The 54,335-nt window shown below is 59.8% G+C and carries 60 protein-coding genes and 1 pseudogene (2 of these 61 running past the window's edge); 30 read left to right on the top strand and 31 right to left on the bottom strand.

The annotated features are described in order from the left end of the window. Positions 1-624 carry the 5' portion of a glutaminase B gene (gene glsB / locus ABLU95_RS22120; protein WP_050534214.1) on the bottom strand. The gene continues 303 nt to the left of window position 1, outside the view, so only the first 624 of its 927 coding nucleotides appear in the window; the start codon lies at positions 622-624; the stop codon falls past the left edge of the window. Between the two features lie 80 nt (positions 625-704). Continuing rightward, complete coding sequence (gene sad / locus ABLU95_RS22115; protein WP_065882378.1) at positions 705-2,090, bottom strand: succinate-semialdehyde dehydrogenase; 1,386 nt, start codon at positions 2,088-2,090, stop codon at positions 705-707. Between the two features lie 106 nt (positions 2,091-2,196). On the opposite strand from sad, the gene ABLU95_RS22110 reads away from it, so the two are divergent. Beyond that, the gene (locus ABLU95_RS22110) at positions 2,197-3,075 is read left to right on the top strand and encodes a LysR family transcriptional regulator (protein WP_023289635.1); all 879 of its coding nucleotides are present in this window, start codon (positions 2,197-2,199) and stop codon (positions 3,073-3,075) included. Here ABLU95_RS22110 and ABLU95_RS22105 read toward each other — a convergent pair. Next, complete coding sequence (locus ABLU95_RS22105; RefSeq protein WP_023289634.1) at positions 3,029-3,511, bottom strand: GNAT family N-acetyltransferase; 483 nt, start codon at positions 3,509-3,511, stop codon at positions 3,029-3,031. The two genes, ABLU95_RS22110 and ABLU95_RS22105, sit on opposite strands and share 47 nt — an antisense overlap. A gap of 145 nt (positions 3,512-3,656) precedes the next feature. Between ABLU95_RS22105 and ABLU95_RS22100 the strand changes: the two genes are divergently transcribed. After that, positions 3,657-4,601, top strand: a complete 945-nt coding sequence (locus tag ABLU95_RS22100; RefSeq protein ID WP_044522927.1) for an L-lactate dehydrogenase — start codon at positions 3,657-3,659, stop codon at positions 4,599-4,601. 21 nt (positions 4,602-4,622) lie between these two features. Here the strand turns inward: ABLU95_RS22100 and ABLU95_RS22095 are convergent, their stop codons facing one another. The 3 genes from ABLU95_RS22095 to ABLU95_RS22085 are packed head-to-tail and all read right to left on the bottom strand — an operon-like array spanning position 4,623 to position 7,600. Next, a complete protein-coding gene (locus ABLU95_RS22095; protein ID WP_023289632.1) occupies positions 4,623-5,384 on the bottom strand; it encodes a DeoR/GlpR family DNA-binding transcription regulator in 762 nt (253 codons plus the stop codon). A gap of 1 nt (position 5,385) precedes the next feature. After that, positions 5,386-6,372, bottom strand: a complete 987-nt coding sequence (locus tag ABLU95_RS22090) for a D-threonate 4-phosphate dehydrogenase (RefSeq protein ID WP_110237659.1) — start codon at positions 6,370-6,372, stop codon at positions 5,386-5,388. After that, positions 6,365-7,600 (bottom strand): four-carbon acid sugar kinase family protein, encoded by a 1,236-nt coding sequence (locus ABLU95_RS22085; protein ID WP_348880403.1) that lies wholly within the window; start codon positions 7,598-7,600, stop codon positions 6,365-6,367. The genes ABLU95_RS22090 and ABLU95_RS22085 overlap by 8 nt, the downstream gene beginning before the upstream one ends. A gap of 184 nt (positions 7,601-7,784) precedes the next feature. Between ABLU95_RS22085 and ABLU95_RS22080 the strand changes: the two genes are divergently transcribed. The 6 genes from ABLU95_RS22080 (at position 7,785) to ABLU95_RS22055 (ending at position 13,632) form a co-directional block, all read left to right on the top strand. Continuing rightward, entirely contained in the window at positions 7,785-8,933 is a 1,149-nt protein-coding gene (locus tag ABLU95_RS22080; protein ID WP_261901453.1) for an iron-containing alcohol dehydrogenase, read from the top strand. A gap of 14 nt (positions 8,934-8,947) precedes the next feature. Continuing rightward, entirely contained in the window at positions 8,948-9,832 is an 885-nt protein-coding gene (locus ABLU95_RS22075; RefSeq protein WP_261901454.1) for a dihydrodipicolinate synthase family protein, read from the top strand. Positions 9,833-9,908: 76 nt separating this feature from the next. After that, complete coding sequence (locus ABLU95_RS22070; RefSeq protein WP_023289627.1) at positions 9,909-11,318, top strand: sodium:solute symporter family protein; 1,410 nt, start codon at positions 9,909-9,911, stop codon at positions 11,316-11,318. Between the two features lie 3 nt (positions 11,319-11,321). Continuing rightward, positions 11,322-12,488 carry an exo-alpha-sialidase gene (locus ABLU95_RS22065; protein ID WP_240247172.1) on the top strand — a complete coding sequence of 389 codons (1,167 nt, stop codon included), beginning with the start codon at positions 11,322-11,324 and terminating at the stop codon, positions 12,486-12,488. Beyond that, a complete protein-coding gene (locus tag ABLU95_RS22060; protein ID WP_048297479.1) occupies positions 12,485-12,958 on the top strand; it encodes a YhcH/YjgK/YiaL family protein in 474 nt (157 codons plus the stop codon). The genes ABLU95_RS22065 and ABLU95_RS22060 overlap by 4 nt, the downstream gene beginning before the upstream one ends. Beyond that, positions 12,955-13,632 (top strand): SDR family oxidoreductase, encoded by a 678-nt coding sequence (locus ABLU95_RS22055; RefSeq protein ID WP_048297478.1) that lies wholly within the window; start codon positions 12,955-12,957, stop codon positions 13,630-13,632. The genes ABLU95_RS22060 and ABLU95_RS22055 overlap by 4 nt, the downstream gene beginning before the upstream one ends. Positions 13,633-13,682: 50 nt before the next feature. Here the strand turns inward: ABLU95_RS22055 and ABLU95_RS22050 are convergent, their stop codons facing one another. Then, on the bottom strand, positions 13,683-14,474 hold the full coding sequence (locus ABLU95_RS22050) for a PhzF family phenazine biosynthesis protein (protein ID WP_023289623.1): 792 nt from the start codon (positions 14,472-14,474) through the stop codon (positions 13,683-13,685). A gap of 201 nt (positions 14,475-14,675) precedes the next feature. Here ABLU95_RS22050 and ABLU95_RS22045 point away from each other — a divergent pair, with 201 nt between their 5' ends. Further along, on the top strand, positions 14,676-15,875 hold the full coding sequence (locus ABLU95_RS22045; RefSeq protein ID WP_032452773.1) for a sugar transporter: 1,200 nt from the start codon (positions 14,676-14,678) through the stop codon (positions 15,873-15,875). Positions 15,876-15,943: 68 nt separating this feature from the next. Here the strand turns inward: ABLU95_RS22045 and ABLU95_RS22040 are convergent, their stop codons facing one another. Continuing rightward, complete coding sequence (locus ABLU95_RS22040) at positions 15,944-16,612, bottom strand: MarC family NAAT transporter (protein WP_004205969.1); 669 nt, start codon at positions 16,610-16,612, stop codon at positions 15,944-15,946. Positions 16,613-16,873: 261 nt separating this feature from the next. On the opposite strand from ABLU95_RS22040, the gene marR reads away from it, so the two are divergent. The 3 genes from marR to marB are packed head-to-tail and all read left to right on the top strand — an operon-like array spanning position 16,874 to position 17,962. After that, positions 16,874-17,308, top strand: a complete 435-nt coding sequence (marR, locus tag ABLU95_RS22035) for a multiple antibiotic resistance transcriptional regulator MarR (protein ID WP_004143563.1) — start codon at positions 16,874-16,876, stop codon at positions 17,306-17,308. 20 nt (positions 17,309-17,328) lie between these two features. After that, positions 17,329-17,709, top strand: a complete 381-nt coding sequence (marA, locus tag ABLU95_RS22030; protein ID WP_004205971.1) for an MDR efflux pump AcrAB transcriptional activator MarA — start codon at positions 17,329-17,331, stop codon at positions 17,707-17,709. A gap of 34 nt (positions 17,710-17,743) precedes the next feature. Further along, entirely contained in the window at positions 17,744-17,962 is a 219-nt protein-coding gene (gene marB / locus ABLU95_RS22025) for a multiple antibiotic resistance protein MarB (RefSeq protein ID WP_044522908.1), read from the top strand. A 48-nt stretch (positions 17,963-18,010) separates the two neighbouring features. Here marB and eamA read toward each other — a convergent pair whose 3' ends face one another. After that, entirely contained in the window at positions 18,011-18,910 is a 900-nt protein-coding gene (gene eamA, locus ABLU95_RS22020) for an O-acetylserine/cysteine exporter (protein WP_023289620.1), read from the bottom strand. Positions 18,911-19,105: 195 nt separating this feature from the next. Between eamA and ydeE the strand changes: the two genes are divergently transcribed. Both ydeE and ABLU95_RS22010 read left to right on the top strand, forming a co-directional pair. Then, the gene (gene ydeE / locus ABLU95_RS22015; protein WP_065812503.1) at positions 19,106-20,302 is read left to right on the top strand and encodes an efflux MFS transporter YdeE; all 1,197 of its coding nucleotides are present in this window, start codon (positions 19,106-19,108) and stop codon (positions 20,300-20,302) included. A 129-nt stretch (positions 20,303-20,431) separates the two neighbouring features. After that, positions 20,432-20,914 (top strand): helix-turn-helix domain-containing protein, encoded by a 483-nt coding sequence (locus tag ABLU95_RS22010; RefSeq protein WP_023289618.1) that lies wholly within the window; start codon positions 20,432-20,434, stop codon positions 20,912-20,914. A 33-nt stretch (positions 20,915-20,947) separates the two neighbouring features. Here the strand turns inward: ABLU95_RS22010 and urtE are convergent, their stop codons facing one another. The 7 genes from urtE to ABLU95_RS21975 all read right to left on the bottom strand — a co-directional run bounded on the left by urtE (position 20,948) and on the right by ABLU95_RS21975 (position 28,254). Then, positions 20,948-21,646: an urea ABC transporter ATP-binding subunit UrtE gene (urtE, locus tag ABLU95_RS22005; protein WP_023289617.1), complete on the bottom strand. Its 699-nt coding sequence runs from the start codon at positions 21,644-21,646 to the stop codon at positions 20,948-20,950. A 9-nt stretch (positions 21,647-21,655) separates the two neighbouring features. Continuing rightward, positions 21,656-22,453: an urea ABC transporter ATP-binding protein UrtD gene (gene urtD, locus ABLU95_RS22000; protein WP_101977513.1), complete on the bottom strand. Its 798-nt coding sequence runs from the start codon at positions 22,451-22,453 to the stop codon at positions 21,656-21,658. Beyond that, the gene (gene urtC / locus ABLU95_RS21995; RefSeq protein ID WP_044522890.1) at positions 22,453-23,526 is read right to left on the bottom strand and encodes an urea ABC transporter permease subunit UrtC; all 1,074 of its coding nucleotides are present in this window, start codon (positions 23,524-23,526) and stop codon (positions 22,453-22,455) included. The genes urtD and urtC overlap by 1 nt, the downstream gene beginning before the upstream one ends. Further along, positions 23,526-25,100, bottom strand: a complete 1,575-nt coding sequence (gene urtB / locus ABLU95_RS21990; protein WP_348880402.1) for an urea ABC transporter permease subunit UrtB — start codon at positions 25,098-25,100, stop codon at positions 23,526-23,528. Before urtB ends, urtC begins: the two co-directional genes overlap by 1 nt. Positions 25,101-25,161: 61 nt before the next feature. After that, positions 25,162-26,433, bottom strand: a complete 1,272-nt coding sequence (urtA, locus tag ABLU95_RS21985; RefSeq protein WP_004205981.1) for an urea ABC transporter substrate-binding protein — start codon at positions 26,431-26,433, stop codon at positions 25,162-25,164. Between the two features lie 170 nt (positions 26,434-26,603). Continuing rightward, complete coding sequence (locus ABLU95_RS21980; protein ID WP_004205982.1) at positions 26,604-27,707, bottom strand: cobalamin-independent methionine synthase II family protein; 1,104 nt, start codon at positions 27,705-27,707, stop codon at positions 26,604-26,606. Positions 27,708-27,855: 148 nt separating this feature from the next. Continuing rightward, on the bottom strand, positions 27,856-28,254 hold the full coding sequence (locus ABLU95_RS21975) for a rhodanese-like domain-containing protein (RefSeq protein ID WP_023289613.1): 399 nt from the start codon (positions 28,252-28,254) through the stop codon (positions 27,856-27,858). 67 nt (positions 28,255-28,321) lie between these two features. Between ABLU95_RS21975 and ftrA the strand changes: the two genes are divergently transcribed. Together ftrA and ABLU95_RS21965 are read left to right on the top strand one after the other, a co-directional pair. Beyond that, positions 28,322-29,419, top strand: a complete 1,098-nt coding sequence (gene ftrA / locus ABLU95_RS21970) for a transcriptional regulator FtrA (protein ID WP_348880401.1) — start codon at positions 28,322-28,324, stop codon at positions 29,417-29,419. Next, entirely contained in the window at positions 29,388-29,603 is a 216-nt protein-coding gene (locus ABLU95_RS21965) for a DUF4177 domain-containing protein (protein ID WP_004205985.1), read from the top strand. Before ftrA ends, ABLU95_RS21965 begins: the two co-directional genes overlap by 32 nt. A gap of 54 nt (positions 29,604-29,657) precedes the next feature. Here the strand turns inward: ABLU95_RS21965 and ABLU95_RS21960 are convergent, their stop codons facing one another. Both ABLU95_RS21960 and ABLU95_RS21955 read right to left on the bottom strand, forming a co-directional pair. After that, positions 29,658-30,098 carry a GNAT family N-acetyltransferase gene (locus tag ABLU95_RS21960; protein ID WP_023289611.1) on the bottom strand — a complete coding sequence of 147 codons (441 nt, stop codon included), beginning with the start codon at positions 30,096-30,098 and terminating at the stop codon, positions 29,658-29,660. Between the two features lie 264 nt (positions 30,099-30,362). Beyond that, complete coding sequence (locus tag ABLU95_RS21955; protein ID WP_147733422.1) at positions 30,363-31,427, bottom strand: LacI family DNA-binding transcriptional regulator; 1,065 nt, start codon at positions 31,425-31,427, stop codon at positions 30,363-30,365. 195 nt (positions 31,428-31,622) lie between these two features. Here ABLU95_RS21955 and ABLU95_RS21950 point away from each other — a divergent pair, with 195 nt between their 5' ends. Then, the gene (locus ABLU95_RS21950; protein ID WP_348880400.1) at positions 31,623-34,730 is read left to right on the top strand and encodes a beta-galactosidase; all 3,108 of its coding nucleotides are present in this window, start codon (positions 31,623-31,625) and stop codon (positions 34,728-34,730) included. A gap of 54 nt (positions 34,731-34,784) precedes the next feature. Then, the gene (locus ABLU95_RS21945; protein WP_048334863.1) at positions 34,785-36,050 is read left to right on the top strand and encodes an MFS transporter; all 1,266 of its coding nucleotides are present in this window, start codon (positions 34,785-34,787) and stop codon (positions 36,048-36,050) included. A gap of 29 nt (positions 36,051-36,079) precedes the next feature. Here ABLU95_RS21945 and ABLU95_RS21940 read toward each other — a convergent pair whose 3' ends face one another. The 3 genes from ABLU95_RS21940 to ABLU95_RS21930 all read right to left on the bottom strand — a co-directional run bounded on the left by ABLU95_RS21940 (position 36,080) and on the right by ABLU95_RS21930 (position 37,628). Continuing rightward, entirely contained in the window at positions 36,080-37,168 is a 1,089-nt protein-coding gene (locus ABLU95_RS21940) for an AAA family ATPase (protein WP_023289607.1), read from the bottom strand. Positions 37,169-37,252: 84 nt separating this feature from the next. Further along, complete coding sequence (locus tag ABLU95_RS21935) at positions 37,253-37,513, bottom strand: hypothetical protein (protein ID WP_004205993.1); 261 nt, start codon at positions 37,511-37,513, stop codon at positions 37,253-37,255. Next, positions 37,497-37,628, bottom strand: a complete 132-nt coding sequence (locus ABLU95_RS21930) for a hypothetical protein (protein WP_023289606.1) — start codon at positions 37,626-37,628, stop codon at positions 37,497-37,499. The genes ABLU95_RS21935 and ABLU95_RS21930 overlap by 17 nt, the downstream gene beginning before the upstream one ends. A gap of 181 nt (positions 37,629-37,809) precedes the next feature. On the opposite strand from ABLU95_RS21930, the gene blaOKP reads away from it, so the two are divergent. Further along, positions 37,810-38,670 carry an OKP family broad-spectrum class A beta-lactamase gene (gene blaOKP / locus ABLU95_RS21925; protein WP_348880399.1) on the top strand — a complete coding sequence of 287 codons (861 nt, stop codon included), beginning with the start codon at positions 37,810-37,812 and terminating at the stop codon, positions 38,668-38,670. Between the two features lie 20 nt (positions 38,671-38,690). Here blaOKP and ABLU95_RS21920 read toward each other — a convergent pair whose 3' ends face one another. After that, a complete protein-coding gene (locus ABLU95_RS21920; protein WP_023289604.1) occupies positions 38,691-39,452 on the bottom strand; it encodes a DeoR/GlpR family DNA-binding transcription regulator in 762 nt (253 codons plus the stop codon). 261 nt (positions 39,453-39,713) lie between these two features. Here ABLU95_RS21920 and ltnD point away from each other — a divergent pair, with 261 nt between their 5' ends. The 5 genes from ltnD to ABLU95_RS21895 are packed head-to-tail and all read left to right on the top strand — an operon-like array spanning position 39,714 to position 44,714. Further along, positions 39,714-40,616: an L-threonate dehydrogenase gene (gene ltnD, locus ABLU95_RS21915; RefSeq protein ID WP_064154652.1), complete on the top strand. Its 903-nt coding sequence runs from the start codon at positions 39,714-39,716 to the stop codon at positions 40,614-40,616. Between the two features lie 11 nt (positions 40,617-40,627). Beyond that, on the top strand, positions 40,628-41,893 hold the full coding sequence (gene otnK / locus ABLU95_RS21910) for a 3-oxo-tetronate kinase (protein WP_348880398.1): 1,266 nt from the start codon (positions 40,628-40,630) through the stop codon (positions 41,891-41,893). Then, entirely contained in the window at positions 41,886-42,506 is a 621-nt protein-coding gene (locus tag ABLU95_RS21905) for an aldolase (RefSeq protein ID WP_065806325.1), read from the top strand. The genes otnK and ABLU95_RS21905 overlap by 8 nt, the downstream gene beginning before the upstream one ends. Positions 42,507-42,510: 4 nt before the next feature. Continuing rightward, positions 42,511-43,293, top strand: coding sequence for an HPr family phosphocarrier protein (locus ABLU95_RS21900; protein ID WP_348880397.1), 783 nt, complete (start codon positions 42,511-42,513; stop codon positions 43,291-43,293). A gap of 56 nt (positions 43,294-43,349) precedes the next feature. Further along, a complete protein-coding gene (locus ABLU95_RS21895) occupies positions 43,350-44,714 on the top strand; it encodes a GntP family transporter (RefSeq protein WP_023289599.1) in 1,365 nt (454 codons plus the stop codon). Between the two features lie 26 nt (positions 44,715-44,740). On the opposite strand, the gene ABLU95_RS21890 is transcribed toward ABLU95_RS21895, so the two are convergent. Further along, positions 44,741-45,649: a helix-turn-helix domain-containing protein gene (locus ABLU95_RS21890; RefSeq protein WP_087849197.1), complete on the bottom strand. Its 909-nt coding sequence runs from the start codon at positions 45,647-45,649 to the stop codon at positions 44,741-44,743. A 310-nt stretch (positions 45,650-45,959) separates the two neighbouring features. On the opposite strand from ABLU95_RS21890, the gene kbvR reads away from it, so the two are divergent. Then, positions 45,960-46,571 carry a LuxR family transcriptional regulator KbvR gene (kbvR, locus tag ABLU95_RS21885; RefSeq protein ID WP_348880396.1) on the top strand — a complete coding sequence of 204 codons (612 nt, stop codon included), beginning with the start codon at positions 45,960-45,962 and terminating at the stop codon, positions 46,569-46,571. A 29-nt stretch (positions 46,572-46,600) separates the two neighbouring features. Here the strand turns inward: kbvR and ABLU95_RS21880 are convergent, their stop codons facing one another. After that, positions 46,601-46,720 carry a small membrane protein gene (locus ABLU95_RS21880; RefSeq protein ID WP_137910593.1) on the bottom strand — a complete coding sequence of 40 codons (120 nt, stop codon included), beginning with the start codon at positions 46,718-46,720 and terminating at the stop codon, positions 46,601-46,603. Positions 46,721-47,116: 396 nt separating this feature from the next. On the opposite strand from ABLU95_RS21880, the gene ABLU95_RS21875 reads away from it, so the two are divergent. After that, on the top strand, positions 47,117-48,334 hold the full coding sequence (locus tag ABLU95_RS21875) for a diguanylate phosphodiesterase (protein ID WP_241516065.1): 1,218 nt from the start codon (positions 47,117-47,119) through the stop codon (positions 48,332-48,334). 20 nt (positions 48,335-48,354) lie between these two features. Here ABLU95_RS21875 and ABLU95_RS21870 read toward each other — a convergent pair whose 3' ends face one another. The 3 genes from ABLU95_RS21870 to ABLU95_RS21860 form a co-directional block, all read right to left on the bottom strand. Beyond that, on the bottom strand, positions 48,355-48,867 hold the full coding sequence (locus ABLU95_RS21870; RefSeq protein WP_023289595.1) for a 2-oxo-tetronate isomerase: 513 nt from the start codon (positions 48,865-48,867) through the stop codon (positions 48,355-48,357). Positions 48,868-49,035: 168 nt separating this feature from the next. After that, positions 49,036-49,509, bottom strand: a complete 474-nt coding sequence (locus tag ABLU95_RS21865; protein WP_023289594.1) for an Hsp20 family protein — start codon at positions 49,507-49,509, stop codon at positions 49,036-49,038. Positions 49,510-49,945: 436 nt separating this feature from the next. Continuing rightward, on the bottom strand, positions 49,946-50,047 hold the full coding sequence (locus ABLU95_RS21860; protein ID WP_238143195.1) for a hypothetical protein: 102 nt from the start codon (positions 50,045-50,047) through the stop codon (positions 49,946-49,948). On the opposite strand from ABLU95_RS21860, the gene ABLU95_RS21855 reads away from it, so the two are divergent. Both ABLU95_RS21855 and ABLU95_RS21850 read left to right on the top strand, forming a co-directional pair. Continuing rightward, positions 49,998-50,102 carry a YnaM/YnfT family protein gene (locus ABLU95_RS21855; protein WP_022065603.1) on the top strand — a complete coding sequence of 35 codons (105 nt, stop codon included), beginning with the start codon at positions 49,998-50,000 and terminating at the stop codon, positions 50,100-50,102. The genes ABLU95_RS21860 and ABLU95_RS21855 overlap by 50 nt on opposite strands. Before the next feature lie 340 nt (positions 50,103-50,442). After that, a complete protein-coding gene (locus tag ABLU95_RS21850; protein ID WP_348880395.1) occupies positions 50,443-51,114 on the top strand; it encodes an SOS response-associated peptidase in 672 nt (223 codons plus the stop codon). Positions 51,115-51,193: 79 nt separating this feature from the next. Here the strand turns inward: ABLU95_RS21850 and ABLU95_RS21845 are convergent, their stop codons facing one another. Continuing rightward, positions 51,194-51,730 (bottom strand): GNAT family N-acetyltransferase, encoded by a 537-nt coding sequence (locus ABLU95_RS21845; protein ID WP_023289592.1) that lies wholly within the window; start codon positions 51,728-51,730, stop codon positions 51,194-51,196. A gap of 206 nt (positions 51,731-51,936) precedes the next feature. Here ABLU95_RS21845 and ABLU95_RS21840 point away from each other — a divergent pair, with 206 nt between their 5' ends. Continuing rightward, positions 51,937-52,830: a LysR family transcriptional regulator gene (locus ABLU95_RS21840; protein ID WP_241516066.1), complete on the top strand. Its 894-nt coding sequence runs from the start codon at positions 51,937-51,939 to the stop codon at positions 52,828-52,830. Here the strand turns inward: ABLU95_RS21840 and ABLU95_RS21835 are convergent. Continuing rightward, the gene (locus tag ABLU95_RS21835; protein ID WP_137916280.1) at positions 52,825-53,427 is read right to left on the bottom strand and encodes a LysE family translocator; all 603 of its coding nucleotides are present in this window, start codon (positions 53,425-53,427) and stop codon (positions 52,825-52,827) included. The genes ABLU95_RS21840 and ABLU95_RS21835 overlap by 6 nt on opposite strands. 30 nt (positions 53,428-53,457) lie before the next feature. Here ABLU95_RS21835 and ABLU95_RS21830 point away from each other — a divergent pair, with 30 nt between their 5' ends. Continuing rightward, the gene (locus ABLU95_RS21830) at positions 53,458-53,622 is read left to right on the top strand and encodes a hypothetical protein (RefSeq protein ID WP_157855516.1); all 165 of its coding nucleotides are present in this window, start codon (positions 53,458-53,460) and stop codon (positions 53,620-53,622) included. A 53-nt stretch (positions 53,623-53,675) separates the two neighbouring features. Here ABLU95_RS21830 and ABLU95_RS21825 read toward each other — a convergent pair. Then, positions 53,676-53,924: pseudogene (locus ABLU95_RS21825) on the bottom strand (M3 family metallopeptidase); the annotation flags it as partial. Between the two features lie 406 nt (positions 53,925-54,330). Continuing rightward, positions 54,331-54,335: the final stretch of an Imm70 family immunity protein gene (locus tag ABLU95_RS21820; RefSeq protein WP_023289588.1), read on the bottom strand. The gene runs 496 nt beyond the window's last position; only the last 5 of its 501 coding nucleotides appear in the window; the start codon falls outside the window, past its right edge — the gene reads right to left on this strand; the stop codon is at positions 54,331-54,333.

Genomic DNA, 54,335 nt, shown 5'->3' with positions numbered 1-54,335 from the left:
GGTTCGCGCCAGCTCGACGCAGCTCATCTCCAGCGAACAGTAGTGGAAATAGTTCTGCAGCACGGTGGCGACATCATTATGGAAGTTGCCGAAGGATTTCATCAGCCAGGCGATAGCGGCGTTGCGCGCCGAATGCTCAAACTCAGAGCGGGCCACCAGCGGATCGTAGGCGATATCGGCCACGCCGCTCAGGCGGCGGACAATCTCCAGCATTCGCTGGCGCGGCGCGCTGAGCCGGCTCTGCAGCATGTCGCAGACAACCAGCGCCCCGGCGTTGATAAACGGGTTGCGCGGTTTGCCCTGCTCGATCTCGAGCTGCAGAAGCGAGTTAAAGGGCTGACCGGAGGGATCTTTCCCCACCCGCTGCCAGATCTCCTCTTCCTGATAGTGGTTCATGGCCACCACCAGACTCAATACCTTGGAGATCGACTGGATGGAGAATCGTTCATGGGCATCGCCGGCGGCAAAATGTTGCCCGTCCACCGTACAGATAGCGATGCCAAGCTTATCGCCGCTGACGCTGGCCAGCGCCGGAATATAATCCGCCACTTTACCGCGGCCAATCAGCGGCCTGATTTCTGCCAGAATGGCTTCCAGCATTGCGTTATTGATCACCGTCGCCACACGCGGCTCCTTGCCCACCGTCGAATTTTGGTGGGCGAGTATAGCAGACGAGAACGACGGTCGTCAGGGGCAAACGCAGATTAGCGACGGTCTTTCCAGACGGTCTGCGCATTGCAGAACTCATGCAGGCCAAAATGCGACAGTTCACGACCAAAACCACTCTTCTTCACGCCGCCGAAAGCCACCCGGGCGTCGCTGGCGCAGTAGCCGTTAAGGAAGACACCGCCGCACTCCAGCTCGCGGGCAAAGCGCTGGGCCTGCGCCTCGTCGGTGGTGTAGACCGTTGCCGACAGGCCAAATTCGCTGTCGTTGGCGAGGGCCAGCGCATGGTCTGCGTCACGGGCGGTGGTCAGGGTCGCGACCGGACCAAACAGCTCCTGGCGGAAGCCGGTCATGCCGGCGGTGACGTTGCCCAGGACCGTTGGCGCATAGTAATTGCCCGCCCCTTCGATTTTTTCCGCCCCCAGCAGCAGGGTTGCGCCTTCATCGAGGGTCGCCGTTACCTGCTGGTGCAGTTCATCGCGCAGATCGAATCGCGCCATCGGCCCGACGTAATTCTGCTCGTCGCGCGGATCGCCCATCTTCAGCGCCGCGACGGCGTCGACAAATTTGCGGGTGAAGGCCTCGGCAATGCCGGCTTCGAGGATAAAGCGCTTCGACGCGGCGCACACCTGGCCGCTGTTCTGATAGCGGCCGGTGACGGCGGCCTTCACCGCTTCATCCAGATCGGCATCATTCAAAACGATAAAGGGATCGGATCCCCCCAGCTCGAGCACGCATTTCTTCAACGCTGCGCCCGCCTGAGCGCCAATCGCTTTCCCGGCGCGGACGCTGCCGGTGACGGTCACCGCCGCGATGCGGTCGTCATTGATAATCTGCGTAACGCCGTCATTGGTGGCGTTGACCCAGCCAAACACGCCCTCCGGCAGGCCGGCGGCGGCAAAAATCTCGCCCAGCAGGCGGGCGCTGCCCATCACGTTCGGGGCGTGCTTCAGCAGGTAGCTGTTGCCGGCCAGCAGGATCGGCACCGCGCCGCGCAGCACCTGCCAGACCGGGAAGTTCCACGGCATCACCGCCAGAATGGCCCCCAGCGGACGATATTCGATCACCGCCTGGTTATTTTCCACCAGCGTGGCTTCGGTCGCCAGCATCGCCGGGCCATGTTCGGCATACCAGTCACAGAGATTGGCGGATTTCGCCACCTCGCCGCGAGCCTGAGCAATCGGTTTGCCCATCTCGAGAGTGATCGTCTGGGCCACCTCTTCACCGCGGGCGCGCAGCTCGGCCCCGATGCGGCGCAGCGCGTCGGCGCGTGCGGCGAGCGGCGTCTGACGCCACTGGCGATAGCCCGCCGCGGCGAGAGCGATAGCCGCGTCGACCTCGCGTTCGCTGGCCCACGGCAGCGAGGAGACCACCTCGCCGGTAGTCGGGTTGACGGAGACGGCGTGCGTTGCAGATAAATTCATCGTTATTCTCTCTCTCGTTGCTTGCGAAGTGAACGTATTCTGGCTTACCTTTCCATTCATTGAAAATGAATAATATTAAGCAACGCATTCACAAAAGAAGAATAGTATGGACCTGACTCAGCTAGAGATGTTTAACGCCGTCGCCAGCACCGGCAGCATTACCCAGGCGGCGCAGAAAGTGCATCGCGTGCCGTCCAACCTCACCACCCGCATCCGCCAGCTGGAGGCGGATCTTGGCGTTGAGCTGTTTATCCGCGAGAACCAGCGGCTGCGCCTCTCGCCCGCGGGCCACAGCTTCTTACGCTACAGCCAGCAGATCCTCGCCCTGGTGGACGAGGCGCGAATGGTAGTGGCGGGCGACGAACCCCAGGGACTCTTCTCTCTCGGTTCGCTGGAGAGCACCGCGGCGGTGCGGATCCCCACCACCCTGGCCCACTTTAATCAGCGCTACCCGAAAATTCATCTCGCCCTCTCCACCGGCCCCTCCGGGACGATGATCGACGGCGTGCTGGAGGGAGCCCTGAGCGCCGCGTTCGTTGACGGACCGCTGGTGCACCCGGGCCTGGAGGGGCTGCCGGTGTTCCCTGAAGAGATGATGATCGTCGCCCCCTACGGCCACGCGCCCATCGCCCGCGCCAGCGAAGTGAACGGGGCTAATGTCTACGCTTTTCGCGCCAACTGTTCCTACCGCCGGCATTTTGAGAGCTGGTTCCATGCCGACAGAGCTACTCCGGGCCGGATCCATGAGATGGAGTCTTATCACGGGATGCTGGCCTGCGTGATCGCCGGCGCCGGGCTGGCGCTGATCCCGCGCAGTATGCTGGAGAGTATGCCGGGCCATCAGCAGGTTTCCGCCTGGCCGCTGGCGGAAGAGTGGCGCTGGCTCACCACCTGGCTGGTGTGGCGCCGGGGCGCCAAAACCCGCCAGCTGGAAGCGTTTATAGCGCTGCTGAACGAAGATCGGCAAACAGCGGTTTCTCCATAAAGACGCTGAGCGGATCGGGCTGGTAGGGAGCAAACGCGCAGCGGGTCTGATAGCCGTTGCGCGTATAGAGGGTGATGGCCGCATGCTGATGGATGCCGGTCTCCAGGCGCAGAGTATGGCAGTCGCGCTGGCGCGCTTTCGCCTCCAGGGCCGCCAGCAGCTTTTCTCCCAGCTGTTGCCCACGATGCTGTGGATCAATATAGACCCGCTTCATCTCGCCAAAACCTTCCTCGCTGAGGACGATAGCCCCACAGCCAACGGCTTCGCCCTGCGGACTGCGGATCGCCAGGGCGATCACTGTCTCCGGCGGCAGCTGACCGAGGTCCAGCAGATGGTTGCTCTCCGCCGGGTAGAGTGTCTCCTGCCAAGCGTCGAGGGCGGCAATCAGGGCGGTAAATTCGGCGTCGGTGGGGGCGATGTCGGTGATGGTATACATAGGTGAGCTCCTTTTTTTACGCCACTGTAGCGCGCCCCGGAACGGTTACCGCCATAGCATTAACTTATATTGCCGCCCGCCACTTGCGCTAACTAACTGAAACGCAGTAACTTTATCCCCTGCTGTCCGTTTTTGAGACCTGAATATGCGCACCAAAGCCCGTAAAGTGATGATTATTGGCGCCGGTAACGTCGGCGCGTCAGCGGCCTACGCCCTGCTCAACCAGAGCATTTGTGAGGAGCTGATCCTCGTCGACCTTAACCAGCCGCGCGCCGAGGCCCACGCTCAGGACCTCAGCGATGCCGCGGCCTATCTGCCGGGAATGATGACCATCTCCACCCGCGAGGCCAGCGACTGCGCCGATGTCGACATCGCGGTGATCACCGTCTCCGGCGGCGCGCTGCGCCCCGGCCAGAGCCGTCTCGATGAACTGACCACTACCGCGAAAATCGTCAAGAGCATTGTGCCGACGATGATGGCCAACGGGTTTAACGGCATCTTCCTGGTGGCCACCAACCCGTGTGACATCATCACCTGGCAGGTATGGCAGCTCTCCGGCCTGCCGCGCAGCCAGGTGCTGGGCACCGGCGTCTGGCTGGATACCACCCGCCTGCGTCGTCTGCTGGCGCAGGAGCTGAACATTGGCGCCCAGAGCATCGACGCTTTTATCCTCGGCGAGCACGGCGATACCCAGTTTCCGGTATGGTCGCACTCCTCGGTATATGGCACGCCGATCGCCGACCTCTACCAGCAACGCACCGGCCGGCCGCTCGACCGGGAGGCGATGGCCGACAAAGTGCGCAAGCTGGGGTTTGAGATCTACGCCGGCAAAGGCTGTACGGAATATGGCGTGGCAGGCACCATCGCCGAGATCTGCCGCAATATTTTTACCGGCAGCCACCGCGCGCTGGCGGTCTCCTGCATTCTTGACGGTGAGTACGGGGTCAGCGGCGCGGCGGCTGGGGTGCCGGCGGTGCTGGCCCAGGGGGGCGTGGAGCAGATTATCGAACTGCGGCTGGCCGGCGAAGAACAGGCGAAGTTCAGCCAGTCGGTTGCGGTGATCAAAGCCAATATCGCGCGTCTGCCCTGACGGCAGACGGCGGCGTCTGGATCAGTCGGCAATGATCAGCTGAGGGGAAAGGGTCACCAGCGCCTCGCGGGTCGCTTCCGGCAGGTGGCCGTCGGTGACGATATCGGTCAACGACTCCAGCGGGGCAATGTTGAAGAGTGACCAGGCGCCGTATTTGGAGCTGTCCGCCAGCAGAATGCGCCGGCGGGCATTGGCCATCAGATCGCGTTTCAGGGCGGCCTTCTCCTCCGTCGGGGCGGTGATCCCTTTCTCAAGGTCCCAGCCGTTGCAGCTGACGAAGGCGAGATCGGGCCAGATGGTCTGCAGCAGGCGGCGGCCGTGATCGCCGATGCACGACTGGCTGCTGTCATCGATGCGCCCGCCGATAATCGTCACTTCAATCTGCTTAAATTCCGACAAAAACAGGGCGATATGTAAATCGCTGGTGATCACCCGCAGCGGCAGATGGGTGATCTGCCGCGCCAGTTCAATCATGGTGGTGCCGGCATCAAGCACAATGGCGTCGCCGGCTTTCACCAGCGCTGCCGCCGCGCTGGCGATCGCCTGCTTTTCCAGCGGGCTGCGCTGGGCTTTCTCCAGCGTCGTCGGCTGGGCAGGAATAAACCGGTTCAACGTCACCCCGCCGTGCGTGCGGCTGATCACCCCTTCCTGATCGAGTTTGATCAGGTCGCGGCGAATGGTGGCTGGCGAGGCGTTGGTCGCCGCCACCAGCTGGTCGACTGTCACCAGATTATGGCTTTTCAGGAAGTCCATAATCTGCTCTAACCGGTTATATCCCTTCATGTTATTCCTGCGCGATGTGCATGGCGAGCTCAATGGAGGTTGCCATGCTCTCAGACTTCGCTTTACCTGTCCAGGCAATATCAAACGCGGTGCCATGATCCGCAGAGGTGCGGATAAACGGCAGCCCAGCGGTGATATTGACCCCATCATAGAATCCCAGCAGCTTCAGCGGAATATGCCCCTGGTCGTGATACATCGCCACGACCATGTCGTACATCCCCTCATGACACTGCATAAACACCGTGTCCGGCGGACAGGGGCCGGTTACCTCCACTCCCTGCTCCCGCATGGCGGCAACCGCGGGGGCGACGATGCGGATCTCTTCATCGCCAAACAGGCCGTTCTCCCCGGCGTGCGGGTTCACGCCGGCGACCGCAATACGCGGACGCTGATAGCCGACCCGGCGCAGAAAGCGATCCGCCACGCCGATCACTGTCTCGATCCGCTGCTGGTTGAGGGTGTCAAGGAACTGGCGCAGGGCGATATGGGTGGTGATATGGATAACCTTAAGCTTTTCGGTGTACAGCACCATGGCGTAATCGGTGGTTTGCGTCAGGTGGGCCAACAGTTCCGTATGGCCGGGAAAAGCATGCCCCGCCAGATGCAGCGCCTCTTTATTCAACGGCGCGGTGGCGATGGCCGCGACGGCGCCCTCCAGCGCGAGGCGGGTCGCCCGCTTAATGCAGCGAAACGCCAGATCCCCGGCCTGGGCCTGCACTTCGCCAGGACGCAGCCCCTGCGGGTCGCTGAGCGGCTCATCGATGACGTTAATCGTCGCCGGGGCAAAGCTTGCCTCGGCGGGATGGTCAATGATGCGCAGCTCCGCCCGCGGGGTGATGTTCAACGCCAGGATACGCCGCAGCGTCTGCGCGCAGCCCACCACCACCACCGGCGCGCCGCTCAGCGCCCCTTCGGCGAGGGATTTGATAATAATCTCCGGACCAATCCCTGCCGGGTCGCCCATTGTGACTGCAATGATGTTAGACACTCAGTTTCTCCTCAATAAAATTCACAACATGTAATAGCGTGGTGTCGGTGCCGAATCCTCCGGCTTTAGTCATCACCGGCCGCGACCAGCGGCCGCCGAGGAAGTATCCGTAGGGGACGCACTCCGCGACCCGGCCGCGGATCTGAAAACCGGTGGCGCCGAGCGCCTGAGCCACGGCGATGGCCACATCGCCACCGGAGAGGTACAGCGCGCCAGGGGGGCACAGCACCACCGCCTGTGCCGTAACGTCGGCAAGCCAGGCGCAGATGTGCTCCCCGTAGGCCGCACGGCTGAGACCGCGTTCGCGGCACTGGGCTTCAATCCCGTGCCGGACGGCGTTATTCGGGCGGGTGGTCACCACGCAGTGATCACCCTCACGCAGCACCTCGGCGATCCGCGAGGCTTCCTCCTTCGGCGATCCGCTAAAGGCCTGTTCGACATCAATTTCGATCTTTCTCACTCGGGAATGAGCCTGCAGCGCCGCGACCTGGCGCTGCGCCATCTCGCTCATCGAGCCGACCACCGCCAGCAGCGGCCCCTGCTCGCTGCGGCGCAGGCGGCGCGCCAGCGCCTCGCAAAGGCCTGCCGAGCCGACCAGCAGGGTCTCCTGCGCATGAGGAGCGACGGCGTCAATGACCTGATCCAGATGACGCTCTTCCCAGGCGTCGATAATCAGTACCTGCCTCGCTTCGCCCGCCGTCGCTAACGCTCCCGGAAGCTGGGCGGCGCTCAGCGACCGGCTCGGCAACCGGCTCTGCATGGCGAGAATGCCGGCAATATCCGCCCGGCTAACCGGCGTCTTCGGATCGCTGGCAAATTCGGTGTGATCGAGGGGTATCCCGTGTACATAGCAGCGTCCGTCCCGGGTATGCCGCCCGGCCGCCGGGTAAGCCGGCGCCACAACCGCCATCCGGCAGCCCTGCACCGTCATCATCGCTTCCAGTTCGGCACCGGGGTTGCCGCGCAGCGTGGAGTCGATCTTCTTTATCTGCCAGCGCGGGGCGAATCGCGCCGCGCCGCGCAGCAGAGCGGTGACCTTGTCGGCGGCCGCGGCGGCGGTCATCGCCCGGCTGTCGCTGTTGAGTATTAACGCCCGTGCGGATGACGCCTGCCCGGCGGAGAATGCCACTTCTACCGACATACCCGCCTCCGCCAGGCTGACCCCGGCGTCATTGGCTCCGGTAAAGTCATCTGCCAGCACCAGCACGCTGTTATTGCCGTCTTTCATTGTCCTGCCTTGTGGTGGTTGTAAACGTTGCAAACCTGAAATTGATTATATTCAATCATATTTGATTAAATGTGAGCAAGCTCAAGTTATTAAACCGCCGTATAAATTATAACTTTTCCCCATCAGACGAGTAGAACGACTCGTGAATGATTGAATTCAATCAACCACTACCAAGGAGAAACGCGTGGCGACGATACACAGCACGATCATCAGCGGGGCTGGCGCCTCATCGGCCCTGCTCCCGCTGCTGGCAGATAAAACCCGTATCCTGCTGGTGACCGACCAGAACGTCGGGGCGCTGGAGGCGACCCGGGCGATCCAGCGTCTGCTGGCGGCTGACGGGCGCCAGGTTGAGGTCATTAACAGTGTGCCTGCCGAGCCCAGTCATCAGGATGTGGCGGAGATCGTCAGCCAGCTGGGCGCTTCTCAACCGCAGATGGTCGTCGGCATTGGCGGTGGGAGCGTGCTGGACGTGGCGAAACTGCTGTCGGTGCTGCTGCATCCGCAAGCCCCCACTCTGACGGCCCTGCTGGCGGGTGAACAGCCGCAACGACGGCTATGCTCTCTGCTGATCCCTGCCACCGCCGGGACCGGCTCCGAAGCAACGCCGAACGCTATTCTGGCGATCCCCGAGCAGCAGACCAAAGTGGGGATCATCTCCCCGGTGCTGCTCCCGGACTACGTCGCCCTGCTGCCGGAGCTGACCACCAGCATGCCGGCCAGCATCGCAGCCTCGACCGGGATCGATGCTCTGTGCCATCTGCTGGAGTGTTTCACCTCCACCGTGGCCAACCCGATAAGCGATAACGCGGCGTTAATCGGTTTACACAAGCTGGTGCGTCATATCGAACGCTCGGTGGATCAGCCGCAGGATCTGACGGCGAAGCTGGAGATGCTCTGGGCCTCGTGGTACGGCGGCGCGGCGATCAACCATGCCGGCACCCATCTGGTGCATGCGCTCTCCTATCCGCTCGGCGGCACCTGGCACCTGCCGCACGGGGTGGCCAACGCCATTCTGCTGGCGCCCTGCATGCGGGTGGTCCGCCCCCACGCGGTGGCGAAGTTCGCTCAGGTCTGGGATCTGATCCCCGACGCGGACCTCACCCTCAGCGAGGAAGAGAAATCCCATGCGCTGGTGGCATGGCTGGCGGCGCTGGTCAAACGCTTACCGCTGCCCGATAACCTCGCCGCGCTCGGCGTTCCCGCAGACAGCATCCCCGCCCTCAGCGCGGCGGCGCAGAACGTGAAGCGCCTGATGAATAACGCCCCCTGCAGCGTCAGCCGTGAAGAGATCGCGGCTATCTACCAGACGCTGTTTCCGGAACATGCCTAACAGGAGAAAATCAAATGAGGAGAGCCATTAGCGGCGTACTCACCGCCATCGTTACCCCCTTTACCACCGAGGGAGCCCTTAACCTGCCATCGCTGCAGCAGCAGGTGCAGCGCCAGATCGCCGCGGGCAACGGCATATTCTGCGGCGGCACCAACGGCGAGTTTTTTGTCCTCAATGAGGAAGAGAAGATCGCCGTCGCCAGAACCTGCGTGGAGGCGGCCGCCGGTCGCGCGCCGGTGGTAGCCCACATCGGGGAGGTTTCCACCCGGGAGACCCGCCGGCTTGGCCAGCAGATCGCCCGCCTCGGGGTTGACGCGGTATCGGCCATCACCCCATGGTTCGTGCCCCTGAAGCAGGAAGAGCTGATAAACCACTATACGGCGATCGCCGACGCGCTGAGCGTCCCGCTCTTTCTTTACAATATTCCCGCCCGCACCGGTAACACCCTTGCGCCGGAGACAGCGCGTAAGCTGGCGCAGCACGACAATATCATTGGCATCAAGGATAGCGCCGGCAGCTACGACAGTCTGAAAGGCTTTCTTGACGCGGTACGCGACATTGACGGTTTCGACGTTCTCAACGGCCCGGACTCGCTTATCCATCAGGGGTTTGTCGACGGCTGCTCAGCCTGCATCTCGGGGCTTGCCAACGTCGCGCCTGCCGAGATCAACGCTATCTGGTCGCTGTTCCATGCTGGAGATATCGCCGGATCGCGCCAGGCGCAGGAGCGGGTAACGGGCCTGCGCACCGACCTGTACAAGGTAGCGTTCTCACCCGCGGCGGTGAAAAAAGCGCTGCAGCTGATGGGCCATGAGGTGGGCGACAGCCGCTACGCGGTGCAGTTTAGTGACCAGCAGCTGCAGGAAATACGCGGCATCATTGCCCGTTATTTAGCGTAATACCCGCTGCGTTTCGTAAATAAAACAGACCGGGTACCGCCGTACCCAGGATTCGTACGCCCAGAGAGAGGCTAAGATGAATCATTTTACCGCTGAAGATACCTTTATTATTGTCGGCATTGTCATTGCCTATATTCTGTTTACCACCTGGCTGACATTCCGTATTCGTAGTAAGAATTCCGGGGATTTTATGGAAGGCTCGCGCGCCATGCCGGCCTTTATTGTCGGTATATTACTGATGTCGGAATATATTGGCGCCAAATCAACCATCGGTACCGCTCAGGCCGCCTTTGAGAGCGGAATTGCCGCCTCATGGTCCGTGCTGGGGGCGGCCATCGGCTTCCCGCTGTTCGGTTTGATTCTGGTAAAGCGCATCTATAACACCGGGAAAATCACCATATCCGGGGCTATCGCTGAGAAATATGGCACCAGTACCAAAAATATCATCTCCCTGATCATGATTTATGCGCTGTTGCTGGTTAACGTGGGCAACTACGTCAGCGGCGCCGCGGCTATTTCCACCGTCTTAAAAGTCAACTTACCCGTGGCCGCCTTTATTACCGCCATCGTCAGTACCTTCTATTTCGCCTTCGGCGGCATGAAAGGCGTCGCCTGGGTCACCATGTTACACAGCGCGTTAAAATACGCTGGTCTGCTGATCATTCTGGGTTTTGCTCTGTCCAAAACCGGCGGCTTCACGCCGATGATTGAGAAGATGCCGGATTACTACTGGACGTGGGATGGCAACATTGGCGCTGGCACTATCTTCGCCTGGCTTATCGGCACTATCGGCTCCATCTTCTGCACCCAGTTTGTTATCCAGGCGATCAGCTCCACCAAAGACGTCCGGTCAGCAAAGCGCTCCACGTGGATCGCCTTCTTTTTCTGCCTGCCCATCGCCCTTGCCATCGCCATCATCGGCGTGGCGGCGAAGTATCTGCATCCGGAAATCAACAGCCTGTACGCCCTGCCGGTATTTCTGCAGGACATGAATCCCTGGCTGGCGGGGCTCGTGACAACGTCACTTGTGGCCTCGATATTCGTCAGCGTAAGTACCGTTGCTCTGGCCATTGCCTCGCTGGTGGTGAAAGATTTCTACGTGCCATGGCGTAACCCGACCCCGGACCAGGAGTTCAGAGCCACGCGCTGGGCATCGTTAATTATCGGCTTCCTGCCGCTGATCTTTGTGCTGCTGGTGCCGGAAGTGCTGAAACTCTCCTTCTTCACCCGCGCCATCCGCCTGTCCATTACCGTGGTGGCGGTCATCGCCTTCTATGCCCCCTTCTTCAGGAGCACCCGCGGCGCCAATGCCGGTCTGATCGGCGCCTGCGTGGTGACCTCCGTCTGGTATTTACTTGGCGATCCGTTCGGCATCAATAACATGTATGTCGCCCTGGCGACCCCGGCGATCATTATGGTCATCGATCGCCTGATCCCGAATAAATCACAATCATCCCCTGCCCCTGTTGAGCAACGTGGAGTCTAAAACATGTCCGCAATTCCTTCTTTCGACGGCGTCATTCGCCAGCACCAGCAAGATGAACATATCGCATGGGCGATGCTCCCCAACGCCTGCCCGCAAAATCATGCCGCCAACCTGCTTCAGCTGGATGATGGCTGCCTGATGTGCGTCTGGTTCGGCGGCTCCCAGGAGGGGAAAGCCGACATTTCGATCTGGGGTTCGCGGTTAGCCCCCGGCAGCGATCGCTGGAGCGAAGCGGTTAAGCTCTCCGACGATCCTGACCGCTCGGAACAAAATCCGGTGCTGTTTCAGGCGCCGGACCAGGTAGTGTGGCTGTTATGGACGGCGCAATTCGCCGGCAACCAGGATACCGCCATTGTGCGCTACCGCCAGTCACACGACGGCGGGCAAAGCTGGGGACCCATCGACACCCTGTTGGATCAGCCCGGTACCTTTATTCGCCAGCCGATTAGCGTCATGCCTGACGGCAGCTGGCTGCTGCCGGTGTTTTACTGCCGCACTGCACCCGGCGAGAAATGGGTGGGTAATAATGACGTCAGCGCGGTGAAGATCTCCTCCGACGGCGGCAGAAGCTGGCGCGACGTGGCGGTCCCGGAGAGTCTTGGCTGCGTCCATATGAGCATCACCGCGCATCCCGACGGCGGACTGGCGGCCTTCTTTCGCAGTCGCTGGGCGGATCACATCTGGTTCAGCCGCTCCAGCGACCAGGGTGAAAGCTGGTCTGCGCCGGTGCCAACGACGCTGCCGAACAACAACTCGTCCATTCAGGCGACGACTCTCGACAATGGCGAACTGGCGCTGGTGTTTAATAATATGAGCGCCGCCGGGGCCACCGAACGCCGAGCCTCACTGTACGATGAAATTGCGGATGACGATGGCCGTAAGGAGCCGGAAACAACCGGAAAAAGCGCCTTCTGGGGCGCGCCCCGCGCGCCGATGACGGTGGCGATCTCGCCTGACGGCGGCAAAAGCTGGCCGTGGCTGCGTAATCTTGACGAGGGCGACGGCTACTGCATGACCAATAATTCGGAGCAGAAGCTGAACCGGGAGTTCTCCTACCCCAGCATCAAACAGGGAGCAGACGGTAATTTGCATATCGCCTACACCTGGTACCGTCAGGCGATCAAGTATGTTCGCGTTTCGCCACAGTGGGTGAAAGGAGAAAGCGCATGATTATCGGTACCCTGCAGGCGCTGCACCAGGCTGGTCTGCCGCCGGCGTTAAAGCAGCTTTTGAGCAGCGAGGCCTGTTCGCTGGCCGCCCTGAGCGCCAGAGAGGATGGCCGCTTCCAGCCCGACGGCGCGCCGTGGTTCTGCACCCTCGGCGTGGCGCAAACCCAGCCTGCGGCCGAGCGGCATACGGAATATCATCGCCAGTGGGCGGATATTCAGGTCATCCTGGCCGGCGAGGAGCGGATCCAGGCGGGCATGGCTGCCGTGATGCGCCCGCAGGATAATGAGCTTAAGCCCGACCTCTATCTCTGTCAGCCGGCCCCGGAGAGTGTCTCTATTCTGCTGCGTCCCGGCGACTTCGCGGTCTTTTACCCCGGCGAACCGCACCAGGCGCTGTGTGCGGTTTCGACGCCAGCGCCGGTCAGAAAAGCGGTATTCAAGATACCGGCAGCGATGCTGGAGGCGCAATGAAGCGGGCCATAGTCACCGGGGCCAGCTCCGGGATCGGCGCCGCGGTGGTGAGGCAATTGCTGGAGGACGGCTGGCAGGTGGTCGGCATGAGCCGTTCGCTGCCGCCCTTCTCACAGCCGAACTTTCGCCATCTGGAGGTCGATGTCAGCCAACGCAGCGCGCTGCTGGCGGCGCTGGAACAGATTGAGCCTCCTCAGGCCATCATCCACGCCGCGGGTTCGATGACCGCCGCGCCCCTGGGCAATCTTGATCCACTGCGCGGCGAGTCGCTGTGGCGTTTACATGTCGACGCGGCCCAAACGCTGGTCAATCACTTCGCCCCGGCCATGGAGCCGGGCGGGAGGGTTGTTCTGCTGGGAAGCCGAACATCACGAGGCGCAGCGGGTCGTTCCCAGTATACGGCCACCAAAGCCGCGCTGGTCGCCCTTGCCAGAAGCTGGGCGGCAGAGCTGGCGCCCGCAGGGGTGACGGTCAACGTGGTGGCGCCCGGGGCAACCGATACGCCGATGCTCCATCAGCCTGGCAGGGAAAGCTCTCCGCCGCGGCTGCCGCCGCTGGGGCGGCTCATTACCCCGCAGGAGGTGGTCTCGCTGATAAGCTGGTTATTGAGTGAGGGCGCATCGGCGATGACCGGACAGGAGCTGGTGATGTGCGGTGGCGCCTCCCTTGCCTGATGACGCACGCCGCGCCGTCCCCGGACAACGGAACGACGCGGCGGTGAGGATTAACGTAAATAGACAGTCCCGCGCAGATAGGTGGTGGCCTGGCCGCCGATCAGCACCCGGTCGCCCTGCCACTGGCAGCGCAGATCCCCGCCGCGGGCGGAGACCTGGCGCGCCATCATGGTGGTTTTCCCCAGTTTGTCGCCCCACCAGGGGATCAGCATGCTGTGGGCGGAGCCGGTCACCGGATCCTCCGGCACCCCTTCTCCCGGGCAGAAGAAGCGGCTGACAAAGTCATATTCCTCATCCGGCGCGCTCACGCAGATCATTTTGCCGAGCGTCTGCAGGCGCGCCATGTCCGGTTGCACCGCTTCAACCTGCCGGCGATCCGCCAGCAGCACCAGATAATCGCGCCCTTCCCGTACCTCGACGGCCGCCTCGAGGCCCAGCCCGGCCAGCAGGTCCGCCGGCGGATTGGCCACCGGGGTGGTCGTCCACGCCGGGAAGTCGAGCGTCAGCCAGTCGCCGCTGCGGGTCACCCGCAGGTCGCCGACAAAACGGGTGCTAAAGGTAATCGTCGCCGAGGGATGGTCGAGATATTCAAAAATAACGTGCGCCGTCGCCAGGGTGGCGTGGCCGCAGAGGTTGATCTCGCCAAGGGTGGTAAACCAGCGCAGCTCATAGCCTTCGTCGGTGCGGACGAAGAACGCCGTTTCGGACTGGTTATGCTGTTGGGCCATTTTCAGCAGCACATCGTCGGCTAACCACTCGCTGAGGGGGCAAACGGCCGCGGCATTGCCGCCGAAGTTTTTATCGCTGAAAGCATCGACCAGATAAAATTGTATTTCCTGCATACACTGTCCTTACTTTTTTTACTTTCCTTCAACATGACATAAAAGCGCCCCCCTGACACTATCCATAGCAAAATTAATTGCTTAACCGCACCTGGCCGTTTGCAGTGAAATGAGATGCAGATCACAAAATGATTGTCTTTTCGCCAGCAAACGTTTTAAGATCAGCGTCACATCTTCCCCTGAATCACCAGTCCAGAGCTTATGACTACGAATACGGTCTCACGCAAGGTAGCGTGGCTACGTGTCGTGACGTTGGCCATCGCCGCGTTTATTTTTAACACCACAGAATTTGCCCCGGTCGGTCTGCTGTCGGATATTGCCGACAGCTTCGGCATGGAAACCGCCCAGGTGGGCATGATGCTGACCATCTACGCATGGGTGGTGGCGTTAATGTCGCTGCCGTTTATGCTGCTGACCAGCAAAGTGGAGCGTCGGCGGTTGCTCATCGGCCTGTTTATTCTGTTTATCGCCAGCCATGTGCTGTCGTTCTTTGCATGGAATTTTGACGTGCTGGTCATCAGCCGCATCGGCATCGCCTTCGCCCATGCGGTGTTCTGGTCGATAACGTCGGCGCTGGCCATCCGCATGGCGCCTCCGGGCAAACGGGCGCAGGCGCTGAGCCTGATCGCCACCGGTACCGCGCTGGCGATGGTGTTTGGCATTCCGATCGGCCGCATCATCGGCCAGTATTTTGGCTGGCGGATGACCTTCCTGGCGATCGGCCTCGGCGCCTTAGCCACTCTGGCCTGCCTGGTGAAACTGCTGCCGACGCTGCCAAGCGAACACTCAGGCTCGCTGAAAAGCCTGCCGGTGCTGTTCCGTCGCCCGGCGTTGGTCAGCGTGTACATTCTGACCGTGGTGGTGGTGACCGCCCATTATACCGCCTACAGCTATATCGAACCCTTCGTCCAGACGGTGGCGGGTCTGAGCGGCAATTTTGCCACCGTACTGCTGCTGATCCTCGGCGGGGCCGGGATTATCGGCAGCATTCTGTTCGGCAAGCTCGGTAACCAGCACGCTTCGGGGCTGATAAGCCTCGCCATCGGCCTGCTGCTGGCCTGTCTGCTGCTGCTTTTGCCGGCCTCGCATAACCCGCACCACCTGATGCTGCTCAGCATCTTCTGGGGGGTGGCGATCATGATTATCGGTCTCGGCATGCAGGTGAAAGTGCTGGCCTCCGCCCCGGACGCTACCGACGTCGCCATGTCGCTGTTCTCGGGCATCTTTAACATCGGCATTGGCGCCGGCGCGCTGGTGGGCAGCCAGGTGAGTCTGCACCTCTCTATGGCCTCCATCGGCTACATCGGCGCCATCCCGGCGCTGGCAGGCCTGATCTGGGCCCTGCTGATCTTCCGTCGCTGGCCGGTATCGCTGGAAGAGCACCAGCCGCACCACTCTTGATTGAGCCGCAAAAAAAAGCCCGTCGGTATCGCTCCGGCGGGCTTTTGTCTCTCTGCGCATCACCGCGGTCAGGGATGCCAGGTCGAAATGATCTCCAGCACGCCGTTAATAATGAACTGCACGCCCATGCAGACCAGCAGGAAGCCCATCAGCCGCGAAATGGCCTCAATGCCGCCTTTGCCTACCAGACGCATAATCGCCCCCGAACTGCGCAGGCAACCCCAGAGAATGATCGCCAACAGGGCAAAGATAATCGGCGGCGCCGCCAGCACCACCCACTCCGGGAAGTCCACGCCGTGCTTCACGGTTGAGGCGGAACTGATGATCATCGCGATGGTGCCCGGACCGGCGGTGCTTGGCATGGCCAGCGGCACAAAGGCGATATTGGCGGTTGGCTCATCCTGTAGCTCTTCCGATTTGATCTTCGCTTCCATCGAATCGTGGGCTTTTTGCTGGGGGAACAGCATGCGGAAACCGATAAAGGCCACAATCAACCCCCCGGCGATACGCAGCCCAGGTATTGATATGCCGAATGTATTCATCACCACCTGGCCGGCATACCACGACACCATCAGGATGGCGAAGACATACACCGAAGCCATCAACGCCTGTTTGTTCCGCTCGGCGTTGTTCATATTGCCCGCCAGGCCAAGGAACAGCGCCACGGTAGTCAGCGGATTCGCCAGCGGTAACAGCACCGCCAGGCCGAGCCCTATCGCTTTAAACAAATCAAACATAGTTAAAAAAAGTCCCGTAAATATTCATTTTTTAAGGATGGTTTCACGCCGTGAGTATACCGTCTTCAACAATTCCAACGCCAGCCTGCTGATAAATCACCTTCGCCAAAAATTAACAAGCGTTAGAAAATTCACAAACAGTGACCCGTGTAGAATTTTCTTGTTTTAGCAAATCGTGGCATCGGCCAATTCATAATGTTGACTTATGATTGCCTGGGCAATAGTATCACTCGCAACTAAATCATTGCCTGGGCAACCATCATGAAAAGTACCAGCGACCTGTTCAACGAGATGATCCCGCTGGGCCGCTTGATCCAGATGGTTAACCAGAAAAAAGATCGCCTGCTCAACGACTACCTCTCACCCATGGATATTACCGCGACCCAGTTCCGGGTGCTCTGTTCCATTCGTTGCGAGGTATGTATTACCCCCGTTGAGCTGAAAACCGTGCTTTCCGTCGACCCGGGCGCGATGACGCGTATGCTCGACCGCCTGGCGTGTAAAGGCTGGATTGAACGGTTACCCAACCCCGCTGACAAGCGTGGCGTGCTGGTGCAGTTGACGCCAGACGGCGCAGCCCTTTGCGAGCAGTGTCATCAGGTTGTGGGTCAGAAGTTACACCAGGAGTTAACAAAAAATCTGTCGGCGGACGAAGTCGCCATGCTTGAGCAACTCCTCAAGAAGGTCCTGCCGTAAAAATAAGAAGAGGTAAGATGATGTCCAGACGTAATAATGACGCCATCACTATCCATAGTATTTTGTCGTGGATCGAGGATAACCTGGAATCGCCCCTGTCGCTGGAAAAAGTGTCTGAGCGCTCAGGTTACTCCAAGTGGCACCTGCAACGTATGTTTAAGAAAGAGACCGGCCATTCCCTCGGCCAGTACATCCGCAGCCGTAAGCTGACGGAGATTGCGCAAAAGCTCAAGCAGAGCAATGAACCAATCCTGTACCTGGCGGAACGCTACGGTTTCGAATCGCAGCAGACCCTGACGCGAACGTTTAAAAACTATTTCGATGTTCCGCCCCACAAATATCGCATAACGAATGTACCTGGCGAATCCCGCTATCTGCATCCGCTAAATAACTGTTGTTAATCGCCTGCATTATTAAAGACGTATTGAGGAAATCATGAAACTATTCGCTGCCGCAGCCATCGTCGTTCTGTCGCTGGCATCCAGCTTCAGCTATGCGGAGCAAACCACCACGCCGGTGCGGCAAAACCAGCGTGACACAATGATTCTCCCTTCGGAACATAACGACTCGCCGTTTGATTTCAATCATATGGCGGCCGGCAATGATAAATCTGACGAACTTGGCGTGCCGTACTACCAGCAGCACGACCTGTGATGCCATTACACGCATACTTGTGTATAGCCCCGTCTCCGGGGCTTTTTTTTACCCGCGCGCCATGCCCGGCCGCACCAGACGCAGACCGAAAACGTTGATATAGAGCCCGGCCATGATCAGCGCCGCCCCGGCGAGCTGCAGTCCACTCAGCGTCTCTCCCAGCAGCAGCGCGGCGCTGGCCATCCCCACCACCGGCACCAGCAGCGACAGCGGCGCCACCCGCCAGGTTTCATACCGCCCCAGCAGCGAGCCCCAGATACCGTAGCCGACAATAGTGGCGATAAACGCCAGGTAAAGCAGCGAGAGAACCGTCAGCACATCGATCTGGCGCAGACTCGCCAGCATCAACTGCGGGCCATCGATCAGCCACGAGGCGAGCATAAACGGCAGCACCGGGATCAATGCGCTCCACACCACCAGCGACATGATCGGCGGCCGGGTCGCCTGGGACATGATTTTTTTGTTGAAAATATTGCCGCAGGCCCAGCTGAGCGCCGCCGCCAGGGTCAGCATAAAGCCCACCAGCGGGACATGTTCCCCTCCGAGGCTCCCCTCCACCAGCACCAGCACGCCGAAGATCGCCAGAGCGATCCCCGCCAGCTGCTTGCCCTGCAGGCGTTCGCCAAAGACGAAGGCGCCGAGGATGATGGTAAAGAAGGCTTGCGCCTGCAGAACCAGCGACGCCAGCCCCGCCGGCATGCCCAGGCCGATAGCGCAGAACAGAAAGGCAAACTGGCCAAAGCTAATGGTCAGGCCATAGCCCAACAGCAGGCGCAGCGGAATGGCTGGCCGGGCGACAAACAGCAGCGCCGGGAAGGCCACCAGCATAAAGCGCAGGCCCGCCAGCATCAGCGGCGGCATATTGTGCAATCCCAGCTTAATCACCACGAAGTTAAGCCCCCACACCACCACTACCAGCAGCGCCAGCAGTCCATCTTTCCTCGTCATACCCCTGCCTCTGTCGTTATTAGAATTTTTGTGAACAAAATCAAAGTAGCGAAAAAGCGGCCGCCAGGATAGATCATTATTTTTGGCAGGTTCAGAAGTGCCGATCGCGACCGGGGCGACCTGTACAAGGCGTGATGACCGTGTTATTTGTGATCGAAGACATAAAATTATAACAACATGACAGGCAAGGAAATCATGATCACCACACTCCGGCGCTCCACCATCGCGCTGCTGGCATCGTCGTTACTGTTGACTATCGGCCGCGGGGCCACACTGCCGTTTATGACCATCTACCTCACCCGACGCTATCAGCTGGAGGTGGATGTGATCGGCTACGCCCTGTCGCTGGCCCTGGTGGTCGGCGTGCTGTTCAGCATGGGCTTTGGCATCCTCGCGGACAAGTTCGACAAAAAGCGCTATATGGTGTGGTCAGTGCTGGTATTTATCCTCGGTTTCAGCGCGATACCGCTGGTCCATAACGCGACCCTGGTGGTGATCTTCTTTGCGCTGATCAACTGCGCCTATTCGGTCTTTTCCACCGTACTGAAAGCCTGGTTCGCCGACCGGCTGACGGCGGAGAAAAAAGCGCGCATCTTCTCGCTGAACTACACCATCCTCAACATCGGCTGGACCGTCGGGCCGCCTATCGGCACGCTGCTGGTGATGCACAGCATTAATCTGCCCTTCTGGCTGGCGGCGGCCTGCGCCGCCTTCCCGCTGGTGTTTATTCAGCTATTTCTCCAGCGGGATGGGGCCACCGCCGCCCAGCCGGGAGCTGCCGCCTGGACGCCTTCGGTGCTGCTGCGCGACCGCGCGCTGCTGTGGTTTACCTGTTCCGGGCTGCTGGCCTCCTTCGTCGGCGGCGCCTTCGCCTCCTGTATCTCGCAGTACGTGCTGGTGGTCGCCAGCAGCGACTTCGCCGAGAAAGTCGTGGCCGTGGTGCTGCCGGTTAACGCCGCGGTGGTCGTCGCCCTGCAGTACGCCGTTGGCCGGCGGCTGAGCGCGAGAAATATCCGCCCGCTGATGACCTTCGGTACCGTCTGCTTTGTGATCGGCCTCGTGGGCTTTATGTTCTCCGGCGCCAGCCTGTGGGCGTGGGGGATCTCGGCGGCGATCTTCACCCTTGGCGAGGTGATTTATGCCCCCGGCGAGTATATGCTGATTGACCATATCGCCCCGCCGGGAATGAAGGCCAGCTACTTCTCCGCTCAGTCGCTGGGATGGCTGGGCGCGGCCTTCAACCCGATGTTCACCGGGTTGATCCTCACCCATCTGCCGCACTGGTCGCTGTTTGTCATTCTTATCGCGGCCATTGTCGCCGCCTGGCTGATGATTTTCCGGGGGATGAATGCCCGTCCCTGGCAGCCGGATTCCCCGCTGGCCAGGGCCTGACGCCAGCTGACATGCGGCTGTCAGGTTGCTGTCGGGCCGTTGTCGGGTCGCTGTCGTGGTGGCTGACGGCCCGCTTTTCCATACTCCATCACAGGTTTACATCCGCAGAACGTCATGGAGCATATGAATATGAACAGCATCAATCAGGTCAAACAATTACGGCTGCAGCGCGCCTGGTCCCAGGAACAGCTGGCCGAAATGGCGGGGCTCAGCGTCCGCACGATCCAGCGCATTGAGAATGGCGAACGCCCGGGGCTGGAGACCCTCAGCGCCCTCGCCGCGGTCTTTGAGGTGACGGTGGCCGAGATCGGCGGCGAAGCCTCGCGGGAGGGCGCGCCGGGTCCGCAAGCTTCGCTGGATCTGCGTATAGAGGAAGCGAAAGCGCGGGTGCAGCAGGAGAGTCGCTTTTTTCGTTCGCTGTCGGTGGCGCTGGTGGTCTGCGTGCTGCTGGCGGTGCTCAACCGGTACACGAACCCGCAGTACTACTGGTCCGGCTGGGTCGCTCTGATCTGGGGCGCTCTGCTGGTGGTGAGAGGATTACGTCTGTTCGTCTTTGGCGAATGGATCAAAAACTGGCGCCAGGCGCGCCTGCAGCGGCTGCTGCGTAAATAGCATGGAAACCGGCGGCGCGCGCCGCCGGCCCGATCAGATAGTCACCAGGGCTCGCACGCCGTCGGTTTCCATATCTCCGCCCTTTCCCTGCTGGACGATGGCGCCGCGCGACATCACCAGGTAGTGGTCCGCCAGCCCGGCGGCAAAGTCATAGAATTGCTCCACCAGCAGAATGGCCATATCCCCGCGGCTCGCCAGTTGACGGATCACCTCGCCAATCTCTTTGATGACCGAGGGCTGGATCCCCTCGGTGGGCTCATCGAGGATCAGCAGCTGCGGACGGCTGGCCAGCGCGCGGCCGATCGCCAGCTGCTGCTGCTGACCGCCGGATAAGTCACCGCCCCGCCGCTGCTTCATGGTCTTGAGCACCGGGAAAAGCTGGTAAATCTCCTCCGGCACCTGCTGCGCCTCGCGGGCGGGAAAGCGCGACAGCCCCATCAGCAGGTTTTCTTCCACCGTCAGGCGAGGAAAAATCTCGCGTCCCTGGGGGACGTAGGCCACCCCGGCCTGCACCCGCTGGTGCGGTTTACGGTGGGTGATGTTCTGATCCTGCCAGCGCACCTCGCCGCTGCGCGCCGGAATAAGCCCCATCAGACATTTCAGCAACGTGGTCTTACCGACGCCGTTGCGCCCCAGCAGGCAGGTGACCTCGCCCTGACGGGCGGTAAAATCCACCCCGCGCAAGATGTGGCTCCCGCCGTAGTACTGATGTAACTGACTCACCTGTAACATTGTCGCTCCTTAACGTCCCAGATAAACTTCAATGACCTGCTCATTGGCCTGCACCTCCCGCAGCGACCCCTCCGCCAGCACCTGGCCCTGATGCAGGACCGTCACCCGGTCGGCGATGGTCTCGACAAACCCCATGTCGTGCTCCACCACCATCAGGGAGTGCTGTCCGGCCAGCGTGCGAAACAGCTCCGCGGTATATTCGGTTTCCGCATCGGTCATGCCGGCCGCTGGCTCATCAAGCAGCAGCAGATGCGGCTCCTGCACCAGCAGCATGCCGATCTCAAGAAACTGTTTCTGGCCATGGGACAGCAGACCCGCCTGGCGGTAGCGTTCGCCGTCGAGGCGCAGCAGGCGCAGCACCTCATTCAGCCGATCGTCCTGTTCGCTGCTCAGCCGGGCGCGCAGGCTGGCCCACACCGATTTATCCCCCTTCATCGCCAGGGCGAGATTTTCCGCCACCGTCAGCGCTTCGAAGACCGTCGGCTTTTGAAACTTGCGCCCGATACCCTGGCGGGCGATGGCCACCGGGTCGAGAGTAGTCAGATCCACCGACTGGTCATAGATCGCTTTGCCGCTCTGCGGCCGGGTTTTACCGGTGATCACGTCCATCAGGGTGGTCTTGCCCGCGCCGTTGGGGCCGATCACGCAGCGCAGCTCGCCGACGCCTATCGACAGCGACAGATCCGTCAGCGCCCGGAAACCGTCAAAGCTGACGTTAATGTTCTCCAGCTGCAGTACCGGGTCGGTTTGCGCACGGAAGCGATCTCCGGGCAGCTGGCGGGTAAACAGTCCTTCATCCGGTTGCATTAGCGGTCTCCTCGACGCAGCAGCCCCATCACCCCGCGGGGTAAAAACAGGGTCACGATGATGAACATGAGGCCAAGAAACAGCTGCCAGTACTCCGGCATCGCCACGGTGAAAATGCTTTTCGCGCCATTGACCAGCCCGGCGCCAAGCACCGGGCCGATCAGGGTGCCGCGCCCGCCGAGCGCCACCCAGATGGCGGCCTCGATGGAGTTGGTCGGCGACATTTCGCTGGGGTTGATGATCCCCACCTGCGGGACGTATAACGCCCCCGCCAGGCCGCAGAGCACCGCCGACAGCGTCCACACCAGCAGCTTGAAGCCGCGCGGGTCGTACCCGCAGAACATCAGGCGGTTCTCGGCATCCCGCACCGCGGTGAGGATGCGGCCAAACTTACTCTGCGCCAGCGCCGAGCCCAGCCACAGGGTCAGCAACAGCAGCAGAACCGTGGCCATAAACAGCGCCGCCCGGGTGCCGGTGGCGGTGACCGGAAAGCCCAGCAGCGTGGTAAATCCGGTGAAGCCGTTGTTACCGCCAAACCCGGTCTCGTTGCGAAAGAACAGCAGCATACCGGCATAGGTCAAGGCCTGGGTCATGATCGAGAAATAGACCCCTTTGATCTTCGAGCGGAAGGCGAACCAGCCGAAAACCAGCGCCAGCAGGCCGGGAACCAGCACCACCAGCGCCATCGCCCAGGCGAAATGCTGCGTGCCCCACCAGAACCAGGGCAGCTCGTTCCAGGAGAGAAAAGACATGAACGCCGGCAGACCGTCCCCCGCCGCCTGGCGCATCAGGTACATGCCCATGGCGTACCCGCCGAGGGCAAAGAAAATCCCGTGGCCAAGGGATAGCATACCCGCGTAGCCCCAGACCAGATCCAGCGCCACCGCCACGATGGCGTAGCAGAGGATTTTACCGCTCAGGGTCAGCAGCCAGCTCGGCACCGCCAGCGGATGGGAGGCCGGCAGCAGCGCCAGGAATGGCATGCTCAGCAGCCCCAGCACCAGCAGGATCCCCAGCCAGCGCAGAGGCCGCGGCGCGCGCTGCGCCAGCGTTAAGGTAATGGGTTGGCTCATCAGTCAATAACCCTCCCTTTCAGCGCGAACAGACCCTGCGGGCGTTTCTGAATAAACAGAATAATCATCACCAGGATCAGGATCTTGCCCAGCACCGCGCCCATTTGGGGTTCGAGAATTTTGTTGAAAATGCCCAGCCCAAAGGCTGCCGCCACGCTGCCGGCCAGCTGACCGACGCCGCCCAGGACCACCACCAGGAACGAGTCGATGATATAGCCCTGACCCAGCTCCGGGCCGACGTTGCCAAGCTGCGACAGCGCCACGCCGCCCAGCCCGGCAATACCGGAGCCGAGACCAAAGGCCAGCATATCCACCCGCCCGGTAGGCACGCCGCAGCAGGCGGCCATCGCCCGGTTCTGCGTCACGGCGCGGACGTTCATTCCGAGGCGGGTGCGGTTCAGGATGAGCCAGGTGAAGCACAGCACCAGCAGGACGAACGCCAGCACCGCCAGCCGGTTCCACGGCAGGATCAGGTTCGGCAGGACCTGCACGCCGCCGGAGAGCCAGGCGGGGTTCGCCACCTCCACGTTCTGGGCGCCGAACAGCATCCGAACCAGCTGAATAAGCATCAGGCTGATCCCCCAGGTGGCGAGCAGCGTCTCCAGCGGCCGACCATACAGATGACGAATAATGGTGCGCTCGAGCGCCATGCCGATCCCGGCGGTGACCAGGAAGGCCACCGGCAGCGCGACCAGCGGATAAAAGGCCAGCCACTGCGGCGCGAGCTGCGCCAGGACCTGCTGTACCAGCCAGCAGCTGTAGGCGCCGATCATCAGCATCTCGCCATGGGCCATGTTAATCACCCCCAGCAGGCCGTAGGTGATCGCCAGCCCCAGCGCGGCCAGCAGCAGCACCGAGCCCAGCGACAGCCCCATAAAGGCCTGGCCCAGCAGATCGCCGAGCAGCAGACGATGTTTGATCTTTTGCAGGCTGTCGCTGGCCGCCTCGCGCACCGCCGCATCCGGCTCATGCTGGGCATCGGTAAAGGGGATCAGCAGCGCCTGGGTTTCCGGGTCCGCGGAATGGCCGAGCAGCGTCACGGCGGACAGCCGCGCGCTGGGCTCAGGCTGAGTCAACTGCAGGCGCGCCAGCGCCACCTCCAGCAGGCCCCGCACATTATCATCGTTCTCCGCCTTCAGCCGCTGCTGCAGCAGAGCGGCCATGGCCGGGGTCGCTTCCCGCTGTAGGGTGCGCGCCGCGGACGCTCGATCTGTGACGTTGTCACTTAAAATAAGATGGCTGGCCAGCGCGCCGGCAGCCAGATTGCGCAGGCGGTTGGTCAGACGGACCGGCCGGGTGTCGCCCTGCGGCGCGGCGGCGGCGCCCAGCGGTTGTAAGCCGCCCTGTCGGGCGCGGAAGGCATGTTTTCCGTCGTCCATCACCAGGCTCTCGCTGGTTAACGCCCGCAGCAACGGCAGGCGATCCGCCTGCGGCGCTGCCGCCCACTTGGTCAACAGCTGCGCCTGCTGGCTGCGGCTGGCGGCGACGAAATCATCCGCCTCCGCAGCCTGCGCCCGCCATGGCAGCAAGCTCAGCAGCAGCGCCAACACACTCATGAGACGCAATGCGTTCATGTCGTTCTCCTCTGGTCAGCGGCCGACGGGATCGACGCTCCCGCCCCGTCGGCCCTGGCGCTTACTGGCTGACGGTTTTCACCGGATGGTCAGGTTTCTTATCATTACCGGGGATCCACGGACTCCACGGCTGTGCGCGGACGGGCTCATCGGTCTGCCAGACCACATTGAACTGGCCGTTGCCTTCGATTTCACCGATCATCACCGGCTTATGCAGATGGTGGTTGGTGGCATCCATCGTCAGGGTAAAACCGGACGGCGCTTTAAAGGTTTGCCCGGCCATGGCGTCGCGCACTTTGTCCACGTCGGTGGTGCCGGCTTTGGTCACCGCCTGCGCCCACATATGCAGACCCACCCAGGTCGCCTCCATCGGGTCGTTGGTCACCACCGTATCGGCATTCGGCAGCTTGTGCGCTTTGGCGTAAGCGCGATAGTCGGCGACAAAGGCTTTATTGGTCGGGTTATCGACCGACTCAAAGTAATTCCATGCCGCGAGGTTGCCGACCAGCGGTTTGGTATCGATGCCGCGCAGCTCCTCTTCCCCCACCGAGAAGGCCACCACCGGCACGTCGGTCGCTTTCAGACCCTGGTTAGCCAGCTCTTTGTAGAAAGGCACGTTGGAATCGCCGTTGATGGTGGAGACCACCGCCGTTTTGCCGCCGGCGGAGAATTTTTTGATATTGGCGACGATGGTCTGGTAATCGCTATAGCCGAACGGGGTGTAGACTTCTTCGATATCTTTGTCCTGGATCCCTTTGGCATGCAGGAAGGCGCGAAGGATCTTGTTGGTGGTGCGCGGATAGACGTAGTCGGTTCCCAGCAGGAAGAAGCGTTTGGCGCCGCCGCCGTCCTCGCTCAGCAGGTATTCCACCGCCGGGATGGCCTGCTGGTTAGGCGCCGCGCCGGTATAGAAGACGTTGGGGGACATCTCTTCCCCTTCGTACTGTACCGGGTAGAACAGCAGGCCGTTCAGCTCCTCAAACACCGGTAGCACCGATTTACGCGAGACCGAGGTCCAGCAGCCGAACACCACCGCCACCTTGTCCTGGGCCAGCAGCTGGCGCGCCTTCTCGGCGAACAGCGGCCAGTTGGAGGCCGGGTCAACCACTACCGGCTCCAGCTTCTTGCCCAGCACCCCGCCTTTGGCGTTGATGTCGTCGATGGCCATCAGGGCGACGTCCTTCAGCGGCGTTTCGGAAATCGCCATCGTCCCGGAGAGCGAATGCATAATCCCGACTTTAATGGTGTCGGCGGCATAGGCCTGGAATGAGAGACCCATAGCCATTACAGAGGCGGAGAGTGCAAAAGCTTTTAATAACGTTCTTCGTTGCATGATTCACTCCTGAGTAGCGCAAAAATAAAGAATTAACAGCTAACCAGAGGTGATAAGGCAAAAACGGTGCCAGGTTGTGAGAACAGCGGGATGCGGCGCAGGCGGAGAGCGGAGGCGAAGGAGATGGCAGCGTTGCCTCATCACGGTGCAACGCTGCGCTAAGAAAGGCATTACCAGACGTCGGCGGCGATGGCGGTCACCAGACGAACTTTTTGCCACTGCTGGTCTTCGCTGAGGGCGTTACCCTCTTCCGTGGAGGCGAAACCGCACTGCGGACTCAGGCAGATCTGCTCAAGCGGAACATACTGCGCCGCCTCGGCGAGACGCGCTTTGACCCCCTGCGGGTTCTCCAGCTCGCCGTTTTTGGTGGTGATCAACCCGAGGACCACCTGCTGATGGCCGGGACGAATAAAGCGCAGCGGCGCGAAATCCCCGGAGCGGTCGTTGTCATATTCGAGGAAGAAGGCATCGACATTGACGCCGCCAAACAGCACCTCGGCCACCGGCTCGTAACCGCCCTCCGAGATCCAGGTTGAGCGGAAATTACCCCGGCAGACGTGGAGGCCCACCGTCAGATCGGCCGGTTTGCCTTCCAGCGCCTGGTTCAGCACCCGGGCATAAATGCGCGCCAGCGCATCCGGATCGTCGCCGCGCTCGCGTACCTGCTGACGCTGGGCATCGGAGCACAGATAGGCCCAGACGGTATCGTCCAGTTGCAGATAGCGACAGCCGGCGTCATAAAAGGCGCGGATCGCGTCGCGCCAGGTGGTGGCCAGGTCGTCGAAGTAGTCGCTGAGATCCGGGTAAACGGTGGCATCAATATCTTTCCGACCGCCGCGGAAGTGCAGTACGCTCGGGCTGGGAATGGTCATCTTCGGCTGCGCGTCGCCGCTGATGCTTTTCAGATAGCGGAAATCCTCCAGCATCGGGTGGTCGCCGAACGCCAGCTTGCCGGTAACGCGTACGCCGTGGGCTTTGGTCTGCACGCCGTTGAACTGGATCCCCTGCTCGGCATCGTAACGCTCAACGCCCTGCAGGCCGTCGAAGAAATCGAAATGCCACCATGCGCGACGAAACTCGCCGTCGGTGACCACGTGCAGGCCGCAGTCGCACTGCTGCTGGACCAGATGACGGATAGCGTTATTCTCAATTTCGCGCAGCTGACCGGCGTCGATAAGCCCCTCCGCCAGCTGCTGACGCGCCTGTTTGATACTGTCCGGACGCAAAAAACTGCCGACGATGTCTGCGCGGAACGGGGCCTGTTGACGTTGCATGCTGTCTCCTTAGCGGTGGGCGCGTTAGTTGCCCACCGTGATAGTTCATTATTTGAATTTTTAGACTTCTGGATGGCTATATGTCCAGATACTGGCATGCAGGTCGACGGGCCGCAAACGAGAATATTTCATGGTACATGAAAAATATTCACTTACCGGCGACAAACGCATAACCCTCATCTTCCCAGCCGGTTATCCCGCCGAGCATCATTTTCACCGGCCGCCCCAGTTCGGCCAGCTTCAGCGCGGCAACGTCGGCACCGTTGCAGTGCGGCCCGGCGCAATAGACCACAAACAGGGTCTCCGCCGGCCAGGCCGCCATTCTCTCGGCGCTGATCTGGCTGTGCGGAAGATGCAGCGCGCCGGGCAGGTGACGCCTGGCGAAGGCCTCCTCGCTGCCGACCACGTGCAGCAGGACAAAGTCGACCTCGCCGGCACGCTGGGCGCTGTGCACATCGGCGCAGTCGGTCTCGAGATGCAGCTTATGGCGGAACCAGCGGATAGCCTCGGCGGAGGTGGCGGGGGTAAATTGGCTTACTACACTCATGGCGTCTTCTCCTTGTCTGTGATAACACTACTTTACTGACGCCCATCACCCTTATCTGCCGGCAACCATGACAGAAAACGCTAACATTCTGACAACCCCTTCGGTGACACTGTCACCTCACCGCGTGGTGGCCCTCGCCTACGATGGCCTGTGCACGTTTGAGTTTGGCGTGGCCGTGGAGATCTTCGGCCTGCCGCGCCCGGAAATGGGCGAGCGCTGGTACCAGTTCGCCGTCGCCGCCGTCGATGAAGGGCCTTTGAGAGCCACCGGCGGGGTCCGCCTGATGACCGACGGCGGCCCTGAGCTTCTCGCCCAGGCGCAGACCATCGTGGTCCCGGGCTGGCGCGGCATCGACGCCCCGGTCCCCGAAGCGCTGTGCGCCGCCCTGGCCGCCGCTCACGCCCGCGGATGCCGAATAATCTCCATCTGTTCCGGAGTGTTCGTTCTCGCCGCCGCCGGGCTGCTCAATGGCCGCCAGGCGACAACCCACTGGCGCTACACCGCGGCGCTGCAGTCCCGTTTTCCACAGATCCAGGTGGTGGAGGATGTCCTTTACGTGGGCGATGATTTGCTGATGACGTCCGCCGGCAGCGCGGCGGGGATCGACCTCTGTCTGCATCTGGTGCGCGAGGATTTCGGCAGCGAGGCAGCGAATGTGGTCGCTCGCCGCCTGGTGGTCTCTCCCCATCGCGATGGCGGTCAGGCGCAGCAGGTCCTGCGTCCGGTGGCCCGCAGCCGGGAGAGTCTGCGCCTTGGCCAGCTGTTTGATTATCTGCACCAGCATCTCGCCGCCAGCCACACCGTCGCCTCCCTCGCGCAGCGCGCCGGCATGGGAACGCGCACCTTTTTGCGCCGCTTTGAAGAGGCCACTGGCAAAACCCCCGCCCGCTGGCTGGTGGAGGAGCGTCTGCTGCGCGCCCGTCAGCACCTGACGGAGAGCACGATGGGCATCGACCAGATCGCTGAGAGCTGCGGATTTGCCAGCGCTGGCACCCTGCGCCACCATTTTCGCCTGCGCTTCGCGCTAAGCCCGCTGCAGTACCGTAAACAGTTTGCTGCTTCTCCGATTGCAAAATCCTCGCAGCCACGGACAATAGACAGCCACAGTAAACCGGTCGCCAGGATGGTCGATGATGAAGAAAGAGTGTCGGGTAGTGATCTATAAAGAGGGCCTGCTGGGCAGCCTGTTTTTTGGCGAAGCCAAAGCCGACCCTGACAAAATGAGCCAGTTTCTCAGCAGCTATACCCGCGAGGGCTGGGAGGTAAAAACCATGTCGGTGGAGCGCCGCCGTACCGCCCTGTTCTGGTCGCGGGAAGCATATCTGTTTGTGCTTGAAAGGCCCCTATGACGGAGCCTGCGCCTGGTTTGCACGCTTAAGCCAGGCGTTGCCTGGCATCCGCGCTCAGGGCTGGCGGATATAGCCCTGCTCGTGCATTTTGCGCATGCCCTCCTCGCCAGCGCAGACCATCCCGGTGGTCAGCATGGCAAAACCAAAACGCTGATAGAACGCGATTTTATCGGCCACCGCATAGATAAAAATTTTGCCAAAGGGCAGCAGCTGCTCCCGGACCGCCAGCATCAGCTGTTGTCCGTAACCCTGCCCCTGTCGGTCGGGGACGATCGCCACATCCGACAAGTAGCTGCTCCAGGTGCAGTCGCTGATGGCGCGCGCCACGGCAATCAGCTGACCGTTCTCATAGCCAAACCAGCAGAAGGTGCTCTGGCGAAACGCCTGCTCCAGCTGCTGAACATCACGTTCATTCAGCCCGGCCTCGGCGACGATGGTCCGCACCCGCCGCCAGTCTACCCGCGCAATCGCCTCTTTGCCCTCAATCACCATCATGACCTTGTCTCCCGCCGTGTTCGGCATCTATCCCGGAAGAAAGATGTAGCATGCCGCCGCCGGGGATGCCAGGCGAAAAAACCAACGGAACAACGCGGAAAACGGGGATGAGGCAAAAAAAAACCGCCATGTGACTGGCGGTAAATCAATGCTTGCATGGATAGATTGTATTTTGCATTTTTCGCAGGCAGAGGATCCTGACCTCTCTACGTTTGATCCCGAGGTTAGCATGGTCAACCTCAATAAATCCTCAACGGTCTGCGGCTAAAGCTTCTCCACCAACGCTTTCAGCTGCGCCAGGGTCTGCTGTTGGTCCTCCGCGGCGGCGAGCGGCCACGCCGACTGGCGCACGATGAGCCGGGTCGGCAGCAGCTCGCGGATCCGCATCTGCGGGGCCGCCATCAGAGCAATCAGCCGCTCCACGGCCCGTTTGCCCAGCAGATCGAAGTCCTGCGCCACCGTGGTGAGCGGCGGCTGAAAGTAGAGACTGTCGGCGGTATCGTCATAGCCGGTCACCGACACCGCCTGGCTGCCGCTGCGATTGAGCTGGGCCAGCGCGCTGAGTACCCCGAGCGCCATCTGATCGTTGGCCACCACAATGGCGCTGATCCGCGGCTGGAGGTGCAGCAGTTCGAAGGTTTTCTGCCAGCCGCTGGCGGCGCTCCAGTCACCGAACACCGTGGTTGAACGGGCAATGTTCAGACTGTGCAGCGCCTCGCGCCAGCTGGCGAGACGCAGACGGGCGGAAACCGAACTTTCCGGCCCCGCCAGCAGGCCAAATTCGCGATGCCCGAGCTCCCACAGATGGCGCACGCAGGCTCCGCAGCCGTCGCGATGGTCGAAGCGCACGCAGCAGACATCGGCCTCCGGGGAGACGTCAAGAAACAGGCAGGCCATATCCGGGTTCTCTTTAACCAGCCGCTCGGCGGTGGCGCTCTCCAGCGGCAGGCTGACGATCACCCCGCGAATATGCTGGGCGCGCAGTTCGTCCAGCCGGGCCTGCAGCGCGGCGAAGTCGGCCTGCGCTGGCATCGCTATCGCCACCTCCAGCTGGTGCAGGCTGGCATGGCTCTTTACCGCGGCGGCGATCTGCGAGGGGGCATGCAGGGTCAGCGAGGCGGTAATCAGCCCAATGGAGGGCGCCGCTTTGCCGGCGAGCAGCTGCGCCGAGCGGTTAGGCACGTAGTGCAGCGTCTGCATCGCGCGGATCACCTGCTCGCGGGTGCGGGCTGACACCACTTCCGGACGGTTCAGGACCCGGGAGACCGTCTGTTGGGAGACGCCCGCCGCGCGGGCGACATCCTCCAGGGTTGCGGTACGACGCGGCATAGTTTCTCCTCATCGACAAAATGTCGTGCGCTAACATTTTATGTTTAACGCACGACAAAAAACAGTGTATTACCCCCGCTTTCGTGATCGTCTGTCAATTTCATTTCCGCCGTCGTTGCTGGAAAAAACAAATTACCCGATAACGTTCTTCATCCTGTTTAGCGATCGACATTTTCTGACTTACCGGGGATTACTATGCCAATAAGCGATACCAGTCGCCGCCACGCGCCTGACTTCCACGCCGTCCTCGCCCGCGAAGACTGGCAGAACCAGACCATTACCCATCTCAACCGTCTGCCGGCCCATCCCGCGTTCGCCAGCTGGCGCGATGAGCTTGCCGCCCGCGATAATCATCCTTCGCCCCGTCGTCGTCAGCTGGACGGCGAGTGGCAATTTGCTTACGCCCGCAGCCCGTTTGCCGTCGATGCGCAGTGGCTGACGCAGGACCTGCCGGGCAGCCGCGGCACGCCGGTGCCCTCCAACTGGCAGATGGAGGGCTATGACGCGCCGATCTACACCAACGTCCGCTACCCCATTGACACCACCCCGCCGCGGGTGCCGGAGGATAACCCAACCGGCTGTTACTCCCTGCACGTTGCGATCGATGACGCCTGGCGCGCGGACGGGCAGACGCAGATTATTTTCGACGGCGTTAACTCGGCCTTTCATCTCTGGTGCAACGGCGCCTGGGTCGGTTATTCCCAGGACAGCCGCCTGCCGGCGGCGTTCGATCTCAGCCCTTTTCTGCGTCCGGGCGACAACCGCCTGTGCGTGATGGTCATGCGCTGGAGCGCCGGCAGCTGGCTGGAAGACCAGGATATGTGGCGGATGAGCGGTATTTTCCGCTCGGTGTGGCTGCTGAATAAGCCGCACCAGCGGCTGAGCGACGTCCAGCTGACGCCGACCCTTGACGCCCTCTGCCGCGACGGCACTCTGCAGGTCCAGGCGACCGTCGAGGCGACAGAAGCGGCGCTTGCCGGGCTCAGCGTCGGGGTTAGCCTGTGGCGCGGCGAGCAGCCTGTCGTTGCCCACCGTCAGCCGTTAGGCACCCCGACGGTGGATGAGCGCGGCCGTTACGCCGAACGGGTCGATTTCTCCCTGGCGGTGGCGGCGCCGGCGCACTGGAGCGCGGAAACCCCGGATTGCTACCGGGCGGTGGTCACCCTGTGGCGCGGCGAGGCATTGCTGGAGGCAGAGGCGTGGGATATCGGTTTTCGCCGCATCGAGATCGCCGACGGCCTGCTGCGCCTTAACGGCAAACCGCTGCTGATCCGCGGCGTTAACCGCCATGAACACCACCATTTACGCGGTCAGGTGGTCAGCGAGGCGGATATGGTGCAGGACATTCTGTTGATGAAGCAGAACAACTTTAACGCCGTCCGCTGCTCGCACTACCCCAACGCCCCGCGCTGGTATGAGCTGTGCAACCGCTACGGTCTGTACGTGGTCGATGAAGCCAATATTGAAACCCACGGCATGGTGCCGATGAATCGTCTGTCCGACGATCCGGCGTGGCTGCCAGCCTTCAGCGCCCGCGTCACCCGGATGGTACAGAGCAACCGCAACCATCCGTGCATTATCATCTGGTCGCTGGGCAACGAATCCGGCGGCGGCGGCAACCACGAAGCGCTGTACCACTGGCTGAAGCGTAACGACCGGACCCGTCCGGTGCAGTACGAGGGCGGCGGCGCGGATACCACCGCCACCGATATTATCTGTCCGATGTACGCCCGCGTCGAACGCGACCAGCCGATCCCGGCGGTACCGAAGTGGGGGATCAAAAAATGGATCAGCCTGCCCGGCGAGCAGCGGCCGCTGATCCTCTGCGAGTACGCCCACGCGATGGGCAACAGCCTCGGCAACTTCGCCGATTACTGGCAGGCCTTCCGCGAGTATCCGCGGCTGCAGGGCGGGTTTATCTGGGACTGGGCCGACCAGGCGATCCGCAAAATCTTTGACGACGGCAGCGTCGGCTGGGCCTACGGCGGCGACTTTGGCGATAAGCCGAACGATCGCCAGTTCTGTATGAACGGTCTGGTGTTCCCCGATCGCACGCCGCATCCGTCGCTGGTCGAGGCGAAGCACGCCCAGCAGTATTTCCAGTTCGCCCTGCTGTCGACCTCGCCGCTGCGGGTGCGCATCGCCAGCGAATACCTGTTCCGCCAGACCGATAACGAAGCGCTGCGCTGGCAGGTGCAGGCGGCTGGTGAAACCCTGTACCACGGCAACCTGACGCTGGCGCTCCCGCCTGAGGGCAGCGACGAGATAACGCTGCTCGACAGTCTGATCCTGCCGCCAGGCGCCCGCGCCGTGTGGCTGACGCTGGAGGTGGTCCAGCCCCAGGCGACAGCCTGGTCCCCGGCGGATCATCGCGTCGCCTGGCAGCAGTATCCCCTGCCGGCGCCGCTGGCGCTGCCTGCGCCCACGGTGCCAGCCGGCGCCCCGGATCTTATCGTCAGCGATGAGGCCTGGCAGATCCGCGCTGGCACGCAGTGCTGGACCGTCGATCGCCGGACCGGTTTGCTGAGTGGCTGGTCGGTTGGCGGTCAGGAGCAGCTGCTGACCCCCCTGCGGGATCAGTTTATCCGTGCGCCGCTCGACAACGACATCGGGGTCAGCGAAGTGGAGCACATCGACCCCAACGCCTGGGTGGAGCGCTGGAAAAGCGCCGGCCTGTTCGACCTTGAGGCGCGCTGCGTGCAGTGCGACGCCCAGCGTCTGGCGAATGAGACCCTTGTCGACAGCCGCTGGCACTACCTGCGCGGAGACGAGGTGGTGATTGTCAGCCACTGGCGTCTGCGCTTTACCGCGGACGGAACGGTGCGGCTGGCGGTGGACGGCGAGCGCGCGGAAACGCTGCCGCCGCTGCCGCGGGTCGGGCTGCACTTCCAGGTGGCGGATCAGCAGGCGCCGGTGAGCTGGCTGGGGCTGGGGCCGCATGAGAACTACCCCGACCGGCGGAGCAGCGCCTGCTTCGCCCGCTGGGAGCAGCCGCTGGCGGCGATGACCACCCCCTACATCTTCCCGACGGAAAACGGCCTGCGCTGTGATACTCAGGCGCTGGACTGGGGACGCTGGCACGTCAACGGTCATTTCCACTTCTCCGTTCAGCCGTGGAGCACCCGTCAGCTGATGGAGACCGACCACTGGCACAAGATGCAGGCCGAAGACGGTGTGTGGATCACCCTTGACGGCCTGCATATGGGGGTGGGAGGCGATGACTCCTGGACCCCAAGCGTGCTGCCGCAGTGGCTCCTGACCCAAACGCGCTGGCAGTACGAGGTCTCATTGCGTTGCCTTTAATCCGTGGGGGCGGCAGCCCCCACCCTACAAACAGAATAACAAGGGATCATGGTGATGAAATTCTCTGAACTGGCGCCGCGAGAACGGCATAATTTTGTCTATTTCCTGCTGTTCTTTTTCTTTTACTATTTCATTATGTCGGCCTATTTTCCGTTTTTCCCGGTGTGGTTGGCGGACGTTAACCATTTAACCAAAACGGAAACCGGGATCGTCTTCTCCTCCATCTCGTTGTTCGCGATTATTTTTCAGCCGGTATTTGGTTTAATGTCGGATAAGCTCGGCCTGCGCAAACATCTGCTGTGGACTATTACGGTGCTGTTAATTCTGTTCGCGCCGTTCTTTATTTTCGTTTTCTCCCCGCTGCTGCAGATGAATATTATCGCCGGTTCGCTGGTGGGCGGGATCTACCTGGGGATTGTTTTCTCCAGCGGCTCCGGGGCGGTGGAAGCCTATATCGAGCGCGTCAGCCGGGCAAACCGCTTTGAATATGGCAAAGTGCGGGTCGCTGGCTGCGTCGGCTGGGCGCTGTGCGCCTCGATAACCGGCGTGCTGTTCGGCATCGACCCCAATATTACCTTCTGGATCGCCTCCGGCTTTGCGCTGGTGCTGGGTCTTCTGCTCTGGCTGTCGCGTCCGGAAAGCAGCAACAGCGCCCAGGTTATCGAGGCGCTCGGGGCCAATCGCCAGGCCTTTTCGCTGCGTACGGCGGCAGAGCTGCTGCGTATGCCGCGCTTCTGGGGCTTTATCGTCTATGTGGTGGGGGTCGCCAGCGTCTACGACGTGTTTGACCAGCAATTTGCTAACTTTTTCAAAAGCTTCTTCGCCAGTCCGCAGCGCGGTACCGAAGTGTTTGGCTTCGTCACCACCGGTGGCGAGCTGCTCAATGCCGTGATCATGTTCTGCGCCCCGGCCATCGTTAACCGTATCGGGGCCAAAAACGCCCTGCTGACCGCGGGGATGATCATGTCGGTGCGTATTCTCGGGTCGTCTTTTGCCTCATCGGCGGTGGAAGTGGTGATCCTCAAGATGCTGCATATGTTTGAGATCCCCTTCCTGCTGGTCGGGACCTTTAAATATATCTCCTCCGCCTTTAACCCGCGGCTCTCAGCCACCCTGTTTCTGATCGGCTTTAACCTGTCGAAACAGCTGTCCGGGGTGGTACTTTCCGCCTGGGTGGGCCGGATGTACGACACCGTCGGCTTCCATCAGGCCTATCTGATCCTCGGCTGCATCACCCTGAGCTTTACCCTGCTCTCGTTCATCACCTTACGCGGCGGCAAAAGCCTGCTGCCGACAGCGGAGACGCAGACCCCCGCCTGACCGGGCGCGCCCGTCAGGGATGACGGGGTTCACTCTACAATGCGCGTCTCTCCGCCGCTATTCTCCAGCGCATAGCGCTGGCAGGCAGCCCCGGCGGCGATAAGATCCGCCAGCTCTGCCGAGTGGCTGGTCAGCCAGATCTGGCTGTAGCGGGAGGCCTCGACGATCAGCCTGGCCAGCGCCGGGAGCATGTCGCGATGCAGGCTGTTTTCCGGTTCATTGATCGCCAGAAAGGCCGGTGGGCGCGGGCTGAGCAGCGCGACGGCGAGGCAGAGAAAACGCAGCGTGCCGTCGGACATCTCCGCCGCCAGCAGCGGGCGGCGGATCCCCTCCCGGCGCATTTTCAGCGCGAAACGCGAGTGCTCGTTTTCACAGTAAAACTGGCAGCCGGGAAAGGCGTCGGCGAGGATCTCGTGCAAAATCTCCTCCGCGCCGATCTCGACAATGGTCTGAAAGGCGGCCGCCAGATTATGGCCGTCGCTGTCGAGCACCGGCGAACGGTAGCCGACGGCCGGCTGGCGCAGCGGTGAATGGCGGCCGATAGCGAATTCATGGTAAAACCGCCAGCGGCGCAGGGTCTCGCGCACCCGCGACACCTCAGGAAAACGGTGCGGCTCGCCAAGCTGACCGAACACCGACTCGTTTTCATAAATACTCTCGGTGAAGGTGCTTTTCTCCCCGGCGACATCGACGAGGAACGCCGCCTGATTCTTACGCTGCAGTACGCGGGAGGAAGGCCGACGGGAATAGCCCGCCAGCCAGATGTTCTCTTCTTTGACGATGGGATCGAGCATGAACTGCGTCGGATAGGGCAATTTTTCCGGGAAACCAACCTGCAGTTCATAATCAAAGCTCTCCGTCCGACAGGCGATTTGCAGCCGGCGGGGATGGCGATCGAGGGGAGAACGATCTCCGGACCACATCATATTTTCAAGGCCCCCCTCTTCGCTGATAAATCCCGACAGCCTGCCGTCGGCAGCCGCGGTCAACAGATGGATAGCGTTGTAAATATTGGATTTGCCGCAGCCGTTAGGGCCGAAGACAATGTTCAGCGGCCCCAGCTCCAGCGCGATATCCCTGACTGAGCGAAAGTTTTGAATACGGATGTACTGAATCATGATGCGTCCTGGCCCGGAGAGAGAAGGCTGCCACAGTAGCAAAGCCGCGGCAGGGATACTATCGCCCCCTCTCTCCGACCGGGTTTAACAGAACATTTTTTTCATTCCGCGGGTCAGCGCCACCCGCGTCAGCTTGTCGCTATCCTGATGGGCGTCACTGAAAACGCCAAAGAAATAGCGTTCATCGTCAATGGTTTGACTCACGATACGATAGCTGAGCGGCTGGCCGGACGGCGCACCGTATTGCGCAGGGGTCACTGAGACCTCGGTCGCATCGTCGGCGACGCTGACCAGCAGTCCATCCGCCTTACCGCCCACCAGCATGACCTTAATTATCGGGTGCACCAGTTCCTCCCGGGATGGCATAGATCATTGGCAAACCGCGCAGCGCGGCGGGCGTATCGTCAGCAAACAGCGGCGCCAGCCAGAGTGCGGTCTTAAGTACTTTCTTATAGTTCATTGCGGCCTTGAGTCAAAAAATAGCGTGCTTAGGCTGAGCTAAATATTGATTATTCGAAATAAAAGATGACAAATGATGAAGGAAAAAAGAGGAATTGTGAATCAGCAAAACGCCAGGTTATTCTATTTTATCACTCCTCTACTCGCCTTTAATGGCCCTGATTCAAGGAAGTATTGCGGTTATGCGTTATGTTCGCCTGTGCCTTATCTCCCTGATTGCCGCCCTGCCACTGGCGGTATTCGCCAGCCCTCAGCCGCTTGAGCAAATTACACGCAGCGAAAGTCAGCTGGCGGGCCGCGTGGGCTATGTTGAAATGGATCTGGCCAGCGGCCGCACGCTGGCCGCCTGGCGCGCCAGTGAGCGCTTTCCGCTGATGAGCACCTTTAAAGTGCTGCTCTGCGGCGCGGTGCTGGCCCGGGTGGATGCCGGAGACGAACAGCTGGATCGGCGGATCCGCTACCGCCAGCAGGATCTGGTGGACTACTCCCCGGTCAGCGAAAAACACCTTGCCGACGGGATGACCGTTGGCGAACTCTGCGCCGCCGCCATCACCATGAGCGACAACAGCGCCGGCAATCTGCTGTTGAAGAGCGTTGGCGGCCCCGCGGGATTGACCGCTTTTCTGCGCCAGATCGGTGACAACGTCACCCGCCTTGACCGCTGGGAAACGGAGCTCAATGAAGCGCTTCCCGGCGACGTGCGCGACACCACCACCCCAGCCAGCATGGCCGCCACCCTGCGCAAGCTGCTAACCAGCCACGCGCTGAGCGCCCGTTCGCAGCAGCAGCTGCTGCAGTGGATGGTGGACGACCAGGTGGCCGGCCCGCTGATCCGCGCCGTGCTGCCGGCGGGCTGGTTTATCGCCGATAAAACCGGGGCCGGCGAGCGGGGCTCACGCGGCATTGTCGCCCTGCTCGGCCCGAACGGCAAAGCGGAGCGCATCGTGGTGATCTATCTGCGGAATACGCCGGCGACCATGGCCGAGCGTAACCAGCAGATCGCCAGAATAGGCGCGGCGCTGATCGAGCACTGGCAGCGCTAGCCCGGCGAAGGCCGCGCGTCTTACCCGGCGCGCAGCACCTCGCAAGCGTGCCGGGCGATATGTGTGGCGGCAGCATCGGAGAGATGCCGGTCGGTAATGATGGTGGTAAAGCGGGTCAAGGGTAACGCCATAAACGTGGCCACCTGATTGTATTTCGAACTGTCGCACAGCAGGATGCTTCTGGCGCTGACCTGGCTGACGGTCTCCTTGACGGTGACCTTGTTCTCATCAGGGGTGAAAATCCCGCGGCTGTCCCAGCCGCTGGCGGAGATAAAGGCCGTATCGATAGCCAGGTGGCGCAAGGTCCGCGCCGCCGACTCGCCGACGCAGGAGCGGTTCTCCCGGCACAGGGTGCCGCCGGTGTGGATCACGCCGCACTGGCTGGCATCGATCAGCAACTGGGTTATCTCAAAATCGTTGGTGACCACCTGCAGGTCGTCCCGGTCGAGGATCGCCCGCGCCAGCGCCAGGGTGGTGGTGCCGGCATCGAGATAGATGCAGCTGTTTTTGGCGATGTGACTGGCCGCCAGCGCGCCGATGGCCTGTTTCTCTTCACTCTGTAGAGTGCTTTTCACCAGATGACTGGGCTCTGCGGCCAGCCGGCTGACGGCGCGCACGCCGCCCGAGACGCTGACCAGCAGCCCCTGTTCTTCCAGCTTACTGACGTCGCGACGGATAGTCATATGGGACACGCCGAGGATCTCCGTCAGCTCATTAATGCTCACCGCCCCGCGCTGCTCCACCAGGGCTAAAATACGCTGATGACGTTCTATTGGAATCACCGCTCTCCCCTTACCATTTTTTCACACCAGAGCTTACCACTCACGCCGGGAACCTGAAGATCCCCTGTGCTGTTATCGCTGCTTGACCGCTGTTTTTACGCTATTTTAGGGCAATAATCGCCGTCGCGCAGCCATTTTCCGTCTGTGAATTTTTTATATTCATGTGGGTTATTCGTGATAACTCTCACATAATTTCACATGACAACGCTTTATTCTATCATTAAATCACATTAATTAACGAATATTCACAAGGAGACCGGCATGACTGCACACACTAACGTCTGCGTGATTGGACTGGGTTCGATGGGCATGGGCGCCGCCCGCGCCTGCCTGCAGGCGGGCCTGAACACCTGGGGGGTGGACATCAATCCCGACAACTGCCGCGCGCTGCTGGAGGCGGGCGCCAAAGGCGCAGGCCCCAGCGCGGTGCCTTTCGCCGCTGAGCTGGATGCCGTCGTGCTGCTGGTGGTCAATGCCGCCCAGGTTCGGGGGATCCTGTTCGGCGAGAGCGGCCTCGCCGCCCATCTGAAGCCGGGTACCGCGGTGATGGTGTCGTCAACCATCGCCTCCGCCGATGCCCAGGCGATTGCCGCGGCGCTGGCGGAATACCAGCTATTGATGCTCGACGCGCCGGTATCGGGCGGCGCGGTGAAAGCGGCCGCCGGCGACATGACGGTGATGGCCTCCGGGAGCGATGCCGCCTTCGCCCGCCTCGCGCCAGTACTGGACGCGGTGGCCGGCAAAGTCTACCGCATCGGGAGCGACATTGGCCTCGGTTCGACGGTAAAAATCATCCATCAGCTGCTGGCCGGGGTGCATATCGCCGTCGCCGCCGAAGCGATGGCCCTCGCCGCCCGCGCCGGCATCCCGCTGGAGACGATGTACGACGTGGTGACCCACGCGGCGGGTAATTCGTGGATGTTTGAGAATCGTATGCAGCACGTCCTGGATGGCGATTACTCGCCAAAATCCGCCGTCGATATTTTTGTCAAAGATCTCGGTCTGGTGAATGACACCGCCCGGGCGCTGACCTTCCCGCTGCCGCTCGCCACCACCGCGCTGAATATGTTCACCTCCGCCAGCAACGCCGGATTCGGCCGGGAAGATGACAGCGCGGTGATCAAGATCTTCAACGGCATTACCCTGCCGGGCCATAAACAGTGAGGAGAGACAAGATGCAGCTTGGTGTGATTGCCGATGACTTTACCGGCGCCACGGATATCGCCAGCTTCCTCGTACGCAATGGCATGGCGACGGTGCAGCTAAACGGCGTACCGGCCCACGAAATGCCGCTGACCAGCGAAGCGGTGGTGATCAGCCTGAAAACGCGATCCTGCCCGGTGGAAACCGCCGTCAGCCAGTCCCTGGCGGCCCTGCGCTGGCTGCAGGCCCGGGGCTGTCAGCAATTTTATTTTAAGTATTGTTCCACGTTCGACAGCACCGCGCAGGGCAACATTGGCCCGGTACTGGATGCTCTGCTGGCAGAGCTGGGCGAGACCCGGACGGTGATTTCCCCGGCGCTGCCGGTAAACGGCCGCACGGTCTATCAGGGGTATCTGTTTGTCGGCCAGCAGTTACTCAATGAGTCCGGGATGCGCCACCATCCGGTGACGCCGATGGAAGATGCCCACCTGGGCCGCTTAATTGAGCGCCAGGGCGGCGGAAAAGCGGCGCTGATCGCCTGGCCGATTATCGATCAGGGGCCGGAGGCGGTCGCTGCCGCGCTGGCGGCAATCAGCGATCCGGCGGTGCGCTATGTGGTGCTCGACGCCCTCAGTGAACAGCATTTGCTGACTCAGGGGGCGGCGCTGCGGGAGATGAAGCTGGTCTCCGGCGGCTCTGGTCTCGCCATCGGCCTCGCCCGCGACTGGGCGCAGCGCCACGGAACCCAGGGTGAAGGATCCCAGGCGGGCATGCCGCTGCCCGGCCCGGCGGTAGTGCTCTCGGGCTCCTGTTCGCTGATGACCAACAGCCAGGTGGCGGCCTATCGTGAACAGGCTCCCGCCCGCGCCGTCGACTTAAGCGCCTGCTTTACCGATCTGCAGGGCTATGCCGGGACGCTGGCGGCCTGGGTGGACGCAAACCGCGATTCGCCGCTGGCGCCGATGGTCTATGCCACGACTGAGCCGCAAACGCTGCAGCGGATCCAGGCGCAGTATGGCGACAAGGCCAGCAGCGAACGGGTGGAACAGCTGTTCGCCGCCCTCGCCGCCGCGCTGAAGGAGAAAGGATTCACCCGGTTTATTGTGGCCGGAGGGGAAACGTCGAGCATTGTGGCGCAGACGCTGGGGGTCGAGGCGTTCCATATCGGGCCGACGATCTCCCCTGGGGTTCCCTGGGTGCGTGACACCCGCCAGCCGCTCTCCCTGGCGCTGAAGTCAGGTAATTTCGGCGATATCCAGTTCTTTGCCCGTGCCCAGCAGGAGTTTTGTCATGACTGAGCAACAGCTGCGAGATGAGATGGTGCAGATTGGCGCCTCGTTGTTTAACCGCGGTTATGCCACCGGCTCCGCCGGCAATCTGTCGCTCCTGCTGCCGGACGGCAACCTGCTGGCGACGCCGACCGGCTCCTGCCTGGGCGAGCTGCAGGCCCAGCGGTTGTCGGTGGTCACCCTGCAAGGCGAATGGATCGCCGGCGATAAACCGTCGAAAGAGATCGCTTTTCACCGGGCGGTCTATTTACATAACCCGGCCTGCAAGGCGATCGTCCACTTGCATAGCCACTATCTGACCGCGCTCTCCTGCCTGCAGGGGCTCGATCCGCACAATTGTATTCGCCCCTTTACTCCCTACGTGGTGATGCGGGTCGGCGACGTCCCGGTGGTTCCCTACTACCGACCGGGCGACGACCGCATTGCCGAGGCGCTGGCCGGCCTGGCGCCGCGCTATAACGCCTTTTTACTGGCCAACCATGGTCCGGTGGTCACTGGCTCATCGCTGCGTGAAGCCACCAACAATACCGAAGAGCTGGAAGAGACCGCGCGGCTGATGTTTACCCTCGGCAATCGCGAGATCCGTTACCTGACCGCTGACGAAGTGGATGAACTGAGATAAAACCATGCCAAAATTCGCTGCAAATTTATCCATGCTGTTTACCGAACTGCCGTTCCTGGACCGCTTTGCCGCTGCCGCCCGCGCCGGTTTCGAAGCCGTGGAGTTTCTGTTCCCCTATGAGTATGCCGCCGGGGAAATTAAACAGCGCCTGCAGGAAAACCAGCTGCAGCTGGTGCTGTTCAATACCCCGCCCGGCGACGTTAACGCCGGGGAATGGGGACTCGCCGCCCTACCGGGCAGGAGCGCCGAGGCCCGGCGTGATATCGAGCTGGCGCTGGAGTATGCCTGCCAGCTGGATTGTCCGCAGGTGCATATTATGGCCGGCGTGGTGCAGCCGGAAATGGATCGCGCGGCCTGCGAGGCAGAGCTTTTCGATAACCTGCGCTACGCCGCCGAGCGCTTTGCCCGCCACGGCAAGCGGGCGCTTATTGAAGCCCTGAATACGCAGACCAAACCGGGCTATTTCTATCACAGTCAATATCAGACGCTGGAGATAGCGCAGCGGGTCGACCGGCCAAACATCGCCGTGCAGTTAGATCTGTTTCATGCGCAGAAAGTGGACGGCAATTTAAGCCATCTTATTACCGAGTATGCCGGTCAGTACCGCCATATTCAGATAGCCTCCCTGCCCAACCGCCATGAACCGGACGAGGGCGAGATTAATTATTCATGGATCTATGCGTTGCTGGATAACGTCGGCTATGACGGTTGGATCGGCTGCGAATATATCCCCAGGGCGGATACCCTTTCCGGACTGGAATGGTTCTCGCCCTACCGGAAAAAATAAAGCGCGGTTCTAAAAATATAACTCTCTGTACACCTGTTAATACCCGAGGCAAAACTATGTCGACATCGGCGCTGTTACTTATTGCGTTAGCCAGCGTAGTGCTGTTGCTCCTGCTGGTGATCAAAGCGAAAGCGCATCCTTTTGTGGCGCTCCTGATCGTCAGCCTGCTGGTGGCGTTCGCCACCGGCATTCCGGCGGATAAAATCATTACCACCATTGAAAAAGGCATGGGCGGCCTGCTCGGCCACATCGCCAGCATAATTATTTTGGGATCAATGCTGGGGGTGCTTATTGAAATATCCGGCGGCGCCGAATCGCTGGCGAAAACGCTGACCGGCGTGCTGGGTTCTAAACGGACTATTGCCGCCTTAACCATCGTGGCTTTTATTCTCGGCACGCCAGTCTTCTTTGAAGTCGGCTTTATTATCATCATTCCGTTAATTTACGGCTTCAGTAAAGTCGCCCATCTGTCGCCGCTGAAATTTGGCCTACCGATGGCCGGAGTGATGTTAACCGTCCATGTGGCATTGCCAACCCACCCTGGCGCGGCGGCTGCGGCAGGTATTCTGCATAGCGATGTCGGCTGGTTGATGCTGGCGGGAATTGGAGTGTCGATCGTCGTGGGTATCGTGGGCTATTTTGTCGCCCGGTCTATCAATCAGCGCCATTATCATCTGTCGATTAACGTGCTGGAACAGCAGCAAACGGCCGAGGTGCCCGACCTCTCCGTCAACGCCCAGCAGACCCGACTGGCGCCGCCGAATGCGCTGGTTATCGGCGGGCTGATCGTGGTGCCCATCGTGCTGATTGTTTCCGGAACGCTGTGTCAGGCCCTGCTGCTGCCGGATAACGCGATTCGCCAGCTGATGACCGTCATTGGCACCCCGCCCGTTGCCCTGCTGATCTCCCTGGGGCTGGCCAGCTGGACGCTGGGCATCCGGCGGGGGATGAACCTGAAAAAGTTGGGAGAAGTCACCGGCAGCGCGATCCCCTCCTCGGCGGACGTGATCCTCGTCGCCGGCGCCGGCGGCGCCTTTGGCGGGGTGCTGGTCGCCTCCGGCATCGGCAATGCCTTAGCCGAGGCGCTGGAGACGATTCATCTGCCGCTGATGCCCGCCGCTTTCCTGCTGTCGCTGGTGCTTCGGGCCTCGCAGGGCTCGGCCACCGTGGCGATCCTCACCACCTCCGGCCTGCTGTCACAGGCGGTTGTCGGGCTGGAGCCGCTGCAGCTGGTGCTGGTGACGCTGGCGACCTGTTTCGGCTCGCTCGGGTTATCGCACGTTAACGACGCCGGGTTCTGGGTGGTCACGCGCTATCTCGGGCTCTCGGTGCCGGACGGGCTCAAAACCTGGACCGTACTGACCACCATCATGGGGGTGACGGGCTTCCTGATCACCTGGCTGCTGTGGTTTGTACTGTAATATTCACCCGGGTGGCTCCGGCCACCTTATCGTGTCCCCTTCGCGGGGACTAACTCATTATCGCTGCCCGGCAGCTGGCCTCCCGCTGACTGCGTCACCGGTATAAAATAGCGTACGTGATAGCGCTTCTCCTCTGCCTCTCCTCCTTCCGCATGACGGGTCATGAAGCATTCAATGTCATGCCCATCCCGACGGCTTACCCCCAGCGTTGGCAACTGTTCCAGATAGAGATCGCTGGACAAACGGGCATAGCGTGACCAGCTGCCGTAGAATTCAACCCCCACATACAGCCCCGACCGGGTGGTCAACGCGGACGACGGCTTTCGCGCCTCGTGACAACCGACAAAGGCGTTAACCTCGACGTTAAGCTCATTTTGACTCGCTGCCGCGTAATCGGAGAGTATGGAAAGCGAACCGCCTCCAGCGGCGAAAAAACGGTCAACCTTTTGTCTGATAGCCGTCTTGGCGGTACTTTGCAACACCATATCCGACAGGCGCAGTTCATACTTCATCGGGTAGCCATAATAGACCCGCTCCGGCAGGGAACAGATCCGAGCCAAAGGCAGGCTCTCATCATCCGTGGGGAATTTTTTTAACAGTTTTGCCGTGTCCCAGTGCGCCGCGCAGCGGTACTCCCGTGGCGAAAGCGAGAAACGTTTCTTAAATTCCCGGGAGAAGGTCTGCGGCGAATCGTAACTTAACTGCCAGGCTATGGCGGCGATCGGTTGCCGCGTTAAACGCAGACTGACCGCTGCGATGGTCAGCCGCCGCAGGCGAATATACTGCCCGATGGGTAACCGGCCATATTGATAAAACACCTCGTACACAAACCGACGCGAATAGCCCATATACTGCGCCAGGTCATCGATCGCCGGGTTACAGTAGATATTATCCTCCAGCCACGCCAGCATTTTTAAATAGAGCATTTGCTTCATAAGCACCGCATACTTCCTGTAATCTTGTCCTCCGCTAATTTTAGCAACAGACACTGGCTACCACTAAGCTTTTTATGCATCGCAAAAATAAAAAATTATTAAAGTGCTTAAAACGCCATCTAATATAGGCTTATCATTTTGTTTATTAGGAACTTTCGCATACCAACACACCGTTATCTCACTTTTCCTGGCAGATATTGCATTAATGAAAAACATCCCTTAGATTACCCCAGCAAAAAAGACCTGCGCATCACCATTATATTCTTTAATTTATTCTGACACTTTTTTTCATACCCCACAGGGAAGTTATATGACGAATTTTTTGATCAATATAAAAAATCACTATTTGCGAGTCGCTATTGCGAAGCTGGTGGATGAAGCGATGAAGACCTACGGGGGATCAGCGTATCAGTTTTCTGAACAATGGGACCTGGAGTCGATAGCGCAATCTCAGGTGTTCTTCACGGAAATGGTGGCGGGAGAATGGTACCTGTGTCATGACCTGTTTCAGCATGCCCCAGAGCAATACACGCTTTTTATTTTCCAGGACAATGAACAAGCTACCGTCGAAGAGGGCTTACCCAACTGTCTACGGCAGGCGGTGTTTATTCCTCCCCACGCTCCCGTTCAGCGTCTTAAAGATGAGATAGCCAGCGCGATTCAGCGCCCCTTGCCACCTCAGCAAGACCCGTCCTTCAATCGGCTGCGGCGTTGCATCAATTGCGCCTGCAAGTCGGTCAGCGATGCGCAAACCAAAGTCATTTACGCGTTCAGTATTGGTCTAAGTCCGCATGAAGTCGCCGCGGCGCTAAAAATTAGCCACAAAACCATTCACTCGCATAAAAAGAATATTATGAGCAAGTTCAATTTGCACAGCCGCCAGCAATTTAACAACCTCGTAAAACTACTCGCCAGACGTTAATACAATCGTCATTATATTACCTCTGCAGATTATCTTCTTGAACGGAAGACGTAGCGTCTTTTACGTCTTTCCTGAATATAAGAAAGACCACTCCATAAAGAAATGACGGGACAAAAAATCAGACACAAAATAATAAATAAGTCGCTCATATCAGACCTGAAAAAAGGAATTAAACTTACGTTGATAATATGCATTTGCTTTTAATCAGGCAAGACCAGTGTCTCTTTTTGAGAGCGGGCAATATAATGGCAGGATAATTCCTGGTGGCGAATGTTAACCGATAATTTAAGGAGGTGGGCCTATACCACAGGAGGAGTGAGCGGCCTGATTCACCCTTTTGCATTGTAAATGAGAAAAAGATAGCTAAACCTCAGATTCCCTGTAGAGTGAAGGTAATCACAAAGTGAAGCTCCCGTTCCGCGTAGCGGACATCACGGTTGGTTAAATGTCAGAAAAAACAGCCTCCTTCTTCGAGGGTCCGGCCATACCTCCCTCAATACGCGCTGTGCGGACCATCACGCGCTGCCGCAGCGACCGGAATGATTATGCTAACCACCCTGATATACCGCAGCCAGGTTAATCCTGCCCGCCCGCCCACCGATCTCGACGCTTTAATTCATCGCGCCAGCGGGAAAAACATGCCTCTTGGCATCACCGGTATTCTGCTGTTTAACGGCCTGCAGTTCTTCCAGGTGCTGGAAGGAAGCGAGGAAGATCTTGAGTCGTTATTCCACGAGATACAGAGCGATCCGCGCCATCGCGACGTGGTGGAACTGATGCGCGACTATTCGGCCTACCGTCGTTTTCACGACACCGGAATGCGCCTGCTGGATCTTCGTCTTTTCGAAGCCGGAAGCGCGCTTGAGGAGCTCCTGCGCTTTAGCTCGTTTGGGGTCACCGAGCCGGTCAACGACCGGATGTTCCGCTTGATTAGCGCCTTTATCGCCGACGGTGGGCGCTATTGTCTGCCTGAGCCGCTGCAGCCTTCTCGCTGGACGATGATGCCTGCCCCGGCCACTGCCATCGCGCGCCACCTGCCCGATCAACCTTGCCAGTTTGCCCTGCAGGCCATCGTCGAGCCGGCCAAAAAGCGGGTCTCTTCCTTTGAAGCGCTGATCCGCAGCCCCACCGGCGGATCTCCTGTAGAGATGTTTGCCGCCATCCCGGCGGAGGATCGCTACCGTTTCGACCTCGAGAGCAAAGCGTATGCCTTCTCTCTCGCCGGTCAGTTACCGCTTGGTAAACACCAGTTGGCCATTAACCTGCTGCCCGGTTCGCTGTATAACCACCCTGACGCCGTAGGCTGGCTGATGAACAGCCTGCTGGCGGCCGGCCTCCGACCGGACCAGGTGCTGATAGAGGTTACCGAAACGGAGGTGATCACCTGCTTTGACCAGTTCCGCAAGGTGCTCAAAGCGCTGCGCGTCGCGGGCATGAAGCTGGCCATCGACGACTTTGGCGCGGGTTACTCCGGCCTGTCGTTACTGACCCGCTTTCAGCCCGATAAAATCAAAGTGGATGCGGAGCTGGTGCGCAATATTCATATCAGCGGCGCCAAGCAGGCGATTGTCGCCTCGGTCGTGCGCTGCTGCGAGGATTTGGGCATCACGGTGGTGGCGGAAGGCGTCGAAACTCTGGAAGAGTGGTGCTGGCTGCAGTCAGTGGGCATTCGCCTGTTTCAGGGGTTCCTTTTCTCCCGACCGTGCCTGAACGGCATCGGGGAAATTTGCTGGCCGATAGCGCGTCAGGCAACGGATCTGTAAGGCCGCGGTAGTCGGCAGCGTCACTGCCAGTGGGGGAGCTTTTCACCCAGCGCCGCCAGGGCGAAGCGCACCGCTTTCGCCACCACTGTCTCGCAGTCGCCGGTAAAGCGCAGCCGTTGAGTTTCGATCTGGCCGCGAAAGTTCCAGGCAAACCATACCGTGCCGGCGGGGGTACCATCCTCTCCCCCCTCCGGTCCCGCATAGCCGCTGATGGCGATGGCGATGTCGGCCCCGGCTATCGCCAGCATACCGCTGGACATCTCCTTCACGCACGCTTCGCTGACAGCGCTGTGTTCCGCCAGGGTTTCCGCGCGCACCTGCAGCACATTGCGCTTGGCTTCATCGCTGAAGGTGACCACGCCGGTATCATAAAAGGCCGCAGTATCAGCCTGAGCACAGAGCGCAGCCGCCAGATTGCCGCCGGTGCAGGATTCCGCAGTGGTGAGCCGCCAGCCGCGCGCGATAAGCGCCCGGGCCACCTCGGCGGTCAGTTGATGAGTATGTTGTGCGTCTTTATCGATCTCGTCAGCCATTCTCACTCCTCGCCGAATTTGAAAAGTATCACCGCCTCACTGCCCTGTTAACAGGATAGCATAGTGATTTCTCTCGTCGCCTGGAGGCCGTTTACGCCACCTTGAGTGGATAAAATAAAGGCCCGCAGCGCGGGCCTTGAAAGGAACTACCTCGGCACAGAAGCGGAATCACACTTTGTGTTCGATCACCCGCCCCTGGTTCTCAATGGCAATTTTGCGCGGTTTTTCGCTCTCGGGGATCTCCTGATGGATAGCAATTTTTAAGATCCCGCTCTCCAGCTGCGCCTGATTAATCTGGGCGTGTTCGGGAAGCGAAAAACTAAGCTGGAAATCAGCCCGGCGAATGCCTTTATAAATCCAGCCCTGGCTGTTTCCGGAATGATTTTCGGTTTGCGCGCGTTTACCGGTAATATGCAGATTACCGCCTACGGTCTCTATTTCCAGTTCATCATCTTTCCAGCCAGGCACGCTGACGCTGAGCAGGAAATTACTGTCATCCACTTTCTGTAAATCGTAGGCTGGTAAGGTCCCCACCGGCGTATCGCCCGTTAACTGGCTGAAAAGACGGTCGATACGGTTAAAGCGATCGGCAAAAAGGGAATCAGCAAATACCGGGAGTGCTGACAAGGTTTTGAGTGCCATAATTAACCTCCTGAATATCCATTCAAAAGCTCAACATAAAGGCAAGCATTGCTTGTCCGCTTTATAAAATAATAGCTAAAGCGCGTTTTTCAAGACCTGAAATAAAAAAATTTCTTCGTCAGTCACAGACAGAAATAACCAGGTCAGGTGGCAAAGTGCCCCCCGCCAGACGGCGGGGGCTGGGGTGCTTCTGAGTCCCATAACTGATGCTGTTTAACATTCAATAAACAGAAGCGTCATGTATATATTACTTGTTCAAGGGGATGTCAACGACCGAATCGCGTTGCCTCACCCGTCGCCCTGCAATAGCGCCACGAGAAATGCGGTTCCCCTGACGATCGTTTCGCCAACAGCGGCGGCCTCGACATCACTTTGGCCTCGCTGGCGCCAGCCGGAAGACCCTGGCGAAAATTTACGCCGTCAGGGAAGGAACCTTTCACCTCCCTCCGTGCCTAATAATCTGCATACGCACTTTCTGAGGCATCACTATGACCGGCATTTTTATCTCTACCACCCTGTTCGCCCTCTTCGCGTCGATGTTGATCGGTCTGGGGATGGTATGGAAAGGCATCTCCAACAACCCGGATAACTAATCCTTTTTGGACGCCGTTGCCATTCACCTGATGCAGCGGCGGGTCAATACACCACCCTCTACCCCATCCACACTTCTTGTTCAGGCGACATATACTCAGTATTTGCGCCCGCGTACCCTTTTTCGAAATAAAAATTCACATGGCGAATGTGTAACTTCAATTAATATAGTTCAGGCCAGAATTAAGGCCTGCAATGTAGGCAACTTAAGTAGTATGTGCCTAAGCGTCAGCTATAAGCCTGCGAAAAGAATTCACAATCGCATGATTTCAAAATCATGTCTAACCGCGCCCCTTCCCTGCTGAACTATACTTTCCTTCAGATATCTGGCTGGAGGTGGCGATGTGCGGACGTTTTGCGCAAGCGCAGACGCGGGAAGCATACCTGGCGTTTCTCGCAGAAAAGGCCGAACGCGATATCCCCTGGGACCCGGAGCCCATTGGGCGGTATAACGTCGCGCCAGGGACAAAAGTGTTACTCCTGAGTGAAAGGAATGAGCAACTCCACCTCGATCCCGTTCACTGGGGCTATGCGCCGGGATGGTGGGATAAATCACCGCTGATTAATGCCCGGGTTGAAACCGCTGCCACCAGCAGGATGTTCAAACCGCTGTGGCAGCACGGGCGGGCGATCTGCTTCGCCGATGGCTGGTTTGAATGGAAAAAGGTCGGAGGCAAAAAGCAGCCCTACTTCATTCAGCGAAAGGATGGCCAGCCGATATTTATGGCCGCTATTGGCAGCACCCCCTTCGAACGCGGGGACAGCGCCGAAGGATTTTTGCTGGTGACCGCTGCCGCCGATCGCGGTCTTGTCGATATACATGACCGCCGGCCGCTGGTCCTGACGTCGGAAGCCGCCCGGGAATGGATGAGGCAGGATCTCACCGGCGCGGAAGCGGAGGAGATTGCCAGGGACGGAAGCGTCTCCGCCGACGATTTCACCTGGCACGCGGTATCGCAGGCGGTCGGCAATGTGAACAATCAGGGGCCAGCGTTAATTGAGCCAGTAGAGTGAGCGCCTCACTCTGTGGCCGATCCCCCGCCTGAAGCGCCGGCTGCGGTGCGATCCAGCCTTGCCAATAAGCCCCCGCGGGTTATCCCGACTGGCTTAACCACTCGCTTAAGGTCAACGAATAAAGCAGACTCGGCGGCGCATTTTCTATATCGGCAATCTCGTTGATGAACCTCAAGCCTGCTTTCTCGAGCACTTTTCGCGAGGCCAGGTGATTCGCCCTCACCACCGCTGAAATCTCCGTGAGTTTGATCGCCTCGAAGCCATATCTTACCGCCGAGGTCGCGAGGTCGGTGGCCAGCCCTTTTCCCCATGCCTCTGTTGCGAATCGATAGCCAAGATTGTTGAGGATGACATCGTTATAGCGACGAATAGTTAAGCCGCCAAAGCCAATGATTTTTTCCGGAGCATCACGCGCCGATATGGCCCAGTTGCCAAACCCGCGATCGTGCCAGTGGGCAAGCCAGCGCTGGAGAACCGTACTGGCATAGTCAATATCCGGGTAGGGTCCTGCGGGGTTAAAGGTATTAGTCGCCGGATCGCCATAAATTCGGTAAAGATCGGCGACATCTTCAGCCATGACTGGGCGAAGACGCAGGCGATGAGTCTCAATATGCAAACGTATCTCCTTGACGAGTGAGGTGGCCCGCGACGCTTCGCGAACCCTCCCTGCCGTGGTGGATGCCTGGGACTTGTTCAAGCGGACCTGAGAAGCGCGATTAAACAGATACTTCCGGCAATAAAAATAGGATATGTTAATCCGGAAACGGGATCCCCTTTTGTCGGCGCCACGCATATCGTTACCGAGTGAAAACAGGACTGTAAATGATCGATGACATCCGCTACCTGATAGTCTTTGCCAAAATTGTCGAGAGCGGTTCTGTTTCAGGCGGCGCCGCGGCGTTAGGATTGTCGACCGCAACAGCAAGCGCACATTTATCCAGGCTTGAGAAAAACCTTAACAGCGCTTTGCTCTACAGAAATACCCGAAAGCTTTCTCTAACACAAGATGGCGAAAGTGTGCTGGAGACCGCCAGGTCGATGCTCGAGCTTTATGAAAAAGGCGTCATTGAGTTTAAGCAACGTTCGGTATCCACAGCCGGTAAGCTGCGTATTTCCATACCTGCCGTTTTTTTAAACAGCCCATTCACTCACCATCTTGCAAATTTCATTAAAGAGAACCCGGATATTGCTCTGAGCATTTCTTATAGTGACCTGCGCGAGGACATTATTGCCGACAGTATTGATGTCGCCTTTCGCATTGGCGAGCTCCCCGATAGCGCTCTCAAGGCACGGCACCTGTTTGTTCTGCCGCGAAAGCTGGTGGCAGCAAAGGGCTTTCTCCTGCGCTATCCCCCCGTTGATCATCCCGCTATGCTTGAATCAATGCCGTGGATTGGGCTGACGATGAGGGAGAATGTGCGCGAGTTCAGACATCGCAACGGCGAACAGGCGATAATAAAGTATACACCCGGCGTGTATGTCGATAGTGTTGAGGCCGCCTATGCCCTTGCCAGGCAACAAATTGGCCTGGCCGCTCCGCCGCGTTTTCTCTGCGAAAAGGATATCCGCCGCGGCGACATGCAGGAACTACTTCCTGACTGGTCATTAGCCCCGCTAAAAGTGTATGCCCTATGGCCTGGCAATATTTCAGTTAGCGGCGCGGCCTATAAACTGATTAATTATATCTATAATGCCATTGAACATCAGCCGCTATGAATAGGTAATATACTGCGAATACAGTATGTAACCCGCAGTCATGCACAATAATCCGCCCATCACCAGATTAAACAGGCGGATCTGTGCTCTGCTTTTGAGAATCGCTGACATTTTATCACCGAATATCGCCCAGGCCGCCAGGGACAGATAGCAGACAAAAAAGTAGATGATAATAAATAGCGATATACTCAGGCGCGACGAGGGTTCAGAAAACAAGGCGACGCCAGAGGCACAGGCAGCCCAGGCTTTAGGATTGAGCCATTGCATTAAAAAACCCTGCGCAAACCCCGGCGCCTGTGCTTTTTTCAGTGTCCATTCCGGATGTGAAGTAGCAATTTTATAGCCCTGAAACAAGATAAATAACGAACCAACGATATTCAGATAGCTAAAAAACCAGGGGGACGTTGCGATGGCCGCGTAGAGTCCAAAACTAATAAAGACCAGTAACAATGTAAAACCAATAGTGGCGCCCGAGACGAAAGAAAATGTTTTTCTGAATCCATGCGCAGCGCCGGAAGAGATAATAATCATATTAACCGGACCTGGCGAAAATGACAGGGCCAGCGCAAACATAAGCATAGTAACGATCAAAACCATTTATTTATCCGTTTTCCAGGGAGAGATATCGTGGCAGGTGGTTTTATTACCACCTGCATGACGTTATTGAAAGACTACCTCGATATCGCAACGGGATTAAGTGGCTTTTCTCTAAATGTGTATTTGATTATTTTCGCGCTATTTCTCCTGACCGGCGCCTGGCGCAATCCCCTGCGATCAAAGCACGGCCAGTGAAAAGCGCCTGATAAGGAAAACACCCAATCGATCGCTTCTCACCGCCCGATGGCCTATGCGCTCAAACCGCGATTTTTCAGCATCGGCTCAATCTGTGGATCGTGCCCGCGCCACTGGCGATAAAGTTCAGCTAAATCAGCGCTATTGCCGCGCGACAGAATCGCTTCCCGGAAGCGCTGACCGTTCTCACGGGTCAAACCGCCCTGCTCCACAAACCACTGATAGCCGTCGTCGGCCAGCATCTGGGTCCACAGATAGGCGTAATAGCCTGCCGCATAGCCGCCGCCGAAGATATGGGAGAAGCATCCTTTTCAACGTGTGCATTTACCAATAAAAATCATAAAGTTAACTTCTTTTTATTATGAAAATCCCGTTGATTTAAGCATAAATACAATCTCATATAATTCAGTCAGTTGCATATATTTTTGGGGAAGACATTCTCTCAACAATGCCTAATCAGCACCTTTAGCAGTTCATTTTTCATACTGATAACTATCAAATAGTGTCCAGTAAGGATGAGGTAACGACTCTATTCTGTTGACCTATAATTTTAAGTCTGGCATCTGACTGGAGGTAACCATGTGCGGGCGCTTTGCTCAATCACAGACATGCGAAGATTCATACCTGAGCAGAATCGAAATCTTCTTTAGGATGATACAAAATAACCTTTCCCCGCAACGAACTGCGGGAAAAGGTTACACTAATCAATTATC

The sequence above is a fragment of the Klebsiella sp. GG_Kp146 genome (genome assembly GCF_040061975.1).
In the GTDB taxonomy this organism is placed as follows: domain Bacteria; phylum Pseudomonadota; class Gammaproteobacteria; order Enterobacterales; family Enterobacteriaceae; genus Klebsiella; species Klebsiella quasipneumoniae.
The sequence above is the reverse complement of the archived record's forward strand: the minus strand, read 5'-3'. Positions and strand labels throughout refer to the sequence as shown.

Excerpts from the sequence above, each read along its gene's own strand:
- sad (WP_065882378.1), bottom strand. The coding sequence starts at position 2,090 with ATGAATTTATCTGCAACGCACGCCGTCTCCGTCAACCCGACTACCGGC.
- ABLU95_RS22110 (WP_023289635.1), top strand. The coding sequence starts at position 2,197 with ATGGACCTGACTCAGCTAGAGATGTTTAACGCCGTCGCCAGCACCGGC.
- ABLU95_RS22105 (WP_023289634.1), bottom strand. The coding sequence starts at position 3,511 with ATGTATACCATCACCGACATCGCCCCCACCGACGCCGAATTTACCGCC.
- ABLU95_RS22100 (WP_044522927.1), top strand. The coding sequence starts at position 3,657 with ATGCGCACCAAAGCCCGTAAAGTGATGATTATTGGCGCCGGTAACGTC.
- ABLU95_RS22095 (WP_023289632.1), bottom strand. The coding sequence starts at position 5,384 with ATGAAGGGATATAACCGGTTAGAGCAGATTATGGACTTCCTGAAAAGC.
- ABLU95_RS22085 (WP_348880403.1), bottom strand. The coding sequence starts at position 7,600 with ATGAAAGACGGCAATAACAGCGTGCTGGTGCTGGCAGATGACTTTACC.
- ABLU95_RS22075 (WP_261901454.1), top strand. The coding sequence starts at position 8,948 with ATGAGGAGAGCCATTAGCGGCGTACTCACCGCCATCGTTACCCCCTTT.
- ABLU95_RS22070 (WP_023289627.1), top strand. The coding sequence starts at position 9,909 with ATGAATCATTTTACCGCTGAAGATACCTTTATTATTGTCGGCATTGTC.
- ABLU95_RS22065 (WP_240247172.1), top strand. The coding sequence starts at position 11,322 with ATGTCCGCAATTCCTTCTTTCGACGGCGTCATTCGCCAGCACCAGCAA.
- ABLU95_RS22060 (WP_048297479.1), top strand. The coding sequence starts at position 12,485 with ATGATTATCGGTACCCTGCAGGCGCTGCACCAGGCTGGTCTGCCGCCG.
- ABLU95_RS22055 (WP_048297478.1), top strand. The coding sequence starts at position 12,955 with ATGAAGCGGGCCATAGTCACCGGGGCCAGCTCCGGGATCGGCGCCGCG.
- ABLU95_RS22050 (WP_023289623.1), bottom strand. The coding sequence starts at position 14,474 with ATGCAGGAAATACAATTTTATCTGGTCGATGCTTTCAGCGATAAAAAC.
- ABLU95_RS22045 (WP_032452773.1), top strand. The coding sequence starts at position 14,676 with ATGACTACGAATACGGTCTCACGCAAGGTAGCGTGGCTACGTGTCGTG.
- ABLU95_RS22040 (WP_004205969.1), bottom strand. The coding sequence starts at position 16,612 with ATGTTTGATTTGTTTAAAGCGATAGGGCTCGGCCTGGCGGTGCTGTTA.
- marR (WP_004143563.1), top strand. The coding sequence starts at position 16,874 with ATGAAAAGTACCAGCGACCTGTTCAACGAGATGATCCCGCTGGGCCGC.
- marA (WP_004205971.1), top strand. The coding sequence starts at position 17,329 with ATGTCCAGACGTAATAATGACGCCATCACTATCCATAGTATTTTGTCG.
- marB (WP_044522908.1), top strand. The coding sequence starts at position 17,744 with ATGAAACTATTCGCTGCCGCAGCCATCGTCGTTCTGTCGCTGGCATCC.
- eamA (WP_023289620.1), bottom strand. The coding sequence starts at position 18,910 with ATGACGAGGAAAGATGGACTGCTGGCGCTGCTGGTAGTGGTGGTGTGG.
- ydeE (WP_065812503.1), top strand. The coding sequence starts at position 19,106 with ATGATCACCACACTCCGGCGCTCCACCATCGCGCTGCTGGCATCGTCG.
- ABLU95_RS22010 (WP_023289618.1), top strand. The coding sequence starts at position 20,432 with ATGAACAGCATCAATCAGGTCAAACAATTACGGCTGCAGCGCGCCTGG.
- urtE (WP_023289617.1), bottom strand. The coding sequence starts at position 21,646 with ATGTTACAGGTGAGTCAGTTACATCAGTACTACGGCGGGAGCCACATC.
- urtD (WP_101977513.1), bottom strand. The coding sequence starts at position 22,453 with ATGCAACCGGATGAAGGACTGTTTACCCGCCAGCTGCCCGGAGATCGC.
- urtC (WP_044522890.1), bottom strand. The coding sequence starts at position 23,526 with ATGAGCCAACCCATTACCTTAACGCTGGCGCAGCGCGCGCCGCGGCCT.
- urtB (WP_348880402.1), bottom strand. The coding sequence starts at position 25,100 with ATGAACGCATTGCGTCTCATGAGTGTGTTGGCGCTGCTGCTGAGCTTG.
- urtA (WP_004205981.1), bottom strand. The coding sequence starts at position 26,433 with ATGCAACGAAGAACGTTATTAAAAGCTTTTGCACTCTCCGCCTCTGTA.
- ABLU95_RS21980 (WP_004205982.1), bottom strand. The coding sequence starts at position 27,707 with ATGCAACGTCAACAGGCCCCGTTCCGCGCAGACATCGTCGGCAGTTTT.
- ABLU95_RS21975 (WP_023289613.1), bottom strand. The coding sequence starts at position 28,254 with ATGAGTGTAGTAAGCCAATTTACCCCCGCCACCTCCGCCGAGGCTATC.
- ftrA (WP_348880401.1), top strand. The coding sequence starts at position 28,322 with ATGACAGAAAACGCTAACATTCTGACAACCCCTTCGGTGACACTGTCA.
- ABLU95_RS21965 (WP_004205985.1), top strand. The coding sequence starts at position 29,388 with ATGAAGAAAGAGTGTCGGGTAGTGATCTATAAAGAGGGCCTGCTGGGC.
- ABLU95_RS21960 (WP_023289611.1), bottom strand. The coding sequence starts at position 30,098 with ATGATGGTGATTGAGGGCAAAGAGGCGATTGCGCGGGTAGACTGGCGG.
- ABLU95_RS21955 (WP_147733422.1), bottom strand. The coding sequence starts at position 31,427 with ATGCCGCGTCGTACCGCAACCCTGGAGGATGTCGCCCGCGCGGCGGGC.
- ABLU95_RS21950 (WP_348880400.1), top strand. The coding sequence starts at position 31,623 with ATGCCAATAAGCGATACCAGTCGCCGCCACGCGCCTGACTTCCACGCC.
- ABLU95_RS21945 (WP_048334863.1), top strand. The coding sequence starts at position 34,785 with ATGAAATTCTCTGAACTGGCGCCGCGAGAACGGCATAATTTTGTCTAT.
- ABLU95_RS21940 (WP_023289607.1), bottom strand. The coding sequence starts at position 37,168 with ATGATTCAGTACATCCGTATTCAAAACTTTCGCTCAGTCAGGGATATC.
- ABLU95_RS21930 (WP_023289606.1), bottom strand. The coding sequence starts at position 37,628 with ATGAACTATAAGAAAGTACTTAAGACCGCACTCTGGCTGGCGCCGCTG.
- blaOKP (WP_348880399.1), top strand. The coding sequence starts at position 37,810 with ATGCGTTATGTTCGCCTGTGCCTTATCTCCCTGATTGCCGCCCTGCCA.
- ltnD (WP_064154652.1), top strand. The coding sequence starts at position 39,714 with ATGACTGCACACACTAACGTCTGCGTGATTGGACTGGGTTCGATGGGC.
- otnK (WP_348880398.1), top strand. The coding sequence starts at position 40,628 with ATGCAGCTTGGTGTGATTGCCGATGACTTTACCGGCGCCACGGATATC.
- ABLU95_RS21905 (WP_065806325.1), top strand. The coding sequence starts at position 41,886 with ATGACTGAGCAACAGCTGCGAGATGAGATGGTGCAGATTGGCGCCTCG.
- ABLU95_RS21900 (WP_348880397.1), top strand. The coding sequence starts at position 42,511 with ATGCCAAAATTCGCTGCAAATTTATCCATGCTGTTTACCGAACTGCCG.
- ABLU95_RS21895 (WP_023289599.1), top strand. The coding sequence starts at position 43,350 with ATGTCGACATCGGCGCTGTTACTTATTGCGTTAGCCAGCGTAGTGCTG.
- ABLU95_RS21890 (WP_087849197.1), bottom strand. The coding sequence starts at position 45,649 with ATGAAGCAAATGCTCTATTTAAAAATGCTGGCGTGGCTGGAGGATAAT.
- kbvR (WP_348880396.1), top strand. The coding sequence starts at position 45,960 with ATGACGAATTTTTTGATCAATATAAAAAATCACTATTTGCGAGTCGCT.
- ABLU95_RS21880 (WP_137910593.1), bottom strand. The coding sequence starts at position 46,720 with ATGAGCGACTTATTTATTATTTTGTGTCTGATTTTTTGTCCCGTCATT.
- ABLU95_RS21875 (WP_241516065.1), top strand. The coding sequence starts at position 47,117 with ATGCTAACCACCCTGATATACCGCAGCCAGGTTAATCCTGCCCGCCCG.
- ABLU95_RS21870 (WP_023289595.1), bottom strand. The coding sequence starts at position 48,867 with ATGGCTGACGAGATCGATAAAGACGCACAACATACTCATCAACTGACC.
- ABLU95_RS21865 (WP_023289594.1), bottom strand. The coding sequence starts at position 49,509 with ATGGCACTCAAAACCTTGTCAGCACTCCCGGTATTTGCTGATTCCCTT.
- ABLU95_RS21855 (WP_022065603.1), top strand. The coding sequence starts at position 49,998 with ATGACCGGCATTTTTATCTCTACCACCCTGTTCGCCCTCTTCGCGTCG.
- ABLU95_RS21850 (WP_348880395.1), top strand. The coding sequence starts at position 50,443 with ATGTGCGGACGTTTTGCGCAAGCGCAGACGCGGGAAGCATACCTGGCG.
- ABLU95_RS21840 (WP_241516066.1), top strand. The coding sequence starts at position 51,937 with ATGATCGATGACATCCGCTACCTGATAGTCTTTGCCAAAATTGTCGAG.
- ABLU95_RS21835 (WP_137916280.1), bottom strand. The coding sequence starts at position 53,427 with ATGGTTTTGATCGTTACTATGCTTATGTTTGCGCTGGCCCTGTCATTT.